Here is a 57671-nt window from a genome sequence, read left to right on the forward strand (position 1 = left end):
TGATGATAATGAATCTCCCGCTTGAACAGTATATGTTGATGAACTTCCAGTTGTTGATGTCGAACTACTTGGTTTACTAGTACTAACTGTACCTGATACTTTTAATTTTTGTCCTGGATGAATTAAAAAGCTTTTTAAACCATTTAATTTCATTAATTTTTGATAACTCATGCCATATTTAGCGGCTATTGATGATACTGAGTCCCCTGCTTTTACTGTATATGTAGACGAACTTGTTCCTGTAGATGATGAACTACTTGGTTTACTAGTACTAGTTGAACCTGATACCTTTAATACTTGGTTTGGAAATATTATATTAGAAGATAAATGATTCAACGATTTTAATTTTGAAATAGATATTCCATATTTACTAGATATAGACCAAAGAGATTCGCCACTTTTAACCTTGTGTGTCGTTGCTGCGTCTGCTTGTGTTGCTGCAATAGCACTCACTGCACTTGTCCCAACAATTGCAGCAATAATTTTTTTATTCAATTACTTATTCCTCCTCAAATACTCTATTTGTTTCTCGGATTTTTTATACAATAAGTATTATACTCTCTTAATATGAATATGGTGTTTGTATTTCATGACATTATGATTACAAATATAATATTTTTATCGAATTGATTCATATATAAAACTCATTTCTACTATATATATGCGACATTTTCTTTTTACCTTTAATATTTACAAATAGCATCAATTTACAAATTTTTTTAAATTTCTATATTAATTTTAAATGCTAATCTTGATACTTCTAAACTTTATTACTTAATTCATCAACTCATTATTTTTTAAGTAAATCTAGACACTTCATTAAGCAATTGATAAATGAAAACTAATTGATTAAATGAAAGATAAACAATCATATAGGCTATTCCAAAATTTTTAAAAGTTATGTTTTAACAAGTTAATACTACTAAAACCAAAATTTATTTTGAGATAATATTGGATGGCCAAAACTTCATAACACTCTGTCATAACAGTCTCTCCAGCTATTTTTAAACATTGTATTATACTAACATTTTCATATTCATAATTATTCTTCCTTTACTTATTGTGTTTTAGGGTGTATAGTTAATCTAACGTAATAAAAGGTCGTGAATTTGATTGAAGTTTATTTGTTTAGAATATACTCTTTTGATTTAATGAAACTTGTTACAAATATTTAGTGCAAAAGCACGCGGAGGTATTCTATATGAATAACGGTACAGTTAAATGGTTTAATTCAGAAAAAGGTTTTGGTTTCATCGAAAGAGAAGATGGAAGCGACGTATTCGTACATTTCTCAGCAATCGCTGAAGAAGGATACAAATCATTAGAAGAAGGACAAAAAGTTGAATTCGACATCGTTGAAGGCGATCGTGGAGAACAAGCAGCTAATGTCGTAAAAATGTAATAACATTTTCAAAGCAACCGTTATGGTTGCTTTTTTTATGCCTAAAATGACATTAAATTATCTATTTATATTGTATTGTAATTAATATCTATTTACATTACTATTTGATTATAAATATAAAGAGAAAAAGGAATGATTTAAATTGAGTATACTCACTGCTATTTTAGTAATACTTGTGGCAATAGAATTCTTATTAATCATGGTGTTACAAACATTACTAACCACATCTAACAAAACTAGTCATACTTTCAAAATGAGTACATCTGCATTAAAAGATAAAAACCTAAATACTTTAATGAAGAATCAAGGGCTTTACAATGGTTTACTTGGTATTTTCATTCTCTATGCCTACTTTTTGAGTACTCATCCTAAAGAATTGACTACATGTCTTCTTGTATATATGATCATTGTTGCTATATATGGTGCACTAACAAGTCAAAAAGCCATCATCATTAAGCAAGGGCTTTTACCAATACTTGCACTTCTATCATTACTATTTTAATTCATTCCGTTAAGTCGATATTCGATTTAGCGGTTTTTTTCATAAAAAAGACCCATTCCAGTATATTGGAATGGGTCTTTATTTAAACTATATTTGTTCTTTTGACTTACTCTTTATTTTTCCTCTTCCTCTTCATCTTCTCTACGACGTTTGAAGAATAAGAATAACGCTCCTAATCCAGCTAATAATGTACCGAATAATGTTCCTTTGTTCACACCATCTTGTCCAGTTTCAGGTAATTCACTTTGATCTTTTTCATGATTATTACCTTTGTTTGTTGATGATGTCTCATGGTTTCTTTGTTGTACAGCACCATTTGAAGTTACATTATTTCCAGATACATGACCTTGTGTTGTTTGTTCTGTTGGTTCACCTGGATTTGTTGGGTTTGCCGGTTGACCTGGTTCTGTTGGTTCACCTGGGTTTGTTGGGTCTGTTGGTTGACCTGGTTCCGTTGGTTCACCTGAGTTTGTTGGGTCTGTCGGTTGACTTGGATCCGTTGGTTCACCTGGATTTGTTGGATCTGTCGGTTGACTTGGATCCGTTGGTTCACCTGGGTTTGTTGGGTCTGTCGGTTGACTTGGATCCGTTGGTTCACCTGGATTTGTTGGGTCTGTCGGTTGACTTGGATCCGTTGGTTCACCTGGATTTGTTGGATCTGTCGGTTGACTTGGATCTACAGGTTTACCATCATCAACCACTGTTCCATCAGTAGATGGAGACGTATTTCCATTAGCATCTGTTGCTGTAACGCCAATATGATCTCCACCTTTTAGATTTTCTCCAGCTGGGATGTCAATCACATAATTACCATCTGCATCTGTTGTTCCACTAGCTTTCGTGCCATCTGGGAATGTTACCGTCACTGTTGAGTTTGGTTCTGCTTTACCTGTAATTTGTGTATCGTCACTTGTTACCGGATTAACAGTTGGTACAGATGGTGCTGTTGTGTCTGTTACTACTGTTGTTGCTGGTTCTGACGTATTGCCATCTTTGTCAGTCGCTGTGACTGGTAATGTTTCTCCGCCTTTTAGATCTTCGTTAGCTGGAATATCGATCACATAGTTACCGTTTTCATCTGTTTTACCTGTCGCTGTTGTGCCATCTGGGAATGTTACAGTCACTGTTGAGTTTGGCTCTGCTTTACCTGTAATTTGTGTATCGTCACTTGTTACTGGGTTGATTGTCGGTACAGACGGTGCTGTTGTGTCCGTTACTACTGTTGTTGTTGGTTGTGATTCATTACCGTCTTTATCTGTTGAAGTAACTGGTAATGTTTCTCCGCCTTTTAGATCTTCGTTGGCAGGAATATCGATGACATAATTGCCGTTATCATCTGTTTTACCTGTTGCCGTTGTGCCATCTGGGAACGTCACTGTTACTGTTGAACCTGGTTCCGCTTTACCTGTAATTGTTTTGTCTTCACTTGTTACCGGATTGATTGTCGGTACAGTTGGTGCTGTTGTGTCTGTTACTACTGTTGTTGTCTTATCTGATGTATTACCATCTTTATCTGTTGCAGTTACTGGTAATGTTTCGCCACCTTTTAGGTCTTCATTAGCTGGGATATCAATCACGTAATTGCCATCTGCATCAGTTGTACCACTAGCTGTTGTGCCATCTGGGAATGTTACCGTCACTGTTGAGTTTGGCTCTGCTTTACCTGTGATTTGTGTATCATCACTTGTTACTGGGTTAACTGTTGGCGCTTCTGGTGCTGTTGTATCTGTCACTACTGTTGTTGCCGGTTCTGACGTATTACCGTCTTTATCTGTAGACGTTACTGGTAATGTTTCTCCGCCTTTTAAATCTTCGTTAGCTGGAATATCAATTACATAGTTGCCATCTTGATCAGCTTTGCCAGTTGAAGTGCTTCCATCTGGGAACGTCACTGTTACTGTTGAGCCTGGTTCTGCTTTACCTGTAATCGTCTTATCGTTGCTTGTTACTGGATTAACAGTCGGTACAGTTGGTGCTGTTGTATCTGTCACTACTGTTGTTGCTGGTTCTGATTCGTTACCATCTTTATCTGTTGCAGTTACTGGTAATGTTTCGCCACCTTTTAAATCTTCATTAGCTGGGATATCAATCACGTAATTGCCATCTTGGTCAGCTGTACCAGTTGCTTTTGTGCCATCTGGGAACGTTACTGTTACTGTTGAACCTGGTTCCGCTTTACCTGTAATTTGTGTATCATCACTTGTCACTGGGTTCACTGATGGTACAGTTGGTGCTGTTGTATCTGTCACTACTGTTGTTGACGGTTGTGATTCGTTACCATCTTTATCTGTTGCAGTTACTGGTAATGTTTCGCCACCTTTTAAATCTTCGTTGGCAGGAATATTAATCACATAATTGCCATCTGCATCTGTTTTACCAGTTGCTTTTGTGCCATCTGGGAATGTTACTGTCACTGTTGAGCCTGGCTCTGCTTTACCTGTAATTTGTGTATCATCACTTGTTACCGGATTAACAGTCGGTACAGATGGTGCTGTTGTATCTGTCACTACTGTTGTTGCTGGTTCTGATTCATTGCCATCTTTATCAGTAGACGTTACTGGTAATGTTTCGCCACCTTTTAGATCTTCGTTGGCAGGAATATTAATCACATAGTTACCGTCCGCATCTGTTGTACCACTAGCTTTCGTGCCATCTGGGAATGTCACTGTTACCGTTGAACCTGGTTCCGCTTTACCTGTGATTTGTGTATCATCACTTGTTACTGGGTTTACAGATGGTACTGTTGGTGCTGTTGTATCTGTTACTACTGTTGTTGCTGGTTCTGATTCATTACCGTCTTTATCTGTAGCTGTTACTGGTAATGTTTCGCCACCTTTTAGATCTTCGTTTGCTGGGATGTCAATCACATAATTACCATCTGCATCTGTTGTTCCACTAGCTTTCGTGCCATCTGGGAATGTTACTGTCACTGTTGAGTTTGGCTCTGCTTTACCTGTGATTTGTGTATCGTCACTTGTTACTGGGTTTACAGATGGTACCGTTGGCGCTGTTGTATCTGTTACCACTGTTGTTGCTTTATCAGACGTATTACCAGCTTTATCTGTAGCTGTTACTGGTAACTCTTCTCCACCTTTTAAGTCTTCGCTTGAAGGAATATTGATGACATAGTTTCCATCTGCGTCTGTTGTACTACTTGTTGTTTTACCATCTGGGAACGTTACTGTCACTGTTGAGTTTGGCTCTGCTTTACCTGTGATCTGTGTATCGTCACTTGTTACTGGGTTTACAGTCGGTGTTGATGGTGCTGTTGTATCTGTCACTACTGTTGTTGCTGGTTCTGATTGATTACCATCTTTGTCTGTAGCTGTTACTGGTAATGTTTCGCCACCTTTTAAGTCTTCGTTAGATGGAATATTGATAACATAATTGCCATCCGCATCTGTTGTTCCTGTCGCTGTGTTTCCGTCTGGGAATGTCACTGTTACCGTTGATCCTTGTTCTGCTTTACCTGTAATTTGCGTATCATCACTTGTCACTGGATTCACTGATGGTACTGTTGGTGCTGTTGTATCTGTTACCACTGTTGGTGCTGGTTCTGATGTGTTTCCAGCTTTATCTGTAGATGTAACTGGTAATGTTTCGCCGCCTTTTAAGTCTTCGCTTGAAGGGATATTAATAACATAGTTTCCATCTGCATCTGTTGTGCCACTAGCTGTATTTCCATCCGGGAACGTTACCGTTACTGTTGAGTTCGGCTCCGCTTTACCTGTGATTTGTGTATCATCACTTGTTACTGGATTGACTGTTGGTGCTTCTGGTGCTGTTGTGTCTGTTACTGTCGTTGTTGCTGGTTCTGATTTATTGCCGTCTTTGTCTGTCGCTGTAACTGGTAATGTTTCGCCACCTTTTAAGTCTTCATTCGCTGGAATATCTATTGTATAGTTTCCATCTGCGTCTGTCGTACCACTAGCTGTCGTACCATCTGGGAACGTTACTGTTACTGTTGAGTTTGGCTCTGCTTTACCTGTAACTGTTTTATCTTCACTAGATACTGGGTTTACAGTCGGTACTGTTGGCGCTGTTGTATCTGTTACCACTGTTGACGCAGGTTGAGATTTATTGCCAGCTTTATCTGTAGATGTAACTGGTAATGTTTCGCCACCTTTTAGATCTTCGTTAGCTGGAATATCAATCACATAATTGCCATCTGCATCTGTATTGCCTGTTGCTGTTGTGCCATCCGGGAATGTCACTGTTACTGTTGAGTTTGGCTCTGCTTTACCTGTGATTGTTTTATCTTCACTTGTTACTGGATTAACTGTTGGTGCTTCTGGTGCTGTTGTATCTGTTACTTCAGTTGTCGCAACATCAGATTTATTACCAGCTTTATCTGTAGAAGTCACTGGTAACTCTTCTCCACCTTTTAAGTCTTCATCAGTAGGAATATTGATAACATAATTGCCATCTGCATCCGTTGTACCAGTAGCTGTATTTCCATCTGGGAACGTTACTGTTACTGTTGAACCTGGTTCCGCATGACCTGTAATTGTTGTATCTTCCCTTGTTACTGGATTAATTGTTGGTACTGTAGGTGCCGTTGTATCTGTTACTGTCGTAGTCGCTGCACCAGATTGGTTACCTGCGCCATCTGTTGATGTCACTGGTAATGCTTCTCCACCTTTTAAATCTTCATTGGCAGGGATATCAATTGTATAATTACCGTCGCCATCTGTTGTCGCATTAGCTGTTGTACCATCTGGGAATGTTACTGTTACTGTTGAATTTGGTTCTGCTTTACCTGTGATTGTTTTGTCTTCACTTGTTACTGGGTTGATGGTTGGTACTTCAGGCGGTGTTTTATCTAATACTGTTGTACCAGCATCGACTGACACATTACCTGCTGCATCTGTTGCAACTACACTTAATTCTTCATCACCTTTTAAGTCTTCAGAATCTGGAATACCAATTGTGTAATTACCCGAAGCATCTGCTGTCGCTGAAGCCTTTGTACCATCTGGGAATGTTACTGTTACTGTTGAGTTTGGTTCTGATGTACCAGTAATTGTTTTATCTTCACTTGTTACATCATTAATTACAGGTTCTTTTGGTGCTGTAACATCTACAACTGTTGTATTTGCAGCCGTCGATGTGTTTCCAGCTTTATCAGTTGAAGTAACGCCTAATGTTTCGCCACCTACTAAATCAATATTGGTAGGTACAGCCACTCGATAACTACCATCTGTTGCTGTAATGGCTTGAACTTTAGTCCCATCTGGGAATGTTACTGTTACTGTTGAGTTTGGTTCTGCTTTACCTGTGATTGTTTTATCTTCACTTGTTACTTGATTGACCGTTGGTTGATTTGGTGCTGTTGTATCTGTCACAGTCACGTTTGAATCAACTGATTTATTGCCTGCAGCATCTTTAGCTGAAGCTTTAATTGTTTCGCCACCAGTAAAGTCTTCATTAGCAGGGATATTAACAGTATAATTACCTGATGCATCCGCAGTTGTAACTTGCGTAGTGCCGTCTGGGAATGTAACTGTTACTGTTGAATTCGGTTCTGCTTTACCTGTAACCGTTGTATCATCACTAGTTACCGGGTTAATCACTGGCGCATCTGGTGCTGTTGCATCTGTCACTGTTACTGTTGGTGAAACCGCACTTGTTTTACCATTTTTAGTTGCAGTTGATGTTAATTGAGTTCCTGCAGCTAAAGGTTTTGATAAAGTTAACGTACCAGTTGTACTGTTTGCACCTAATGTAACTGTACCAATGACATTGTTATTACTATCTTTTACTGTCACTGTTGAACCAGCAGTACCATGAACGCCAATAGTCGTGTCGTTATCATCGACAGGATCCACTAATGGTGCTGGAACAATAGTATTATCTACAATATTAAATGTATTTGTTTCATCATTATCATAATTCGGCGCATCAATAGCAATTGTGTATTGACCAGCAGCTGATTTTGGAATCGTTACAGCAAATGTACCATCACTATTAACAGTAGACGTACCAATAACTTGACCCGCTGAATTTATGACTTTAGCAGTTTGTGTACCTGCATTTGGTTTTAACGTTACTGAACCACTAACTTTAGTGTCATTAATCGTAATATCTGCAGCATTAGGTTGACCTACTAATGGTGATGTATGATATGTTTTCACTTCGTCTCCATCATTTTTAGTATCGCCATCTGTGTCTGCATTATTGGCATCAGTTAATGATACTTCTCTTTCATAACGATCTAATAAGCCATCTTTATCATAGTCTTGTAATTCTAACGAAGATGTACCTAATGTGTTATTAATTAATTTGCCAGCATTATCTGTAAGGTATCCAGCAAATGTAAAATCTTCAACTTGGTCAGTTGTAGAACTAATTAAATTACCTTTGGCATCATATTGTGCATCTTTAGTTAAAATATTATTGGGACTTTGGTTTAATTTAATAACGATTCTCATACCTACTGTTTCAGGTAAACCATTATTAAATTCGATTAATTTATTTAAATCACTTGCTGTAATCGTACCATTACCATTGGCATCGATAGATAAATCAGCTACTTTGTTAGCAGCATTATATGTTTTATCAAAACCTTTTAATCCATCATAATCATATTTATCTAATTCAACACTTTGAATAAATGGAATTAAATCTTTATCAATTTGATAATTGTAGCTCCATTGTTTATTTTGAGCGCCACCATATCCGAAGATACCATTTTTGATAACTTGTTGGTCAACGATAATTGCGCCATTGTCGCCTACTTTAGTGTCTAAACTAGCCGTACCACTACTTGCTTTAAAATCATTTGAGTTTGCTGTTGAAGTATTATTGTTTAAATCAACTAAATCTTTATCTGCATCTGTAAGGAAGTAACCACTGCTTTCAGACGTACGAATAATTGTATTATTAGAAGAATCTCTAACATAAATTTGATAATTTAATTTATTATCAGATAAATCTCCTGCATTATTTAAAATATTACCCACAGTATCATCTAATTCAATTTTACCGCCTGATGCAGTTTTAGATGCTAAAATTTCTGCACCACCAAATAATCCACCGCTAGCTCGAATATAATTCACTTCCCAAATATTAGAAGGTGTACCGTCATCATTTTTTAATCTTGTAAATTGAACCGGTGTATTACTTCCAGCTGGGTTAACTGATATTTTCGTTACATGATCAGCAATTTTAGAGTCTAAGTTTAAGTCGATTTTATATCTTGTTCCTGAGTTAGCACCCGACATATAAGCATCAATATTAAATGGAATTGATGTACTATTTTTAACAGCATCTGAATCTAATGCTTCTGGGTCAAACACTAATGACGCAAATGTATAGTTATCTGATGTCGCTAATGATTTTTGAGCATCTTGATCAGGGGATGTTACAGCTGCTGCCAACATTCTAGGTGTAGCCATTGCACGCATAAACGTTCTAGTTTTAGGTGGCGTAGCTAATGTTTCTGTACTCTTCTGTTTGTTTGCCATTTCAGTTAATGCAGCTTGTAAAACGGCTTGATTAATTTCTTCGTCTGTTGCTTTATTGAAATCAACATCTGTATTATTTAAAATTTCTTTAGCTTCTGTTTTAGACACTTGATCATTTAAGAATGATTGAACAGCTTGTTCTTTATTATCTGATGCTGCTAATTGTTTACCAAGTTCTGTCTCCACTTTATTTTCATATGTTGTAGTTTGTGGCTCATTAACTTTTTCTGTTGAACTTGCTTTCTTTGATGTATTAGCAGTTTCCTTAGTTGATGTTGTTTGCTTTTCTTGAGATGAATTGTCTGTTGTTGAATTTTCATTTGTTGATTGGTCTTGTGAGGAAGTTTCTTTAGTTGTAGAGGCCGACTTATTATCTGTTGATTGAGTTTCTTTAGTAGTCGTTGTTTCTGTAGTTGGTTCTTCTGATGTTTTACTTTCTTCTGCAGTTGTTGTTTTGTCATCGTTATTCTTGTCAGTCGTTGAAGAAGCATCTGATTTTTCATCAGTTACTGATGTAACACCTTTATTATCTTCAGTCGTTGTTGATGTTTTATCATTTGTTTTATTAATTGTGTCTTGTTCTATATTAGAGGAGTCTTTTGTTGTTTGATTTGAAGAAGCTTTTTCTGTGTTTGCTTGTTCGGTATTTTGTGTCTCTTCCGTATTAGATTTTTCTGTTTGACTAGTATCTTGAGTTGTTGCTGCCGTTTGATCAGCATGATTAGCTTCTTCTGACACATTTGTAGTTGCTTTGTCAGTTGCTTGATCCTCTGTACTAGCTGTTTCGTTAGTATTAGTCAGTTCGGTTATATCGACAGGTTCACTTTTATCTTTATTGCCGTCGTTATTTTGTGACGATGCATTATCTAATTCATCTGCTCTCGCTACATTTCCTACGCCAAATACTAATGTCGCACCTATTAATAACGATGCAGTACCTACCGTAAATTTTCTAATTGCATATTTGTTTAATTTGTTTGGTAAAAAGCCTTGTCTATTCTTCATTCATGAATCACCTCATATATTTTGCACAACTTTAACATTGTATATACATATAATGCTTAATTGATTGAAATTTTACAAATGTTGCAAAACCATATATACCCACGCTTTATATTCAAAAGTAAATAGAATTATTATTACCTAAAAACGAAAAAGTATTTATTCTTTTTTAGAAATAAAATCACAACTCTTGGCAAATCGACATAAATAAAACATTTGTTTGCAAATTATTTGGAACTCAATTCAATTTGTCGTTATATTTAATAATCAATTAATATTTCAGAAATTAAATTTTATGATATTACATGTATAAAATAATAAAGTTGTGCTTTCGTATATTTCTATTAACCGAATTCATTAATAATAAACCCGAATATTCATATTTAATTTTTAATCTCCTCATTCGTTAATTTAAAATTCCATGATATTTTGTTTATACATTTTAACTATCATTTCATCCTAAAAAGCAACCCAGGACATTAATCCTGGGTTGCTTTATTGATATTTTCAGTTATTTTATTTTCTAATATCTTGAATATGGGACATTTGTTTCAATCGTGTTTCTGCAAAATGTTGTGACGCTTCTAATGGTGTTTTATGTTGTTCTTTGGCGATATCAAAGATATGTTTCACAATTTTATCTATACCTTCAATACTTTCCTTAGCACGCGTTTCATTATATCCATTCAACTCATCAGCAGTGTTGATTACACCACCACTATTCACAATATAATCTGGTGCATATAATATACCTTTTTCTTCTAACATTTGACTATGTTTGTTTTCATCTTTTAATTGGTTATTTGCTGAACCACAAATCGCTTTAACTTTTAATTGAGGAATTGTATCGTCATTTAATATACCACCGAGTGCACATGGCGCGAAGATATCCGCTTCTACTGAAAAGATATCATCTGGTTCAACAAATGTCGCATTAAACTCATCTACTGCACGTTGTGCATTATCTTTATTTATATCAGTAACAATCAACTTAACACCATCTTCATGTAAAAGACGACAAAGTTCATAGGACACGTGTCCCACACCTTGAACTGCTACGGTCTTACCTTCAAGAGATTCACCATTAAATTGTTCTAAAGCCGTACGCTTCATAGCAATATATATACCATAAGCTGTCATAGGACTTGGATTACCTGCTGAGCCGAACGACTTACTTGTACCACAAACATAAGGTGTTTCTTTATGAATAAGGTTCATTTCATGCTCTGATGTACCTACATCTTCAGCTGTATAATAACGACCATTTAATGTATGAACATAACGCCCTAATGCTCTATAGAATGCTTCTTCATCTTCTTTATTAGGTGATCCCATCACTACTGTCTTACCTCCACCAAGGTCTAAGCCAGCTGCAGCATTTTTATATGTCATTCCGCGTGCTAAATTCATAGCATCCTCAATTGCTTCTTCTTCTGATGCATAATCATTTCTCACGCGGCAACCACCTAATGCTGGTCCAAGCGTTGTATCATGAATACAAATAATTGCCTTTAGACCCGTTGATTGATCTTGGCAAAAAACTATTTGTTCATAATCTTCTTGTTCCATTGTTTCAAAAATCATTCAAATACTCCTCTCATAAAATTAATCTACATTATTCGCATACCCTGACAATATGGGAATAATCTCGATTTGAAACACGCACAATATTAGCTAAATTATGAATTATAAGAAAATTTTTTCGTCTTTATGTTTACATTAAAAAACTGAGACAATTCAACATGTCTCAGTCACTATTTATATTTCATATCTTCAAATTGCCAATATTTTAAATGCTATTTATTGTAGTCTGCGAAATATGAATGTACATATGTTTCTGTTTTTTCTTGTACTTCACAATAAACTTCTACTGTAAAATTGCCTGGTGCTTTAAAGTAAAAAGTATATGTTGCATGCGCCATTTCAGGATCCCATACTTCATACCCGTCATTTTTTAAGATTTGATGTATACGATCCACCTCTTCTTTACTTTCTTGCGGGAAACCAATATGGAATGTATCTGGATATTTTATATTTTCTCCTTCTATTAAATTAAATAGAAATCCATCTTCGTCATTCATAGCTGCAAACATATTGCCAGCACTACCAATACAAACTAAATCGAAATACTTTTCAAAAAATGCTCGCGTTGTTTTTACATCGTTGACCGTTATATTAATATGGTTAATTTTCATAATTCAGACCTTCTTTTTCTTTATTTTATTTCTTACGTTCAATTTCATTATCTAAAATAGCTGTTGTTGCTTTTAGAAACGACTGAATGGTTTCCATTTGCTCTGCCGTATATTGATTTGTCAGTTCAGTCATATGTTGATTCAATGTTTCATAAGCATGTTGTACTTCTGATTTATCTTCATATTGTGGAACAATCATAATACTTCGACGATCTTTAGGATGACGCTCACGTTTAACATAGCCTGCTCTTTCTAATCGATCGACCAATGCTGTAACACTTCCCGTTGTAAGTCCAACTCTTCTACCTAATTCACCAGCAGTGATAGGCCCCGTCTCACTTAACATATCAATCGTAGTCCAATCATGATTATATACATCTAATTGTTCTGCAATTTTATGTTGGTATAAAACAACTCGCCGTCCTAAATCTCTAAATGAAGTCACAATATCATTATGTTTAACATCATTTTGATTGTTATCATCATTCATTTTTAAACCACCTCTATTTACCTTGATTATCAAGATATTCGATTATCTAACTACTTTAACACAATTCAGATTCTAATGAAAGATTCTTAACTTTATTTATGTAATTGCTCAAAAAAAGGCCTAGGGACAACTCCCTAGACCTTAAAAATAGTGATAGCATTAGTTTAATGTATCAAGTGCTTGTTTTAAATCATTGACTAAATCATCTGTGTCTTCAATACCAATTGATAAACGGATTAATCCATCTGTGATACCCTCTTTAGCGCGTACATCTGCTGGAATAGATGCATGTGTCATTAATGCAGGAACTGATATTAAACTTTCTACTGCTCCTAAACTTTCAGCTAACGTGAAATATTGCGTAGCATGAATCACTTGTTTCGCAGCTTCTGTGTCTTTCACTTCAAATGCAATATCGCCTGTATGTCCATCTGCTTGTGCAGCATGAATATCATAGTTTAAGTGACTTTTAATACTTGGATGGAATACTTTTTGTACACTATCGTGAGACTGTAACATATCAATCACTGCTTCTACGTTACGATTAATTTGTTCCATACGTAAACCTAACGTCTTGATTCCTCTTACTAATAAGTAGCTATCCTGTGGTCCAAGCACACCACCAGTTGAATTTGAGATAAAGCCTATACGTTCTCCTAATTCATCGTCTGCAGTCACTACTAATCCTGCAACTACATCACTATGTCCACCAATATATTTAGTAGCAGAATGTAAAACTATATCAATACCAAAATCTAATGGATTTTGATAATAAGGTGTCATAAATGTATTATCTACTACAGAAATAAGGTTATGTTTTTTAGCAATCGCTACAGCACCTTTAATATCTGTCACACGTAATAATGGATTAGAAGGCGTTTCGATATATAACATTTTTGTTTCTGGTTTAATATATTTCTCAACATTTTCAATATTGGTTGTATCTACAAAATCTACGTCTAATCCGAAGCGTGTAAATACTTTTGTTAAAGCACGGTACGTACCACCATATACATCTGAATTTAAAATAAGGTGGTCTCCTTTATCTAATAACATAATCACTGCACTAATAGCTGCCATGCCTGAACCAAATGCGAAACCATGTTTACCATGTTCTAAGTCTGCAATAACACTTTCTAAAGACGCACGTGTTGGATTGGCAGTACGTGAATATTCATAACCTTGGCGTAAATCTCCGATATCGTCTTGTAAATATGTACTTGTTTGGTAAATTGGAGTCGTTACAGCACCTGTATAATCATCTGTTGTATGTCCGCCATGTATCATTTGTGTTTTTTTATTCATTATTCTCATTCTCCTTATAACTAAATATTTGTTTTGACATGTATCGGTCGCTACCATCAGGGAATATCGTCACGATAATCCCTTTATCTATTTGTTTTTTTAATTCAAGTGCACCTTGAAGTGCAGCGCCGGATGAGCTACCTACTAGTAACCCTTCTTGTTTAGCGATGGCTTTTACATTATCAAAGGCATGTTGATCACTAATTGTAAAAATACCTTCTACTAATGATTTCTCTAGAAAGCTAGGCCATTTTTCTGAACCAATACCTTCTGTGGCATGCGTATGACTTGGACCGCCATTTAATATCGACCCCTCAGGTTCGACGATATAATTTTTAACACCTAATGGTTGTAAGTGTCTCGCGACGCCTGTAAATGTACCGCCCGAGCCAGCACCAGCAACAAAGTAATCAATATGATTTAGTTCATCTGTTAACGCTTTACCTAATGTATGAGTATAGGCATCTGGATTATGTGTTGTTTCAAATTGATTCATATAAATCGATTGCGTGTCTTCAGCATACTGTCGGGCAACTTGTTGTGCACCTATCATGCCTTCAGCTTTTACAGTTCTTTTAACATCAGCACCTAAAGCACGCATAATTGATATTTTCTCTTCGGAAAAGCCTTCTGGTGCAAATATCACGCAATTAAGTTGGTAACGATTGGCAGCTATTGCTAAACCAATCCCTGTATTACCAGCTGTAGCTTCTACAATGGTATCACCTCGATGTAGACGCCCCTCTTCAATCGCTTGTTCAACTAAATACTTTCCTAGTCGGTCTTTTACACTTCCGCCTGTATTAAATTGTTCGAGTTTCGCATAGATTTTTACATCTTCATCACTAAAACTCTCTAATAACACGAGTGGTGTCTCTCCTATTAAGTCATATGCAATCATATTCTATATATTCAATCATCCTTTATTCAGTGGAAAATTGAACATTCCCTTCTTTCTCAAATGGATTAATTAATTCTTATTTAACAGGTATGAATTATAAAGGATTGTACACAAATTTGCAATTTCATAGTTTATAACTTTTTATATTTTTTACATCATTATTTTTAAATTCAATCAAATGTGTCATCTACTTTATTCTGTTATGATAATGATAATACCGTTCATACATTTTCATGGATAATACAAGTAAAGGAGTTCACAATAAGATGTCAAATAAAGACCTATCATTATCTGTATTCACTAAAGAAAATTATAAAAACTTGAGCCATACAGCGACTAATTTTAGAAATTCAATGTACGATGAATTAGAAGTTAATAAAGGTCGCTTTAAAAATTGTAATTTTAATGAAGGGATTTTCAAAAATATTAATGCTATTTCTAACAGTAAAGTGGTTAATAGTAGTATGAATGATTGTATTTTTGAACAAGTGAATTTTTATAAAAACCTCTTCAAAAAAATCTCTTTTGAAAATACAACATTTGATGAAACAACGATCAATAATACAACATTCCAAGATGTTGTATTCGACGGAAATACTTTTAGCGACGTTAAAATCACAGATACTGTATTTAAAAATGTTGTTTTTAAAAAGACAGAAATTAGCAATTCAACATTTGAAAATATCAAATTAAAACATTGTATCTTTGATCATGTCACATTTAAAAATTGTAGTCTTCCTAAAAACATTGAAGAAGAATTAAAAAAACAAAATGTTGTTTTCGAAAATATTCAATAGATCATTAAACCTGTGTACTTTGACTCAACCATGATGTCTAAGTACACTTTTTTATTGATGATTCAGTATGATGAATGCGTTATTGAATGTTTAAGAGACTATTTTCATGGATATAAGCATACAAACTTAGGAAAGAAGGAATATAAATGACTCAAGATTCTAGTCAATTAAGTAAAGCACCAACCCCTGACAAAGCGGAGGATAATGCATTTTTCCCTTCACCATATTCATTAAGTCAATATACAGCGCCTAAAACAGATTTTAATGGTGTTAATCATAAAAATGCTTATACCGGTGGCAAATGGAAAGTATTAATGATTGCCGCTGAAGAGCGTTATGTATTATTAGAAAACGGTAAAATGTTTTCAACAGGAAACCATCCAGTTGAAATGCTATTACCGTTACATCATTTAATGGAAGCAGGCTTCGATGTAGATGTCGCTACATTAACTGGTTACCCTGTCAAACTAGAGCACTGGGCAATGCCTACGGAAGATGAAGCAGTACAAGAAACATATAATAAGCTAAAAGAAAAATTAAAACAGCCTAAAGTATTATCTGAAGTCATCAAAAATGAACTTGGGCCTGATTCAGATTATATTTCACTCTTTATCCCTGGTGGACATGCCGCAGTTGTTGGTATTTCTGAAAGTGAAGATGTTCAACAAGCTTTAGATTGGGCATTAGATTATGATAAATTTGTTATCACATTATGTCACGGCCCGGCAGCATTATTATCTGCTGGATTAAATAGAGAAAAATCTCCATTTGAAGGATATTCTGTATGTGTCTTCCCAGATGCATTAGATGAAGGCGCAAATATCGATATCGGTTATTTACCTGGTAAACTTAAATGGTTAGTCGCTGATTTATTGACTAAACAAGGACTTCAAGTTGTAAATAAAGAAATGAGTGGCCAAACTCATCAAGATCGTAAATTATTAACTGGCGATAGCCCACTGGCTTCTAATAAACTTGGACTTCTTGCAGCGGATGCATTAGTAGAAGCCGTCCAACAATCATAAGTAAAATCATATTTAATCGATATATTTTCATGCCCTAGATACATTCGTAATAATGTATCTAGGGCTTTTTAAAATGGCTAAATAATTCAATGTTGAAAATTATATATTGCTTTTGTATAATATTTTTAAATATTCTGATATTTGTTTCTGAATTTATCATTTTACTTAATTTCAAGTCAAAAGTGAGAGAGGTATTTTTTATGCAACCGATCATTCACGGTTTCTTATTAGCACTAGGTCTGATTCTACCTTTAGGTGCTCAAAATGTATTTGTATTTAATCAAGGTGCAAATCAAAAGAAATTAACTAAAGCATTACCAGTGATCGTCACAGCTGGCTTATGTGATACTACTTTAATTGTGTTAGCTATTTTAGGCGTATCCTTAATCTTAATGTCTCTTCCTATTTTACAGTTAGTCATTTATATCATTGGTCTCGCCTTTCTATTATATATGGCATGGTCATTATGGAATGAAAAGCCTAGTCATTTAGAACATATGGAACCCATGAGCGCAAAAAAACAAATCGGCTTCGCATTATCCGTTTCATTACTTAATCCTCACGCGATAATGGATACGATTGGTGTAATTGGAACAAGTGCGTCTATGTATCATGGCACCGAAAAGATATTATTTGCTGGCGCTACTATTTTAGTATCTTGGATTTGGTTTATCCTATTAGCGATACTCGGTAAAATGATAGGTTCGGTCGATAAAACAGGAAAATACATTATTATTCTAAATAAAGTTTCAAGTGTTATCGTACTCATCGTAAGTTGTATAATTATCAAAAATATCTGGTATATTTTAGCCAATTAATACAAATAGGGCTTATCGAAATTTAAATTTCGATAAGCCCTATGGCATTTATAATGATGTTGTTCTCATCGTATAAATTAAAATAATTGAACAATAAATACTAAAATAATGACTACTGGCATTACAAATTTAATTAAATAATACCATGGTAAAAACAATTTAAATTTGTCTCTTCCAAAGCTTTCTTGTAGCAGCTGTTTATCCAACAATTGTCCTACTACTAATGTTGTGCCAAGTGCCCCTAAAGGCATTAATATATTCGAAACGACAAAATCCATATTATCGAATATTGTACCTGCGCCAAATTTAACGCCACTCAAACTTCCAAATGATAATGTCGCTGGAATACTAATTAAAAAGACCAGTATACTTGCGATCAATGCGACAGGTTGACGTTTCGTATTATCATTTTTCGTAAAATTAGAAACGTTTAATTCTAACAGTGAAATGGATGATGTTAACGCTGCAAATAAGAATAAAATTAAAAACATCAGATAAAAGGCAATACCAAAGTGCATTTTATCAAATACAAACGGTAGTACTTTGAATAATAATCCTGGACCTTCTTGTGGTTGATAACCAAATGTTTTCAAAGCAGGAAAAATAGCTAAGCCCGCTAAGACCGAAACTAAAATATTCATCAATACAATGGAAACCGCTGATGATTTAATAGTCATTGTCTTCGGTGCATAACTTGCGTATGTAATCATTCCAGTTGTTCCTAATGATAAGGTAAAGAATGATTGACCTAACGCAAATAAAATACCTTCCATTGAAATATCTTCCACTCTAGGTTGTAACAAGTAACGCACACCCTCTAGCGATCCGTCTAAAGATAATGATTTTACCACTACAATAATTAAAAAGATAAATAATAGTGGCATCATGATTTTGGATGCTTTTTCCAACCCTTTTTCTACACCTAACATAACAATGATCATCGTTAAGAAGATAAAAATACCCTGTCCTAAAACAGTAAGCCATGGATTACTAATCATTGCTTCAAAATTGAGTTGTGTCAGGTGAGTTGTATTTAAACTTAATATTTGCCAAATAACATTCCCCATATAAATAATAATCCATCCGCCAATGACACTATAGAAACCAAACAATATAAAAACTGCTAAATTCCCGTTCCACCCAATCACATTGAGCCACTTTTTACCTGTGAGTTTACTATAGATTTGAGTTGTATACGTTCTTCCCATTTTCCCTACTGTAAATTCCATAATTAATAATGGCAGTCCTACAAAAATGGTAAAAATTAAAAACATTAATAAAAAGGCGCCACCACCATATATACCAGCCATATAAGGAAACTTCCACATTGCTCCTAATCCAATTGCGGAACCGGCACTTGCTAATATAAACCCAGTAGAAGTTTTCCATTCTGATTGCTTACTCATATTCACTCACTTCCTTTAATGCGTTAAAGCGTTTATGTACTTAAGTAACACTTTACCATTAGTTAGTTATAAGTGCAATATTCATACAAATTGTCAGAATAATAAAAAAAGAACAGCCCATAACGTTGCCTTTCATTTAATACATTGATTAGCATCAGTTATGACTATTCTTTATATTTTAATCTTCGCTACTATAAGTAATCGTTTGGCCATCATTTACTTCTTCAATTTCTAAACTTTCAATATGATCGACATTAATATAATGTATTGAATCACCTTTTTCTAGATAAAGATAAGGTAATTCATCAAACTCATCTATAATTCTTCTAACACATTTGTCCTTATCGATGCCCTTATCAAAAGTCTTAAATTCTGTATATCTGTGGCCTGAAATCGTAATATAGGTTAATAAAAATGTTCTCGTCACAGTTGAACACCACCTTATTGCTAGTTTTTATTTTTGAGTGAAAAACTCAACGATATCTTGTTCTAATTCATCTCTTCCTTCACCATGAGTCATTAAATGTTGATTGAGTGGAAAATCTTGAATTGATTTATTATCGCTACTAATTTGATTAAAAATATAGTGTGCACTTTCTTCATAAGCCGCTTCATCTTGTCCACCATATAAAATTCTAGCAGTCGATTTAATATCATGTAAATTTGACATAATATCATTAATAACACCTTGAAATACTTTAATTTCATCTTGATATTGGTTAATTTGGGCTAATGATTCAACACTCTCATCCTCAGACAGCATCATTATCTGATTCATGCGTTTGCCATATTTTTCTAAGCGCCAAGCAATACCAGCTTCTGTTTTCTCGCTAGGTGCAGACATCACTACGATACGATTTAATTCAACATTTTCAGCTAATCGTAATGTAAATAATCCACCTAACGATACACCGGCTGAATTAATGACTTCGTACCCTTCTTCCTTTAAAAACTGGTACGCTTCTTGCACACATGCCCACCAATCATTAACATCATACTTAATAAACTGTGTAACCGGTAATCCATGACCAGGATAGTTAGGTACATAACACGTGAATCCTTGTTCATTCAACGTTGTAGCAAGATGCTTTATGTCTTTAACAGTACCTGTGAATGAATGTAATAACAATATAGCTTGTTGACTTGTCCCTTTTAAATAAAGTGGACTTGGTGATTTAATATTCATCATAAAATAACTCCCCTAGTTTTAATTATCGTATATACAACGGAAACATGCCTATATATCCATTCTCATTTTACAATTATCAATGTATAACATGTTTATTCTTTTTAAACTTGATTCGTTCAAACAGTGGATAAACCATTAACCATAAAGCGATCCATGTTAAACCTAAAGTCACTCCACCAACCACATCTGTCAGATAATGCGCATGGAAATATAATCGACAAATCAAAACGCTTATCCATAATATTAATGCAAGACCGCTCAAAATAGCTTTAAAGACCGCTCTTTTAATTAAAGGCATCACCACAATCAATAAAGTGATAAAAAACAATGTACTCGCATTAGAGTGCCCACTAGGAAAAGAAAACCCTGAGTCAATGGCTAAATGATTATACGGTCTCATTCGTTCGATAGTCATTTTAATCAAAATATTAATTAATGTTCCACTTAATATTGTGCAAATAAACCATATAGCTAAACGTGGATATTTAAATAATAATATTATTGTAATGATCACTGACATCACAATGACACCACTAACATCACCAATCGTGGCACAAAATGTCATATAATAGTTCAACATGTCTCCTTCAAATTGACGTTGTGGCGTACCGAATGTAGTAGTAAACCAGTCTAGTGAATGGCTATCGACAAATTTTAAAAATGGTATATCTTGTATAACGCCGACAGCCATTAAAATAAATATCATCATACTTATGATAAATAAAGGAATCGTAAACATACCTGTTGTTGCCCGTCTATTTTTCATACTTTCTCCTTTATCTCTTTATCTTATTCAATCATTCCTTGTCTCTATTTTATAAAAAACAAAAGGAAATTCGCTCAGTCTCGTGCCCTATTTATATCTTGTAATCGAATACGTTGTTGACCGGCTTCATCAAAATTATTCGGACTTAACCATTGTTCGAAACGTTCATTTAATATCGGCCATTCCTTATCAATCATTGAGTACCATGTTGTATCCCGATTACGTCCCTTATATATTACTGCCTGTCTAAACATACCTTCGTAAGTAAACCCTAATCTCAATGCTGCCTTTCTAGAAGGTTCGTTTAAACTGTCACACTTCCATTCATATCTACGATACCCTAATTGTTCAAACACATATTTCGCTAGCAAATATTGAACTTCAGTGGCGACTTTCGTCTTTTTTAATCCATTTGAATAATGGACATTTCCAACCTCTATCTTGCCATTAATCGAATCAATATTCATTAATGATAAGTAACCTAACGCTTTTTCACGCTTATGATCAATAATAGCAAAATAATACGAGTTTACATTAGACATTAAACCTTTAATATACTCTGAAAAAATACCGTAATCATGGATTGGTTCGCTAAACAAATAAGTCCAATTCGCATCATTATCTTCATTACATAATACGTCAAACAAATCATTAATGTGTGTTTCACTTAATTTAACTAATGAACTATACCGTCCGTCTAATTGTTTAATATCCGGGAAATTCAGCGGTTCAAAATCTGTTACGGACTCACCTATTGGTTGATGATGTATATTCCTTTTCATAAACAACCATCCCTTCATTTTTGAAATCTTAATATGTATTATAACTGATTCTTTAATATTACGTACCTTATAATATTCGATTATAAAATATAAAATGAAATACTATAGCATTCTTTATTTCTAATACCTTTTGCATATAAAATATTGTATAATTGAAATAATTATAAATTTCAAATATATGACTATCACACATTAAACCTTGTACCACATACACTAATCCATTGTGCTTGATAGTAGGGAAGGCATTCATTATGAGCAAAATAATTATGATTTATCTCGCATTATTAATTACATTATTTCGCTTTTTCTTACCTATCCATCCATCATTCGAAACATTATTATTTTGGTTATTTGTCCTTTATATGATACCTATCATTTTATGTGTCATTGGTTTCAAAGGCGACAAATTAATCGCCACTATGGTTATAATTCCAAATTTATTAGGTATTATTTATCGACTATATGTCTACATTATGTATTTAATATATTTGAAATAAAAAACAGTATGACCTTTTCATTCTCGTAAGATCATACTGCTCTATAAAATTTAACCTTGGTTAATCATTTTCTCAAAATTATCTTCTAATTTAAATACAATTACTCTCTCTCCAGTAACTGTACTCAAATCACTATGAAAACTACTTACTTTGACACCAGTAATTTCATATATAAGGTCATTGAGATCATCTTGTCCTGACTCTACTAATTCAGATCTTGTGCGTTTGATATTTAACAATCCTTCACTGGTCTCACATACACGATATTCTGCAGGTGTTAATATACCTTGTAAATTGATAATGATCATATCTCTTAATATGTCTGTCTTAACCGATAATGAACCTCTACCTAAAAAATCTTTTTCCCATTGCGTGATGGCTTTACTGATTTCAGCTTCATATACACCTTTAGATTTTTTCATATAGACGACTCCTAAACATTAATTAACTATAGTTTAACATCTTATCTACTATTCGGAAATAATAGGATCATCGCTATAATCTACAATTACTTTTTAATATACCGCCTATATTTTACCAATCTTTCCAACTGTTTTTTTCATCTATGCTAGCTAGTCTCACCCATCCATGGTCCACTTTTTGTGCAAATTTCTGATTTTCATTAAGTAATCTTTGAATATGTGTGTCTGGTGCTTGAATAACAACTAATAAACGTATGGGTGAATGATAAATTTCATTATCTTGTGCCATCACTGATTGCCATGGTAAACCATACATCAAATCACTGGAGTTCCCTTGCATAACACCAAGTCCAGATGTTACAGATTGCGTTCTTTTATTACCGCTGCCATAAAAATGAGGTGCCACAGTAGATGCGTAATATTGTAAGTTAATCCATTGTGCAACAAGCGCTGGGCCTGAAATAATTGTATTCAGAATATGACCATCTTCATCTTGTGACCAATCATAATTATGCAAGAATGCACGTGCTTCTAAATTACTATTTTCAGTAATCGAACGTTTCCCAATAATAAATTCTGCATTTTTAGCCAAGCCCCATTCAGGTCTAATTTCACTCCAGTCACTTGCATATTGATATGCTTCAGCAACTGGATCTTTATGTACTTTATCTAAGTTTGGTAAATGTGCTAAACGCTCTAAATTAGACTTGTAACTCACTTGAGGCATAACTGATTCTAATAAATCAAAGGCTTGTTTTGCACTTTCAGTTAATTCTGGTACATAAATCCATTCTAATTCATCTACAGACGTTTTATGTTCGGCTGCCACAAATACAGTTTCATCTGGAATGATAATGCCATCTTCTTTAAGTGCTGTTCTGACTGATGACTGGTTACATAATATAGCTAATAACTTAGCATTGAAACCACTAGACGCACCGCCACATGCACCACATTCTAAAGAAGAATGGTATGGGTTATTATGCGATTCACTACCGTGACCGCCTAAAACGATGAGTGGTGCAAAGTCTTTGGTTAAGTCCATTAATTGTAATGCTTGCTTACTAAATTGAATTTGTTCTTCCTCTGTTAATCCGATTGGCAATTCCGAATACACGTGATGTTCACGATCAATTGATAATTTTGTCTCAGGTTTTTGAAGCCATTTCTTTGTAAAACGATGAACAAACTGTCTAGCTTGGGTAGGTATGAGTGTATTAGCAATCGTATTTATACTTAAGAATGGTCCGCTTAATTCTGGTAATAATAAACTAGGTAACACGTTATGTTTCATTAATTTAAATGTATAAAACATTGATGTAATTGTATGTTGTTGTTGTTGATAACGTTCTAGTTTATGTCGTTCTGCATATTCTTGAATTTTATATGCTGGTGGCACCATCACCGGTAAAGATTCATGCTCAAATTGAGCATCAATCACTTCTTTTTTTATAGGTAAACCAAAGAACCCAGCAATACCAATCGTTTCAAACGGTCCTTCACCTTCAAGATGGCGACGAAATGGTTCAGAACGGACATCGATACAAAATGCTAACTGCGCTTGTATCTTTTGAGACTTATTTCCAGATTGCGATTCATAAATCGTATTGACTAAGTCACGTTCATGCGTTTCTTCCCAAGCGTTAAGCCATAAATTTTGAAAATATTGACGTTGAAATAGACCCGCAAAATTAAGATATCTTAACTTTAGTTCATCTGATAGGTTAAGCCATTCTTCTAACGATAATTCCGCATAAAATATAAACGCACAAACGAATTCAATTTCTTTATGATGATGTAACTCTGATAATTGAAATTGATCTTTAGTAGTGGTTAATAATACATATTCGGTAGCTAATCTGATTGCTACATAATCTGTTAATAGCTCCCGCTCTGATTCATTTTCTTCCGCTCTGTAATACATCATCCCTGCCCATCCAGGCAAAGCCAGTAACTGACCTTCTATATAAGATTGCCTATTATCATTAGTAATATCTAACTTGGTTAATACATGATTAATTAATTCATGTGACTTTGATGGCATGTGGCGGATCAATTGTCTAGCTTCTTTAGTTAAAGCAGGGTCATGTTGTGCTAAGTGTAACCACGCTGTATAAAAGCCTTCTTCTCGTTTAGGCATCGTCCAACTCGATTGAAATTGATCTAAGTATAATTTAGACCACTTAATGATATGTACATCTACCTCATCAATTAACTTTTCATTTTTATGATTAACACGGTCCGCACCCTTAGGTCTGTGTAAATCTGTTTGCTTATTCTTTTTAATTTGATCCGGCAATGATCTCAAAATATCACGACGTATTTGATTACCTAAAAGGTGCTCTGGCACACGCTTAATATGTTGAATATTATTGATATAGCGTTTTTCAAGGTCAGTTTCAATATTAATTTCCGCCGTTTGAAGTGCATCATTTAATAAAGATTCAAAAATATCTACATCGATTTCTCCATGTTCTTTAGCATCTTCGATAGCATTGTGATTAGGATAAATATCAACATCTCTGATATCTTTCAACCAAGTTGCTACTTCGTTAAAAGTTTGGTTTTCTAAACCTTCCCAAGGATTTCTTGCCGCAAAAATCGAAATCGGAGACAACGGTGTAATAACACGTTTCGCATTTGAAACAATCATTGCTATATCATTCTGTTGTTGTGAATTAACCATATTTTTCACCCTTTTATAAATACTTTTTCAAATAATTCGGATGGCTTTCAATGGATGCAGATTTAGCTTCACCCAATTTAACTAGCCATAAATATAACACAGCAAATGTGTGTGAATTTCGATGACGTGCTACCCAAATACTTAGAATACTTCCAAATACAATGATGCCAATACTTAATATACTGCTTAGTAATGGGGGATGTGTCACACTAATATGCACTGTGTTTAATAAATAATTAAAGAAATGATGTGTCACGATATACACTAAGGCAACAATAACAATCATGCCGATACCAATTACTTTGCCCATTGCAGATTTACTAAAGGCAACGAGTTGATTCCATGACACCATTAATGACCATGCTAAAATAAGTGCACTAATTAATTCATATGCGCTATGATCACTATTGAACCAAAAAGCAAATGCAATCACTACTGCTAACAATCTGCCAAGTACAATCCAACTATATGATTGCTTAGCTGTGAGTGGTGTAGGAATATTAAATCTACCCACAACAGAACCAGATTGTAAAAATAATGTAGCTTTAAATACACCGTGCAATACTAGATGTATAATAGCTGCTGTATATGCACCTAATGCACATTGCACTAACATAAAGCCCATTTGACTCATCGTCGACCCAACAAGTTGCCGTTTGTAGTCAACATGAACAAGGCTTATCCCTGAACCTAACAATACAGACACACTCGCGATGAATAACAACACTGTAATCGCGATTGGGTTGTCAAATACTGGAGAGAAGCGTGTTAATATAATACCCCCAGCGTTTACAATACCTGCATGCATAATTGCTGATACAGGTGTAGGCGCCGCAACAGATTCTATCAACCAACTTTGGAAGGGAAATTGAGCCGCTGGGATAATCACAGCAAGCACAATAAATAAATCAATAATCAATTTCAGACCAAAAGACAGGTGACTATAATCAACAGCTACTGCGTCGATATACCAATGACCAGTTGAAACAAATAACAATAGCACGGCAATCACTAGTGATAACCATCCAACGATAAACAGTTTAGCTGAAATTTTCGCCGCTTCATGCGGCACTTTCCAGAATCGATTGACCCTGATTAATAAAGTCAGACACAGCAACGTTGCACCCCAACTTAAAACCATTAGTCTTAGATCCCCACTTAACCAAGCGACAGACGCAAATACAGTAATGAGTGTAAACAGTGGAAAGTATTGTCGATAGTTTTTATCACCAAGCAAATAACGTACACAAAACTTTTGTATAATAAACCCTAATATTAAAATAAAACTTCCCATTAACCACGCTAATTTATCTAACGTAAAAGGTCCGATGATTATTGGATTATTTACTGTAAATAATCCAATTAGGCCTACTATGATTGGTAAAACAATAATATACATATGTATCTTGATATATTGCGTAGGAATCGAAGCAGATAAAAATATTAATCCGCTAATCATTGCTAGCAACAGTGTAATAAGAAACAAAATTAAGAGTACACTCATACTGACTCTAGATACCTCCTTGATAAAGATTCGATCATTTAAATTTATGTATAATAAAAAGCCTACAATAGTCACTTCCCCAATTTTTACAAATGAGAAACTTGCTACTGTAGGCTTCATTTTAACTTGAAATATTATCATTAAGATTTCAACATTCAATACTAAAGCATACATTCTCTATCTAAAAAGTATGTATCTTAATGTACTATCTATGTTAAAATCCTTCATTTACTTGATTGATTCTATTTCCATTTAAAAAGCTACCTGCTTATCAATATATCCGTTCAAACGTTAATTACTCCTTGTCTTTCGACATACACTAAAAAATAATTAGCATACATCGCTAGCTAAGGCTTAATTTTACTTTTGAGCATAACAATATAAATATAGTTGATTCTATTTATTATGTCAAACTTCATACAAATCAAGTGACTTCCCTCTAAAAAAGCCATTATATTACAACTTTAAAACAACTTTGTAAAGTGATTGTAAACGATTCCAACACAGTACACACTTAGGCATGAAAGACTGTACTGTTTTCATATAAACGAACCACTTATGACCTCTAACATACGAGTTAGGAAATTTCACCACATCTACTGAATATCCTCGTTACAATGTAATTAACAAATCAATCGAGGGAGGTAATTATCATGGGAATCATTTCAGGTATTATTTCTTTAGTTAAAACAATCATCGACCTTGTTAAAGGTAACAAATAATTCACCTTATTACTTGCTACACAAACCTAGATTTCACTAAAAATTTGAATTGGAGGGATATTATCATGGGAATCATTTCAGGTATCATTTCTTTAGTTAAAACAATCATCGACCTTGTTAAAGGCAACAAATAATAAGATGACTTCAAAACTTGTACAAACCCAAAATAAACTACAATTGATAGAAATGGGGGACTAAATCATGGAAATCGTAACAAGCATCATTTCAATCATCAAAACAATCCTTGGTTTCTTCAAATAATAAATCATGATACATAAAAGAGGTGGGACTTATTCCCACCTCTTTTATTTTTGGCCGAGAGCATCTATTGCATAGTTAAAATATAAAATGAAATAGTGTAGTTAGCGTATCATTTTCAACTATAATAAAGATTCCGAGAGCTATATAAACAACTGCCATAATCCAACGATTAAATTTTTCAACGATTTCTCCAATATCCTTAATATCGGCTAACCGTTGTGCTGTATAAATAAGTACAAAAATAAGAATCACGAATACAATGAGCGTCACAATAAGCTGACTGAAATTTAAAGACACAAAGTAAGGTACAAACAAACCAATATTATCTGCACCACAACTTGCTATCGTTACCAGAGCAACAATCCCCACTAATTTTGACAAACCCTTATCATTTAAAGCATCTTTTGCTCTTTTTTCTCCTTCACAATCATCAAAAATAGCAACTTTAATGCCCAAATAAATGGGTATTAAACCTAATAATCCAAGCATCCATTTTTCAGGAACATAGTGTAATACAAAAGCAAAAAATAAACTAATAATAATTAACGTCATCGATCCTAAAAATTGGCCTATATAAATATCTCGATATTCCTTTTTAGTATGTGCTCTAGCGAAATAAATTAATAAAATGACTAACAAATCTATGGCAGTTGCCGTGTATAAAACTATCGCTGTAAATATAATTGAAAGCATCCATATCACACTCCATCTATACATAGCTATTGTACATCATCTCTGTTTATTTTTTTAAAATCTATGATAGATGACATAAAAAAAGAGATTAGAACAAAAAGAAACGCCCCACTTTATAAGAAAAATGTGACATCTCGATATCAGGATTTCCCCCGATTAGCTCACAATACGTCAAATTTTTAGAAGCATCTAGTTTAAATGTAACGTTTAACACATCGTTAAGGTCTAATGAAACCTTGAGGAGCTTTATTCTAACCTCTCATTGGATAAAATGATTTTTCTTTATAATAAAAATTATCATATCTATATAAGAAAAGATATAGATATTTCGTGAAATTATTTGGTAACACCATATTTTTGATATATAAACATGTAGATGGGCACTATAGTTGAAAGGATTAATATTTGAACCTTTATCCTAAAATTAACAAATAATCATTTTATTAATATCATTAAATAATTATAAAAAGATTTGCGTTTTCTATTGTAATACAACTTATTTCGCATATAATTGGGGATAACAAAGTTTAAAAATGGATAAACACATATTTTAAATGATTTCATACTAACCAATCACAAAGGGGATTTATATTTTGCCATATTTCAAACCAATTAAAACAATGATTTGTAGTACATTAATCGCTTCACTTGCAATGTCTACAACAGCCACACTGTCAAACCAGGCACATGCAGATACAGATTATTACTATCGTGATGGATTAAATTATCCTTCAGATCAACAAGCATATCAAAAAGCTAAAAAAATTAGTAAAAGTTCGATTAGCATTCAACATTATACGAAAGCGAATCAAAATAATTTAAAAGCCATTGGTCGTGTATCTAACATGAACGGTCATAAAGGGAAAGGTAAGGATTCGATGGGAACAGGCACTGTAATTGGTGATCATACTTTAATTACCAATGCACATGTCATCGATGATAAAAATGGAAAAGCTGCTTCCGCTAAATATATTACTTTCGCAATGAATCGTGACGGCAAGCATATCCCATACAAATTCCATGCATCTAATGTTAAAAAACTACCGCATTATGATATTGCTATTGTACATACTAAAGAAAAAATGTCTAAATATGCTAAGCCTATTCGTATCGCATCAGATAAAGAAATCAATAGTCTAAAATTTAATACACCACTTTATTCACTAGGCTACCCTTGGCAAAATGGTGATAATACGAAAGCCTATTACAGTCAATTAAGATTCACACAATTTTCAGCCAATGGTACTGAAATAATGACTAAAGATATCTTTAGAGCAGGTGCCTCAGGTTCTCCAATGTTAGATAGTAAATATTCAAAAATTTATGGTCTACGTACTTATGGTTATAATTTATGGAACAATTCTACTGACAAATATGCCAAACAAGAGATGGCTGGCGGTGAATCTTTTAAAGGTAAAGCAGGTCAATTTGTAAAAGATAATATTAAATAATATCAAAAGGTACGCAAATCACTACAATTATCATTTAAAGTAGTATCATTGCGTACCTTTATTTTTATATGTTTTTTTCACGTGAAACTTTTTGATTCATCCATTGTAATTATTGTTGTGTGATAGTCCAATGATATGGGTCTGAAAATTGTGACCAATCCGCATCGATTTCACGACTATCTAATAAACACTGATCTAGTGATTTAACAATCTCTTCTTTCTCTAAATCTGTCCCAATAATCACAAATTGTGTATGTCTATCTCCATATTCTATATCCCATTCTTCAGCAACATCAGGACGTTCTTCCAGAATACTCTCCTGTTGAGCCTTTGACATACTTGCTACCCAATACGTCACTGGATGAATCGAACATGATGATCCTGCTTGTGATAACAGGCAAGCGACATGATTATATTGCGCTAACCAAACAATACCTTTGGCCCTTACAATATTATCTGGCATTTGTTCTAACCATGCATTAAATCTTTCGGCATGAAATGGAAGTCGACGGCGATATACAAATGAAGAAATCCCATACTCTTCTGTTTCTGGTGTATGTTCAGCATGTCCACCTTCTGTTAATTCTTTAATCCACCCTGCAGACTCACTCGCCTTTTCAAAATCAAAACGCTGTGTATTCAATACTTCTTTTAAATCGACTTCTGAATTAACTGTTTTAATGATCTTAGCATCCGGTTGTAATGTAGTTAAGATTTGTTCTAAACGTCCCAATTCTTTTTCGGAAACTAAATCTGTTTTATTAATAATCATTACATCACAAAATTCTACTTGGTCAATCAGTAAATCAGCAATCGTTCTTTCATCTTCATCACTTACACTTTGATCACGATCCATTAATAAATCTTCTGAATTGATATCATTGATAAATCGATTTGCGTCGACAACTGTAACCATCGTATCTAACCTACAAATCGCTGTTAAATCAATACCTAATTCTTCATCTATATATGAAAATGTCTGAGCCACTGGTACAGGTTCAGAAATACCTGTAGATTCTATAACAATTTGATCGATGCCACCTTTTTTAACAATACGTTCAACTTCTTTGAGTAAATCATCTCTTAATGTACAACAGATGCAACCATTAGATAACTCTACTAATTTTTCATCCGTACGTGACAAGCCCCCGCCTTCTGCCACTAAGTCTTTATCAATATTAACTTCACTCATATCATTTACAATAACTGCGATACGTCGTCCTTCTCTGTTTTGTAAAATATGATTTAATAATGTCGTCTTACCAGAACCTAAATATCCACTTAATACAGTTACTGGAATTTTAGCCATAATATACGCCCTCTCTTATTTGCAAATAGTAATTATTACGTTTTACATTTTATCGGATTAATTACGATTTATCAATAATGATTTTTATCTTAATAGGACTATTCATCATATTATTTTTACAAATATAAAAGGCATAGTCTTAAGCATCTAGGATGTTTAACTCCCCTAAATACTTTTAACTATACCTTTCAATACAAAGAATAATATATTATATCAATTCATCTATGTGTTTAAAAAAGATTTTAATTGTTCATAATCTGCAGCACCTTGTTTAATGGCTGCTTGTGCTATTTCTTCTCTCATATCAGCATTCACAGTATTATATTGATAAACTTGTAAAATTGACACCACTTCGTCACTAGGTTTTACAACATAAATATCTTTCCCATCAGCTTTCATTTGTTCTACGAGTTGGTCAAGCGCATATGGTGTTTCAATTGGTAAGTTAGTAGTTATCACAATCACTTTATCTACATCATCAACGACATCCGGATTTTCCATTGAATAAGACCCACCATCATAATAGTGGTATCCACTAATTGGAATCGGTTGCCATATGCCTTGTAACGCAGAACTCGCTGCTAGTGCATCTATTAATGCTACACCAGATTGTGCATTAAATACTTTACGTTCAGATGTCTCTAATTCTGTTGCGACAATATTTAGTTTGTCATTCCATTCTAACGGCACACTACCTAAACGATGTCTAATCATATCACGACGTGCGTCTAGTGATACATTGGGTTGAGTATTTTTAGAGATTTCTCCCATACCATCAACCCAAGCCTTAGTTGATTTACTTTCTTTCGCTAATTGATCAAACGCTTGGAATAATTCTCCCATTTCTTTATCAGAAATAGGTGTTGTTTCATTAACCTTTTCAATAATTTGTTCCTGCCAAATTGTATCCCAATCAATCATCGACGATATCGTTGTACTTACTTGAGACCCTGCAGATGTACCAATGATATAATCCACAGTTCTTAAATCGAGTCCTTTGTCAAATAAACCTTTTAAATATCCAATGTGAAATGCGATACCATAATGACCGCCACCACTTAATACTAATGCTACTTTTGAATTCATATGAATTAACCTCTTTATCTTTTATATTCGCTTACAATTGTAACTGGTAATTAGATGTAGGTAAATTTTTAAGTATTGTAGTATAAAAAAAGTCCTCAAACCTATAAGGTTGAGGACTATATCATAATATCTTATTCCCATTCTATTGTACTAGGTGGCTTAGAGGTAATATCATAGACAACGCGGTTAACATGATCCACTTCATTAACGATTCGGCTTGAAATCTTCTGTAAGACTTCCCAATCGATACGCGCAAAGTCACTTGTCATACCATCAATTGATGTTACAGCACGGATACCGACAGTGTGATCATATGTACGGTAGTCTCCCATAACACCTACAGATTGAATGCCTGGTAATACAGTGAAATATTGCCAAATGTCTCTTTCAAGACCTTCTTCTCGCACTACTTCTCTTAAAATAGCATCTGATTCTCGTACGATTTCTAATTTATCTTCCGTAATTTCACCAAGCACTCGGATACCTAAACCAGGGCCTGGGAATGGTTGTCTCCATACTAAATGCTCAAGAATACCTAATTCGATACCTAATGCACGTACTTCATCTTTGAATAACGTATTAATCGGTTCGATAAGTTCAAATTCCATATCTTCTGGTAAACCACCCACATTATGGTGAGATTTAATTGTTTGAGCTGTTTTTGTACCTGATTCAATCACATCTGTATAAAGCGTTCCTTGGGCTAAGAAGTCTACACCCTTTAACTTAGATGCTTCGTCATCAAATACATAAACGAATTCATTACCAATAATTTTACGTTTCTGTTCTGGATCTGATACACCAGCTAATTTTTTCATGAAACGATCTTGTGCATTCACACGAATAATATTCATGTTGAAACCTTCACCGAATTGTTCCATAACCATGTCGCCTTCACCTTTACGAAGTAATCCATGGTCAACAAAGATACAAGTCAATTGATCACCTATTGCTTTGTGTAATAGTACCGCTACTACAGATGAGTCAACGCCACCACTCATCGCACATAATACTTTACGGTCTCCTACACGTTCACGAATTTTTTCGATTTCAATTTCGATAAAGTTTTCCATTGTCCATTCGCCTGTACAATTACAAACACGGCGAACAAAGTTTCTTAAAAGATCATTACCGTATTCCGTATGACGTACTTCTGGATGGAATTGTACGCCGTAGATACGACGTGATTTATCTTCAATAGCAGCATAGTTTGTACTTGGACTATCTGCAATCACTTCAAAGCCTTCTGGAATTTCAATGACTTTATCTGAGTGGCTCATCCATACAGTTTGTTCTGATGGTAAACCGAAGAATAACTCGTCAGATTTTGCATTAATAATTGCTTTACCATACTCACGCTCATTAGCACGTTCCACTTTTCCGCCTAATAATTTAGTCGTTAGTTGCATTCCATAACAAATACCTAATACAGGGATACCTAAATTATAAATTTCTGGATCAATAGTGAATGAACCTTCTTCATAAACTGAATTAGGACCCCCAGATAATATAATACCTTTAGGATTCATACGTTTAATTTCTCCTATAGAAATTTCATGGTCGTGCAATTCGCTATATACACCCATTTCACGTATACGTCTTGTGATTAATTGATTGTATTGGCTACCAAAGTCTAGGACAAGAATCAACTCTTGCTCTTTCGCCATTTCCATAATTGTCGTTCTCCTTTAAATCTATAGTTAGAATGAATAGTTTGGTGATTCTTTAGTAATTTGAACATTATGTGGGTGACTTTCTGCTAAACCAGCAGGTCCCATACGTGTAAATTGTGCTTCTTCTCGTAACGTTTCTAAATCTTTAGAACCAGTGTAACCCATACCTGATCTTACACCGCCCATAAGTTGATAAATTGTATCTTGTAAAGGCCCTTTGTAAGCTGTACGTCCTTCAATACCTTCGGGTACAAATTTCTTAGGTGTTTTGTCTTCTTGGAAGTAACGGTCGTTTGAACCTCTTTCCATTGCACCTAATGAACCCATGCCACGGTATACTTTGTATTGTCTACCTTGGAATACTTCAGTTGCGCCTGGGCTTTCTTCAGTACCTGCTAATAGACTACCTAACATAACAGCATGTCCACCAGCTGCTAACGCTTTAATAATATCACCTGAGAACTTAATACCACCATCAGCAATAATCGCTTTACCATGTTTACGTGCCTCAGTTGCACAATCGTAAACAGCTGTGATTTGTGGTACACCTACACCTGCAACAACACGTGTTGTACAAATTGAACCTGGACCGATACCAACTTTAACAACATCTGCACCCGCTTCAAATAAATCTTTTGTCGCTTCTGCAGTCGCAACATTACCTGCTACTAATGTAATTTCAGGGAATTTATTTTTAATATGTTTAACTTGTTCAATAACACCTTTTGAGTGACCATGTGCTGTATCGATAACAAGTGCATCCACACCTGCTTCAACTAATTTTTCTGCTCTAATGTCAGTATCTTTAGAAATACCGATTGCTGCCGCTGCTAGTAATCGACCATTAGCATCTTTAGCCGCATATGGGAATTCAAGCACTTTTTCAATATCTTTAATAGTAATTAATCCTTCTAAACGACCATTTTTTACTAGAGGTAGCTTTTCAATTTTATGTTCTTGTAAAATTGCTTCTGCTTCGTCTAGAGTCGTACCTACTGGAGCTGTGATTAAATCTTCTTTTGTCATAACATCTGAGATTTTAATTGAAAAATCTTCAATAAAACGTAAGTCACGATTAGTTAAAATACCTACTAACTCTCTGTCATCTAAATTATTTACGATTGGCACACCTGAAATACGATATTTACCCATTAAAGCTTCTGCTTCATATACGCTTTCATCAGGTGTTAAATAAAACGGATTACTAATAACACCATTCTCTGAGCGTTTTACCTTTTGTACTTCGTCAGCTTGTTCTTCGATACCCATGTTTTTATGGATAACGCCTAGTCCACCTTGTCTTGCCATCGCAATAGCCATTTTAGATTCTGTAACTGTATCCATACCCGCAGAAATAACCGGGATGTTTAATTTAATTTTATCTGACAAGCGAACACTCAAATCAACATCACTTGGTAACACGTCTGATTGAGCTGGAATTAATAATACATCATCGAATGTTAATGACTCTTTAGCAAACTTATTTTCCCACATTTAAAAACAGCCTCCAATATTATATAGTTTGTTCTATTATTTCACATTTTCTTCACTTTGTTTATAGTTTATACCATTAAAAAAGAAATTTAAGATAATTGCAGAGATAGCGCCTAACACGATACCATTTTGAGTTAACCATGCAAATTGTTCCCCTAAACCTTTAAACGCTTGAGGTACGGCACTAATACCAGTACCTAAACCTACAGACACTGCTATAATTAATAAGTTATTTTGGTTGGCAAAGTTAATATTACCTAAAATACTAACACCGTATGCCATTACCATACCAAACATCGCTATCATCGCACCACCTAAAACTGGTAATGGAATGATATTAGCTAAGGCACCTAGTTTAGGAATACAGCCGCATATCAGTAATAAAATCACCATGCCATAAATCACTTTATTTTTCTTAGCACCTGATAAAGATACTAAACCAACATTCTGTGAATATGCTGTATAAGGGAAAGCATTAAATAATGACCCAATCACAATCGCAAGACCTTCCGCAGTGTAACCTTTTCGAAAATCTTTTCGCTCTAATCTCCTCCCAGTAATCTCACTTAATGCGTGATAGACACCAGTAGATTCGATCAAACTCACTATAGCGACAATAAAGAACACTAAAGTTGCGCCTACATCAAAACCAAAGCCTGAAAAACGGAACGGCACAGGAATGCCTACCCAGTGCGCTTCACCTACTTGCTTAATATCTACAAGACCAAATATTGCTGCTAACACTGTCCCAATAATTAATCCAATTAAAATTGCGATTGATTTTAAAAATCCTGTCGTAAACCGTTGTAAAATCAGTATCACAATGAGTGTCACCCCACCTAATACTAAATTCTTTGGATCACCATAGTTTTTAGCACCTTCTCCACCAGCTAAATAATTCATTGCCACTGGCATTAAATTGATACCAATAATCGTCACAACACTTCCTGTCACGACTGGTGGAAAGAACTTAACTAAATGAGAGAAGAATGGTGCGATGATAATTACTAAAATACCTGATAAAAATAATGAACCATATAATACGCCAAGTCCTTTTGTCTGTCCAATTAAAATCATGGGTGCTACCGCTGTAAATGTACACCCCAATACAATTGGTAATCCGGTACCTGTAACTTTGTTCACTTGTAAGAATGTCGCTATACCACACATAAAAATATCAACTGTTACTAAATATGCAATCTCTTCTGGTGTGAATTTCAAACTTGTTCCTACGATAATAGGAACTAAAATCGCTCCGGCATACATCGCTAATAAATGTTGAATACTAAGAATGAAATTTTTCATTAATTTTCACCCAATAACGTCACTTTATTACCTTTTAATGATGCTACTTTACATAAAGATGATACGTTTAGACCTTCTGCTTCGAGTCTTTGTCTACCATTTTGGAAGCTTTTCTCAACAACGATACCAACACCTGCTGTTTTAGCGTTAGCTTGTTGAACAATATCGTTCAAACCAAGAGAAGCATCGCCATTTGCTAAGAAATCATCAATAATTAAGACAGTATCGTCTTCCCCAAGAAATTCTTCAGAAACAATGACTGTGCTTGTTTTATTTTTAGTAAAGGAATGAATATCTGTTTGGTAGAATCCATCCTTTAAAGTACTTGGCTTAGCCTTTTTAGCAAATAAGCAAGGTACATCAAAATGGAATGCTGCCATTATTGCTGGAGCAATACCAGATGCTTCAATAGTTAATATCTTTGTAATACCTTCATTCTTGAATTGATCAAAGAATGTTTGCCCTACTTCATTCATTAACTTTGCATCAATTTGATGATTTAAAAATCCATCTACCTTTAATATCTTTTCATCGATGACTACACCATCTTCTTTTACTTTACGTCCTAACGACTCCACCCAGAAAACCTCCTCAATATTATGTAATCCATAGACTTGTTGATACAAAAAAATCCCCAAACTTTTAATAAGTTTCAGGATCTATGAGGGAACGTGCAATACATTGCGTATAATTGCAAATAAAGAAGTAGATACGCCAAATTAATCGATAATTAAAAATGTATACATTTAAATACAGTGGTTCCTTTGTAAGTCATTTAAAGAAACTTATATCGATGACACATTACACTAGTCCTTCGTGTTGTTTGAACGATTTAAACTGCTCCTAAGTATTGAATTGTTACCCATAGTCATGTCGTTCAAGGCGACATGGTAGAAACTTCTAAAGCCATATTCTTCAGATTATATGAGTCATATAAATTATTTTATGATGATAGCAAATTTTAGCTACTTTTTCAATAACTATTAAATACGATCATCGTTGAATTAACAGTATTTTATACTGAAAGCGTTTGACATATAATTTAAAATTAAATTAGGTAGATAAAGTAGTAAAATTATATATTTATATAAACAAAAGTTTTATAATTAAATGGTAAGGGTATAGATTTTGAAAGTAGAGAAAATATAAGGGGCGATAATCATGGCAGAAATTACAGTAGTAAAAGACAAATCTGAATTATACAACGTAATTAACCAAAAGAAATCTGAAGGCTATTTAGAAAGTGAACTTGCGGTTATAAGTCGTTCAAAATTACATTTAGATGATTTACATGACTCTCAAGTTAGTTTAATCGCTACTAGCGGATCATTTAGTGACCGTATGTCTAGATTACTTATCGGTGAAGATGGCGAACAAGCTGTTCTTACTAGATACGATTTAACTGATGAAGAAATTGAAAATCATAAGCAAGATATTCTAGACAACAAAATTTTAGTTGTTGCAAGACGCGACCGTAGTTCTCATAATGAAGTAGAAGAAAATAATGCAGCCTATGAAGAACTTGATATTACACATTATGCTGCTGAATCTAAAGGCCCAAAAGCTTAAAACAATCCCGTCAAAATGAAATGGATATAAAAAGAACACCATAACTTGTACGCTAAGCCGTTTAAGTTGTGGTGTTTTACTTTACTATCATAAACGTCACTATATTAATTTATCCATTTATAGAAATAAACTTATGCTATAATTTAAAAAATATATTTTTGGGGGTGCCGTGATGGAATTTAAAGCAATAACGTCTGTTAAAAATCCATTTTTCAAAGAAGCATTACAAATTTATGACTCAAAGTTAGATATTAGTCTTACCGAAGACAGCCATATTTTCAAACAATCATTAGAAAACAATAAAACCGAAAAGGATTATGCCTTTATCGTTGGTATTGAGAACAATGAAGTGATTAGCATGGCAACAGCACATTATGAAGCGACTACTAATTCCGCTTTCCTTATATATCTTATCACCAAAAATAAAGATAATCATGACGAAGTCATGTCTATGACCCTAGATAAAATCGAGGAACAACTCAATGTCTACGCTAATGAAATTCATGATAGAAACATTAACTTTATAATGATGGAAGTGCCTAAAGAACCCTTAACAACTGATGAAGAAACAAACAAAGTGCTTGAGCGTCGTCGACAGTTTCTCTATGAACATCAATTTGAAAAACAAAGTGAAATTGATTATATCCATCCCAATTATACAACCGACGATAACCCTAAAGACATCGACTTATTTATCAAAGCCAATATTGTCTTATCTAAAGATATTTATGGTACAAGTGTGAAGTCTAATTATATTTTGAAATATGTCTTTGCTAATGGCATTTCAAGAGAGATTATATACCCTCTACTAGAACAAATGAATTTAAGAAGTCCACTGTAACATGACTTGAAATCAACTATGATTAACGGTAAACTATCATATGAGGTAAGACTGACGTTTCACTAACCGAAGACAAACGTCAGTATACATAAACCATATATGAAAGGACTTTATTAATGTTAACTAAAGAATTCGCACAACGCGTCGAGCTAAGTGAAAAACAAGTCCGTAAAATCGTCCAACATTTAGAAGAACGTGGCTATCAACTTAGTAAGACAGAGTACCGTGGACGTGAAGCTACTGATTTTAAAGAAGAAGATATCGAATTATTTAAAGATATCGCAGATAAAGTAAAACAAACGAATAGCTATGATTTAGCATTTGAAGAACTTGAAAAGGAAAAAGACTTCCTGCAAGTATTAGTAAAAGAAGATAATAGTCAATTACCTACTGATCAGAATATTTCACAACTTGTTGAAGACTTACGTAGTGAAATTCAAAAAATGCGTGAAGAACGTCAAATGTTAGGCCAAATGATTAGTCAAGTGCACCATCAACAACAGGAACTTAAAGAGTTACAAAATCAAATCACATCTAAGATTGATGCGAATACTGAATCATTAAAAGCGATTCAAACAACTCAAGATGCAATCCAGTCAACACAGCAGTCTCATACTAAAAAGTTAGATGAACAACAAGCTATCGCTTCTGAGTCAAGTGCAAGTCATCAGTCAAGCCAAAGTCACCAACCTAAACAATATACTTCACCTTCATCAAGTGAAAGTAATTCAGTAGCATCTACTTCTACTTCAACATCTCATCATTCAAATAGTTTGAGTAATGTTGACGAAGCGACTAAAAGTGAGAGCACTTCACTAAGTACATCTGAACAATCAACATCACACACTACTTCAGAGTCTCAAGTTACAAATAATCATACTGAGTCACAATCATCTCCTCTAGGCCATCCAGAACCTAAGGAAGAGAAAAAAGGCTTTTTCGCAAGATTATTTAACTTATAGTAAATATAAGGTGGGGTATCGGTTAAGACAAAAGTGTATCACTTTAAGTCTCAACCGGTGCTTCGCCTTTTTTTATATCAATATCTTACTCCAATTCTTATAATGATGTTATAATATATAATACCAAATATATATAAATGTTTTACGCTATATCACAACAAAGGACTGACACACTATGAGAAAAGCGACACAATCATTAATCAAAAATCAGTTTAAAAGAAAAACCTCCTTTTTAACTAAACCAATTAAAACGTTTAATAAATCTCCTTACTTCAAAAAAGTGATGACATATGCACATTATTATGAAAAAAATAAAGTTAATCCTTCACATATACTTTACCAAGTAACCGATGGCAAAAGCATGACCGATAGTCCTTAAGCCATTTTTTATATTTAACGCGTCATAAGGCATATCAACACCTACATCATACATGGGTTGTAGATTCTGAAAGTACGGCTCAACATTATCGTAAACAATTTCAACATTTATCCCATGTATCATTTGTCATTAAAGAATCAAAATCGTATCTAAAAGCATTGACCACTTGTAAATACCTTATTAATAATGCTACATTTCCAGCGTATTTTACGAAAAAAGAAAACCAAGTCTATATCAACACGTGGCACGGCACACCTTTAAAACATATGGGATTAGATATTCCTCATTCCCTTATCAAAACGCAAAATACAATGCGTAATTTTTTAATTTCTGATTACATCATATCGCCAAACAAGCACACAACAACTATTTTAAACCGTGCTTTCAAGTTATCACCTATTTATCAAGGTGAATTTTTAGAAATAGGTTATCCACGTCTTGATTTAACAATCAATTCAACAGAAGTAGATATTAGAAAAAGATTAAGCACATTTGTACATTTAAATCAGAAAAAAATAATATTATATTGCCCTACTTGGCAAGGCACGGATGTAAATAAACCTATCATAGAAGAAGACAATATCTATAATGAAGTTAAATCATTAGAATCTATAACAGGTTATCAAGTGTTATTAAAAGTACATCCTTTTGTATATCAGAAAATAGCTCAATCAGACAATTTAAAACCGTATCTTGTACCTAATACCTTTGATACTAATCAATTATTAACAGTCGTAGATTTAATGATTACAGATTACTCAAGTATTTTTTTCGACTTTTTAGTCACTGATAAACCTATTATTTTTTACACAACTAATCATGATGAATACGCTCGTACTCGTGGATTGTATATTGATAATGAGCGACTTCCTGGTCCAGTTTATACAAACATTAATGATGTCGTTCAAGGCATTCAAAACGAAACCTATAAGCAATACGATAAAAATTATCAACAATTTAAATCTCAATTCTGTTCATATGATGACGGTAATGCTTGTCAAAGATTAATTAAAGCAATCTTTAATACTTCATTCAAACCAATCCATCCACATGCAGATAGTGAAAAGCAAAAGACGAAATTACTATTTTATCCTGGTGGTTTAAAGAACAACGGTATTACTACTTCAATGTTGAACTTACTTGAAAATATTGATTATGAAAAATACGACGTCACATTAATGGTGACTAATAACAAAAGTATTGAATTCAAAAATAATCTCAATCAAATAAATGCTAATGTTAGAGTGCTATTTAGAAGTAGTCCTTTCCTTACTTCTTTTAAAGAATTATATCGCGTAGAATTTATTAGACAACGCGGTGTATATCATCACTTTGAAGAAGCTATTCATCCAAAGCACCTCTATCGTCGTGAAATGAGAAAAGTATTCGGAGATATTCAATTTGATTACGCTATCGACTATAGTGGATATGCATTTTTCTGGGGAAATTTAGTATTAGCTACCAATGCGAAGAAAAAATATATTTATATGCATAGTGACATGCAAGATGATCAAAACAGAACGGTTAATGGAAAACGACCTCACTATCAAAATTTAAAAACATTGTTCAGTATTTATAAACGTTTTGACAAACTAATTAGCGTATCTGAAGCAACAATGAAAGTGAATCAACAAAAATTTTCATCTACGGTCCCCAAAAATAAATTTAATGTTTGTAGAAATACAATCAATTACTCAAAAATCAAACGTCTAATGAATGATGATAGTGAAATCTATAATAAAGATGGTAAACAAGTTATCGTGTCTTATTCAGATGGAAACTTATTTAATACGCCATTTGATCATAGTCATTTTAATATTGTCTTTATAGGTCGATTGTCACCGGAAAAAGGTATTGATTTACTCATTCAAGCAATTCATGAATTAAAGACAAAACATCCTCACATCAGACTTTATATCCTAGGTGATGGACCTTTAAAAGAAACATTGGTAAACATGATTAATCATTTAAATCTAGAACATAATGTGTTTTTATTAGGCCATCAACGCAATCCGTTTTATTTATTAAAACGTGCTAATTTATTTGCTTTAACTTCACATTATGAAGGACAATCAATGGTTATATTGGAAGCTTTATCTGCTGGGACACCAGTATTAGCGTCTGACATTATTGCAAATCGTTACGTTTTAGAAGATGGAAAATACGGCATGCTAGTTAAAAATGAGGTTCAATATATAGCCAATGGTATTGAAACATTCATTAAAGGAACACAACCTAGCTATAGTACATTTGATGTCGAATCTTATAATAAAGCAGTCATGGATGAGTTTTATAGTTTATTAGATTAACTTAAATCGTTACTGACCATCCTATTAATCCATTTTATATAGGTGTTACATTCCAATTCTTTTATCTGGAGTGTAACACCTATTTTTTTATATTTTCTTTCTGACATTCCACAAATAAGTATTATTTGATCAAACAATTTAATACTTTACACATTTTTAATTATAAAAAATATACCTTTTAAGTTTATAACCTTGAATTATAAAAATATGAGTAATATTCTTAATACATAAATTTAGAACATAATAATTAAAAAGGAGTGTTATTCATTGGACTCATTTTTAACTGTGATTAATGTTATCGTGCTTATTGCCTTCATTATTATGCTAAATGTCATGGCCAAAAAACACATTTCATTTCCTAAACGTGTATTTACTGCCTTAGCTATAGGGATCATTTTAGGCATCGCAATGCATTTAATCTATGGAGTCGACTCAAAAGTAATCAAAACGACAAGTGATTGGTTTAGTATTGTAGGCGATGGATATGTCGCACTATTACAAATGATTGTCATGCCGTTAATTTTTATTTCTATCGTTTCTGCATTCAGTAAAATACAAATTGGGGACAAATTTGCTAAAATCGGTAGTTATATCTTCATGTTTTTAATTGGGACTGTAGCTATAGCTGCCTTGGTTGGTATTGGATATGCATTACTCTTCGGTTTAGATGCATCTTCCATTGATTTAGGTAGCGCTGAACATTCACGCGGTAGTGAAATCACTAAAGAGGCTAAAAACTTAACCGCACATACATTACCACAACAAATCTTAGAACTATTACCTAGCAATCCGTTCTTAGACTTTACAGGTGAAAGAACAACATCTACGATTGCGGTCGTTATCTTCGCTTCATTTGTGGGCTTTGCATACTTACGTGTTGCACGTAAAGAACCTGAACATGGCGACACACTTAAACGAGGTATTGAAGCGATTTATTCTCTTGTCATGGCTATTGTAACCTTCGTATTACGATTAACACCTTATGGTATCTTAGCTATAATGGCTTCAACGATTGCTACCAGTGACTTCGCCGCTATCTGGACTTTAGGTAAATTTATGATAGCGTCTTATGCAGCATTAATTACGATGTATATCATTCACCTCGTAATTTTAACTATCCTTGGTATCAACCCAGTCAAATATATGAAGAAAACATTTGAAGTATTGGCCTTTGCCTTTACATCACGTTCAAGTGCTGGTTCTTTACCGTTAAATATTCAAACACAAACAACACGTCTTGGTGTACCTGAAGGTATCGCTAACTTTTCCGCAACATTCGGTTTATCTATTGGACAAAATGGTTGTGCAGGTATCTATCCTGCGATGCTTGCGATCATGGTTGCACCGGTTGCACATGTAAATATCGATTTACAATTTATCGTGACATTAGTAGCCGTGGTTATTATCAGTTCCTTTGGTGTTGCTGGTGTAGGTGGCGGTGCTACATTCGCATCTATATTAGTCTTATCAACACTAAATTTACCGGTTGCATTAGCCGGCGTCTTAATTTCTATTGAACCTCTTATTGACATGGGTCGTACTGCTCTTAATGTTAATGATTCTATGTTAGCAGGCACAGGAACTGCCAAACTCACTAAAAATTGGGACAAAAAAGCATTCGAATCTAATGAATATGGTGAACTGACAACAGATTAAATATTTTAAAATTAAAGGGAGGAGACAACTTATAAATTGTCCCCTCCCTTTCTCATATTAATTTATTAAACCTACAATTAGCGCTACACTAATCTGTTATCTACAATTATTTCTAAACTCATAACATCACTTTTGATTATATAATGCTATTACCGTTTGATTAATCCTGCATCATTAAGTTGATTTAGCATGTCTAATCTTGTTTTATTTCCTAGGAATGATTCAATTTGTTCTGACCAAGTTTCAGTTCTTTCTCCATTGGTACGCGCTTTATAATAATCACTTACCGTTTGATCATACGTTTTTAATTCATTGATTTGTTTTTCTTTATCTGAATTATATTGGTTTCTATGGAAAACATGTTCTAATGGTAAACGAGGTTTTGCAGAACCATTTTCATTTTCTGCTGGTTCACCAATAGCCATACCAAATAATGGGAAAGTATACTCAGGTAAGTCTAAAATCTCGCGTACACGACCAACATCATTACGTAATGATCCTAAGTAAACAATTCCGTAACCCATATCCTCAGCTGCAACAGCCATATTTTCAGCAACAAGAGCTACATCAATCGATCCCACTAACAGACCTTCAGCCGATTCAAAAGAAACTTCCATATTTGATTCCACATTCTCATTAATTAAATTATGACGATAATAATCTAGAACAAAAACAAATAAGTAGCCATTCTCAACAACATATGGTTGACCTGATACTTCCTTTAAATCCTCTTTAATTTCAGGGTCATCAATACCAATGATTGAATAAGTTTGTAAATAACTAGATGTAGAAGCACTTTGACCTGCTTCCACTAATTTTTCAACTGTATCTTCACTTAAAGGTGTTGATTTAAAACGGCGCACCGAGTGATGTTTTTTCATTAATTCATATACATAATCTGACACTATTTCCACTCCTACTCTCGAAAAAATAATATTTCGTTTATAATCTTTAAATATTGTATACCCTTTTCGACTGGAAATTAAATTAATTGGATTTATAAATACTATTTGTGACTTACCCCTTTAACAAACCTTCTTTTATGAAAGTTTTGAAACAACATGTTACTATCAGAGTATAGTGTAATGTAATAAAATTACACTATATTATCAATAACAAGTGTTTAGTTGAGAATGTTAATGACTATTTTAAGTGTAATAACAGTGAATCATTTCATTAATATCATTCATTTCACTTAAACTATCAATTTCATTAATAGGCTTATAATACTTGTATCATCAATTTCTCAACGAGGCATTAAATATATAAGTTGATGAAGTTGACTATTTAAATCCTAAATGTAATAATAATTAGTAAGAGATTAGAATTATTATAAACAAACAATGATTGTTATCTAATTCTAATAAAACATTTCAAATATCAGGAGGAATTTACCTATGTCTTTAATTAATAAAGAAATCTTACCATTCACAGCACAAGCTTATGATCCAAAGAAAGATGAATTCAAAGAAGTATCTCAAGAAGATTTAAAAGGTTCTTGGAGTGTAGTTTGCTTCTACCCAGCTGACTTCTCATTCGTTTGTCCAACTGAATTAGAAGATTTACAAAACCAATATGATAAATTACAAGAATTAGGCGTAAATGTATTCTCAGTTTCAACTGATACTCATTTCGTACACAAAGCTTGGCATGATCATTCAGATGCTATTAGCAAAATCCAATACAATATGATTGGTGACCCTTCTCAAACTATTACTCGTAACTTCGACGTATTAGATGAAGAACTTGGTTTAGCTCAACGTGGTACTTTCATTATCGACCCTGATGGCGTTGTTCAAGCAGCTGAAATCAATGCTGACGGTATCGGCCGTGACGCAAGCACATTAGTTCACAAAATCAAAGCTGCTCAATATGTACGTCAACATCCAGGTGAAGTTTGCCCTGCAAAATGGGAAGAAGGTTCTGAAACTTTACAACCAGGATTAGACTTAGTAGGTAAAATTTAAGGAGGCATTATTAGAAAATGCTTAATGCTGATTTAAAACAACAATTAAAACAATTACTTGAGCTTATGGAAGGCGACGTTGAATTCGTCGCTAGCCTTGGCTCTGACGATAAATCAAAAGAATTAAAAGAGTTATTAGATGAAGTAGCTGAAATGTCTGCGCACATTTCAGTTACTGAAAAATCTTTAAAACGTACACCTAGTTTCTCAGTTAATCGCCCTGGCGAAGAAACAGGTATTACTTTCGCAGGCATTCCATTAGGACATGAGTTCAACTCTCTTGTATTAGCTATTTTACAAGTTAGTGGACGTGCACCTAAGGAACAACAATCTGTGATTGATCAAATTAAAGGATTAGAAGGTTCTTTCAATTTCGAAACTTACGTAAGTTTAACTTGTCAAAAATGTCCAGATGTCGTTCAAGCATTGAACTTAATGAGTGTAATTAACCCTAACATTACACATACAATGATTGACGGTGCTATCTTCCGTGAAGAATCTGAAAACATCATGGCTGTACCAGCTGTTTTCCTAGATGGAGAAGAATTTGGTAATGGTCGTATGACAATTCAAGATATTCTTAACCAATTAGGAAGCACTGCAGATGCATCGGAATTTGAAGGCAAAGACCCTTACGATGTATTAGTTATCGGTGGTGGCCCTGCAAGTGGTAGTGCTGCGATTTACACTGCACGTAAAGGGTTACGTACTGGTATTGTTGCAGACCGTATCGGTGGTCAAGTTAATGATACTGCTGGAATTGAAAACTTCATCACTGTTAAAGAAACGACAGGTACTGAGTTTTCTTCTAATTTAGCAGATCATATCGCTCAATATGATATCGATACAATGACTGGTATTCGTGCAACAAATATTGAAAAAACAGATAGCGCTATTCGCGTTACTTTAGAAAATGACGCTGTATTGGAAACTAAAACAGCCATCATTTCAACAGGTGCAAGTTGGCGTAAACTTAATATTCCTGGCGAAGATCGTTTAATCAACAAAGGTGTTGCTTTCTGCCCACACTGTGACGGTCCTTTATTCGAAAATAAAGATGTTGCAGTCATCGGTGGCGGTAACTCAGGTGTTGAAGCTGCAATCGATTTAGCAGGAATTGTTAAACATGTTACTGTATTTGAATACTCAGATGAGTTGAAAGCAGACAGTGTTCTACAAGATCGTTTACGTTCATTATCAAATGTCGACATTAAAACTAAAGCCAGAACTACTGAAGTCATCGGTGAAGATCATGTCACTGGTATTAAATACGAGGATATGAACACTGGTGAAGAACAAGTCGTTAATTTAGACGGTATCTTTGTACAAATCGGTTTAGTACCTAACACATCATGGATTTCTGATGCAGTTGAACTTAACGGACGTGGCGAAGTTGTTATTGATCGTAATAATAGCACTAATGTTCCAGGTATCTTCGCTGCTGGTGATGTAACTGATCAGAAAAACAAACAAATCATCATCTCAATGGGTGCTGGTGCTAATGCCGCATTGAATGCTTTCGATTATATTATTAGAAACTAATTAAATGGATTCAGCATTTCATTAATATATATCTTCAAAACAGAATTCCCCTATGGAATTCTGTTTTTTTATTATTTAATTCTTTAAACATGTTATGATGGAATTAATGAAAAGTTTTAATCTTTAACATCGTTGGGTTTTTACAATATCAAGAAACTGTTTTCTAGTCTAAATCCATCTCATATCATAAATTTTAAAGGAGCTATTATGAATACCTTAAATCATATTACCAAAGCAAAAATCTATGAAATTCAATCTTTTTTAGACATCCCTAGAAAACTTTCACCACTTGAGACATTACATATTGCTTTTAAATCACATCACATTAACTTCATTTATAACCAAATGGATAAAACCGAACAAGACTGTATTAAATCTATGCTAGACAGCTACGATAATCCAGTCTTAATCAATGAAGATATTAAACATAAATGTAATTTATCAGAACGCTTAGGTTTTATTTTTAAAACTTCAACAAATACATTTATGGCAGATACTCACTATTTAAACCAAATCAATACACATGTTTTCGCTAATCATTACCAAAATAAAGTCCAAGACGAAGATGGACAGCTACTTATTCAACAGTTAGATCAATTAGATAAAGAACTTTTCAATGCCATTCAACATACATCTTTGAAAGATTATTTATCAACTTTGAAATCGAAAAGCTTACAAGACATTTTGAAATTTTACCAAATTAAAAGTCCGTCAAAAATTAAAAAATCAGACGCCGTCAATTTAATTCATGATACCTTTTTCAAAGATGTTACTTTATTAGAAAATGTCTTTAATCATTTTAAACCGTCATCTTTGTTCATGTTACATCAAATCATTAAAGGCCATACCAATTACAACAACAACATTGATTTAGCAGCTACAGTCGCTGAACAGACAAATTTACATACTGTGTCAGACGTTTTAGATCACTTATTTATATTTAATTATAATGAGCGCCATAATATCATATCTATTCCCTATGACGCTTTAGATTTTATTCAAAATTACATTAATAATAAGGGTGGTATTGAGACTTTCCTTAGTCAACAAGAGCAACATATCGCTTCTGAGGATAATCAAGTACTCGAGACTCTACGTTTATATAGTAAAGATACTGCGATCAATGATGACGATGTCTCTAGTACTACTGTTAAAGAAGACATTAAAGATCAAGAAACTGAAGTACCTGAACTTGAAATCTACATGGATCCCGAAATCCGCCAAAATTTAGCCGAAGAACAATTAATTCAATTTAAAAATGATAAGAACATGCAACAGTATATAACACCCTTCAATATCTATTTTGCGATAACGAATTTATATGGCTATGCATCATTAGAACGTGTGGTTCATTTAATGAAACACTTATACAACAGAGATATGACAGAAAAGGACATTAAAGATGAAATAGAAGCTATGGATATCAACCAATTAGTCATCGTCCAAAATGAGATGTTATTACACCCAGTAATTCCTATGCTCGCAAATAGTGATGAGATAGACGATCCACTAAAAGGATTTTATGAACCTAGCCATCTCGATGAATTATTAATATATGCAAATAATGAATTTTATACACGTAATACCAAATTGAAACAATTCATCAAGTTTCTTAGAAATAACATAAAAGAAGATGACGATGTTAAAAAAGAAAAAACCGTAAGATATATATTATTCCACCTAAGAATAGCACCAGATGAAGCTCATGCGGTCGAGATGATGAATAACTTAATTAAACAAAATAAACTTTTACCGATACCAGATAAAAAGTTATCTAAGCAAATTGAAAAAGGTTGGACACATCTACGTTTATGGAGTTTGCGCGGTTATACTGTTAATGAAACAAAATCACTTTAATTATTTATACACAAAATGTTCATAGTTCATAAATAACTAAGTGCTTAAACATTCAAATCATTTTTGATAAGTGATACGCTATAATATGTAAGAATTTAAAATAATGAATATTGTATGAATAAAAGGAGTTCCAAACCTGATGAAAAAAAGAGTTCTACTCACGTTAATTTTATCTTTTGCACTTATCTTATCAGCCTGTGCAAATAAAAGTGAAGATGATAATGATCATGCTTCACATAGTAGTGCCCATGCACCTAAAAATGCTAAGCAATTAAAGGAAAAAGATATTTTCACATCTAATAAAAACAATGCTACTATCAGTGAAGACGAAATGAATAAAGCTTTAAAAAAATATCTACAAGTTAATAGTGATATTTTAGATAATAAGTACGTGATGCAACATAAATTAGACAGACAGAGTGATAGCAGCACTAAGATTACTAAAAAACAATCTAAACAATTAAGTGAATTGTCTAATCTTGCAGTAAAAAACGACTTACACTTTAAAAAGTTTGTGAATAATAACAAGATTCCAAGTGAATATAAAGATCCAACTAATCGTATTATCAAATATTTTAAAGCACTTAATAGTACAATCGCTAACGTTGATGAAGACATTGAGCAATTGAATTATCAACCACAAAATTCAATCAATGTCGTAGACGTACCAACCAACTATGCAGGCGATGTAAACAAAAAGCAACAAGATAAAATCAAATCTTTCTTAGACAAGAAAAATATCAAAACTGATGTGTTTGATAAATAAACTAAAAAGCTTCTAACCGTTATAAAATTTGCGGATTAGAAGCTTTTATTTATATCTTAAGCCAAATTGACATCACCCGACGTCTAAGTCACACTATAGATAGTTAAACTTTTTATTTACTCATTTAAAAAATATTTTGGAGAGTGACAAGATGAAGTTACGTGTATCTTTTGTAGTGCTCGCGATTTTATCAACAATGTTAACTATTTTAATGTGTGCTAAATATCCCACTGGGCCTAATACAATCAGTTTGGATAAGCCTGTAGAACTTTGGTCTGCAATAGGTACTATGGTAGCAATAGCATTACCTGCACTCATATTATGTTTTTTCAACTATATGACAACCAGAATTATTTCAAGTATTCTTCAAATTATTGCGGTTCCAGTATGGGCATTATTGGCACTTATCGCATTCTTTATGGAAAACTATTGGATTGGCGTTACCGCTACTATATCTTCAATTTTAATTATAATAAGTGTTTTTGTAACGCTCATCGTGGACTCATCGAAACAAAAGAAAAGGTCAACAAATTAAAATGTATCTATTTAGACTACTGGACGTCTTAAATTTAAAAAAGTGAAATGCACCTTTCATTTAGGGGCATTTCACTCTTTTTTACATTTCAATAAGATAAGGTTTACAGTTCTCAATTTTAGCAGTTAACGCTTCATCTTTCGTTATTTGTTCTAAATACACAAAGATACATCTAATGACAACCTGATGGGCAACTATGACTATTTGATCTGCATTAGGATCAACAATAGAATTGAAAAAAGTTGCTACTCTATCAAATACATCTTGATAGCTTTCTCCTTCTGGTGCTTTTTGAGTAAAGCTATGACGGAAATCTTTGAAGTTATCATCATTAAAATATTTATAAAAGGTTTCATCCTGTGACACTTCTTTTTTATATTTCCCTTCAAAGACACCTAGCGATCTTTCTTTTAATAAATCAGTAAATGTTGTCGGTATATTATAAGGAAATATTGCTTCATACGTTTGTTGTGTTCTTAATAAGCTTGAAACGTATACATGATCAATGTTTTTATTCGTAAAATAATTTACCAATGCTTGTGCACTCTCCGTACCTTGCTCCGTTAATGGCACATTAAGTTGACCACAAAAATAAGGCTCTCCATACTTATTATCATAATTGGATTTAGATTCACCATGTCTTACTAAATATATTTTCATTTTGAATCTCCTCACTCATATTAACTTGTTTTACTTAATAATAAATTAATTGATAATCCAATTAAAATAATTCCTACCGCATAATCAAAAATAGCTTTAATTTTAGGATTACTGAACAGTAATTTAATATATTGAAATATAAAGACGCAGAATAGGAACCAACAACATGTTACAAGCACTACCGATAATGCTAAAACTGCAACTTGAGAGGTCATATGTATATTTCCTTGTGATAAGAATTGAGGTAATATACTCATGTAATAAAGTAATGCTTTAGGATTTAATATCGTACTTAAGAAACCTTGTCTATATGATGATAGATATGACACTTGATTTAAGTCTTGTTTTTTATCATTAAATGACATCGATTGACGTGCTGATAAGATAGAGCGTACGCCTAAATAGATTAAATAACATGCACCAAGTACTTTAATCAAAACAAAGACATAATATAAACTTATTAATATGTATATAATTCCAAAAATAGCTAAACTAGCGTAAACAATATGACCCGTGGTAATACCTAATGCGGACATCATACCGTTTCTTTTCCCTGAATGGACCGTATTTTTCATTACAATTAGAAAATCAGGTCCAGGTACAATGATGATTAAGAGTGAAATCAATATAAATGTTAATATACCTTCCAAAATGAATCCCTCCATAAAGCTATCGTATCAATCCATGCATAAACATACAACACTTCGAAAAATATTAAGAATTGACTAACTATTCATGCATATATGATAAATAAAATTAAAAAATGAATGATATGATTGCATATTTATAATTAAATGTACACAACGAAAAATTTATTTTAGAATTAAGTTGTTTTAATTGGTAATATAATTCATGATATTATATACATGTAGTTAATAAGTAACTACAAAGTCTTTTATATTCATGAACATAATACTCCTGGATGGCGTTACCCAGCGTCATCCTCTTTTTTTGTCTAAATTTAAATGATATATATTTTTATAATCACTTTCCTCAATATAACTCTTCAATTATGATCAATCGATTAGGGTACGTAACCAATGAGGAGGTATATATGTTATGAAAATAATGATTATTATTTTAGGTATACTCGTCATTTTGTCATGGTTGTTTTTATTTTATATTTACAGACAAAATGGTTATAAAAGTAATTCAATTAAAGTACAAAATATCATCCTTTTAGCATGTTTACTAACACTTCTAATGACCATTTTAGCTAGTATTTACGTAGAGTAATTGGGCTACTATTAAATAATAAAAAAATAGAGATGTCCTTATCAATTAAGGTCATCTCTATTGCTATGTTACAATTATTTTTTTCGTAAAGCTTTTAAAATAAGTGATACCACGAAAATTAAAATAATTGAACCTAATAATGCTGGGAAGATATAAATTTTACCTAGTTCTGGTCCCCAATGTCCAAAGATCATTGAACCAACCCATGCACCTACGATACCAGCAATAATATTACCTAAAATACCGCCTGGGATATCTTTACCAAGAATTGCACCTGCAATCCAACCGATAAGACCACCTACGATGATCATTCCTATTAATCCGAACATGTGTCTTCACTCCTTTCAATACATAATTATCATTATGTCTACCTATGGTGTATACCCCATAATCACATCCCGAAACAATTTTAGTTAAAAATTTATTAAAACTAGTAAAAAAATAGATATTTATATATTGATAATTATTAACCATTCATTTAAAATTTCTAATTGCAATTCATTCAATAACGAATGCACAATAAACAAATGGGATGGTACCGACTTATTATTTTCTAAGAATATGAAAGGTTGTATCATCTTGAACGCAAATAAAAATAAATTTTTCATTTTTAAAATAGGCTTCGATTTATTAAGTGCGATATCTATTATTTTAATTCTGATCATTATTACACTCAATTTTTATATTAATGGTCATTTACATGGTCAATTTGAGATGGGTTTTCATGTTGAAAGCAATCAAATTTATCTACTTTCTTTTCTTATTATATTAATTATTTTAAGTAGTTTAACTTCATTTTTATTAGGTCGTTTTAATAACAACCATTAAGAAAAGCTATGGCACTGACATCAAATCAGTTTCAGCCATAGCTTTTCTTTATTCGTGATTTATTTTTCGTGTATAGAGCGCTCAGTTTCATCCTCTTCATCATCCTCTAAAAATAATGTATCAATGACTTCATAAGCTGTTAACAATAGTCCTAGCGTCACTGCAGTATTCGCAGAATGATTGTCAAAGAACTTTACAACGCTAATTTTTTCTAAAAAATGAAAAAAGGCATTATCAATACCGTAATCAAAGTTAAAATACGTAATTACTATACCAATTGCAAATGTAATCATTAAATTAATACATACACCTTTAATTACTTCATTCACTTTAGAATTGATTACCCATCACCCCGTAAAAATCAATAAATCATTATGTATACTTTAAGCTTAACAAAAATAACTAAGCAACTCCACACATGGAAAAATTCAAAGTCTTCAGATTCACATTATTTACATATTGAATATCCCTCATGAAGTTTTTGAAAACAAAAAAGAACCTCATAGGCTAAGCCTACAAGGTTCCGACAATAAACTATATATTATTGTTCTTCTTTTATATAAACATATTTTATAACATTTCACTCACTATCAAAATACCTATAAATAAAGGATTACAGCTATAAAGTCATCAAATTAATGTTCATACACTTGCCCTTTGTTTCAATATTATGCCCTTTTTTGCCCTTAAAATTATCAATAATCTTATCCATTTCATTGATACAAAATAATATATTCAACATTTTATTTTTATTCATTAAAGTACGTCTCAAACTTGAGATTCCGACGTATATTATTGTATAAAACCACTATCCAATTTTGGATTGTCCTCTAATAATCTTCAGGGCTCAATTTTGAGCTTTGTAGTAAAATATAGTAACTCAACTAGCATCTATATAGGTATATTAATGTACTTATAACAAGTTAGCTACACAAGCTCATTCCCCACTGCAACACAGAACATTTCTCAGCTTAAAAAACACTACACCTAAGAGATGTAGTGCTAAAAATATAAATAAACAAATCGGATACTTATATTATATCCAGTAATCTAAAATATAAACGTGGTATTTACTATATAAATTAAAATATCTGTTAAAATAAAAATATATATAAATTTTTAGTGAGGTGATAATGTATTGACCTTTGTCATAGTATGCCTATATATACTCTGTTTTATTTGTCTTTTACTATTCTCTTATTATCTATATATGTTATTTAAATTATCAGACCACAATCATAAAAGAACATACTCATTATGGACTATTTTATATGCAATATGTACGATGGTTATTATTGTGCTATTATTTAAGTTCAGTTGATTCAATCATTATAATTCTTATTCAATATACATAAAAACCACACTCAATTAAGAGTGTGGCGGTTAGATAACCTTTGAGCGTAAGCAATTACGGAGCTGGGGAGCTCCTAAGCTATTTTAACATAACTATCACTATCGCGCACAGATCTTTTTCATTCGTCTTTTCCATAGTGTTTTAGAAATACCAGAATTCATTTAAATTATTTCAAAAAAATGTACGAGACAACAACGTGCCTCGTACCAAAATGTATCAATATATAAACCAAGAAACTAAATTTATTAGCTAGCGTCCCTAAACATACAATACCAAAAAAATTATATTAAAACAAATAAAAAAGTGGTCATTCAAAGACCACTGAGTATAAACATAAACAAAGTAAAATTCATGTGATGTATCTATTCTAACAATAAAACAATTAGTTGTAAACAAAAACGACAGCCGCAAAACGACTGTCATCTTTAATAGTAAGGGTTGTTACTATAACTTATCGTTTTTTATGAGGTATAAACAAGAAGTAGTAATAGTTTAACATTTTCAATAGTAGAAAGAAAAAACTAACGATTTTTAGCTCGTTAGTCGGTTACGTACTTATACTTCTTTTGGGAGAAGTACGTTTATTATAACATATTTAAATATATAGTCAAAAAAGAGTAGCCGTGACGACTACTCTACTTCAAGTTCAAGTTCTCTAGGAAAGAACGTAACTATGTTAACATGAAAACTATATTAATACAACTAATAAAAAATTTTACATCACTCTAAATAAATCCTAAATATTTAACGATTTACCTGAAAATAATGTAACTAAAAATAATCATAAATTTATGCATTTCAAAAAGACAGCCACAATGGACTGCCTTGTTTCGATAAGCTTTAAAATGACACAACCCCAATGAGGTTGTTAATCTAAATATATCATAAAATCTGAAATATTCAACAAACTAAAGAAGAGTACTCAAAATTGAGCACTCTAAATGTAAAAAAGTTTTGGCTTTATGTTTGTTAATATATCAATTATTTTATATATTTTCCATAAAAAAGGGGCAGTCGCTAGGACTACCCTATTAATTAGAATTGAGATCTATTTTGGGATAAATCAATAAACTATACATAAGTGCAATTCCATATGAATCACTAGTACATTTATAACACAATATTTTATTATTGTAAATTATTGGATATAGTTGAGCTTGAAACGAAATTAATCTCTAACAAAAATAAGGCAGTCACTAGGACTACCCTGTAAATAAAATTAAAGCGAATACATACATTCGAGTGGATAAATGGGAATACATACATTCGAGTGGATAAATGGGAATGTAAACCCACTAATAAACTATACCAATTTTTTTACATTTTACGATACCCTATAATTCAAATTTAATATAAAATTAGATATTACTCATCAAAATCTCCCTATATCATCAATATGGAATGTAGCGTTTGGATATTGCTTTTCCAACTCTTTTAAATCTCGCTCATTATTCTCATCGTCTTGACCGATGCTATCAATAAATATTGGTGTTGCCACATTCATATCCACTTTATCAGTAAAGATACTGTGGTAACGACCAAGTAGATCACGGGCTTTCAAACGATCACTCACTTTTATAGGCACATCAACTAATTCCACATGCTCATTGTATACAAGATTCATACGTCCTGTATCTGGATTCTTTTCAAATGAACTCTTCTTAACCACTACTTCTTTCGTTTCCGTCTCGTCTCCAATAGCTGATTGTGTTAATAGATACAGTGTTTCCTTCGTAGATAAAATGGTATCGTCCATTATTTCATCTTTCTTACTTTTAATGTATTCGTCCACTTTCTCTTTGCGTAGTAACCTACTACCTGTTACGTGTGCGCTATTTGAGCTATAACCAGCATTTATAGCGCTTTGAGTAACGTTAAGTGTCTTAATATACTCATTCGCAAAACGCTCTTGTTTAGGCGTTAATTTGTCCATTGAATCACTCCTTATTATCTATAATTTTATTTAGTAAACCATCAAATAATTGTTGGACTCTGGATTGGGTAATTTCTAGTATTTGAGCTATATCATTAAATGTGCGTCCATTACATAGCAACATAAAAA

The 57671-nt window shown here is 33.2% G+C and carries 47 protein-coding genes, 2 pseudogenes and 1 riboswitch (2 of these 50 only partly in view); of the genes and pseudogenes, 19 read left to right on the forward strand and 30 right to left on the reverse strand.

Annotation, left to right across the window (positions count from 1 at the left end; translation table 11 throughout):
- Positions 1-495, reverse strand: partial view of a LysM peptidoglycan-binding domain-containing protein gene (locus ssp1_RS11225; RefSeq protein WP_075778953.1) — the 5' end (the start) only. It extends 504 nt beyond the left edge of the window; the window shows 495 of its 999 coding nt (coding positions 1-495); its start codon is at positions 493-495; its stop codon lies beyond the left edge, outside the window.
- 706 nt (positions 496-1201) lie between these two features.
- Here ssp1_RS11225 and ssp1_RS11230 point away from each other — a divergent pair.
- A complete protein-coding gene (locus ssp1_RS11230) occupies positions 1202-1402 on the forward strand; it encodes a cold-shock protein (protein ID WP_002450876.1) in 201 nt (66 codons plus the stop codon).
- A 142-nt stretch (positions 1403-1544) separates the two neighbouring features.
- Positions 1545-1904 (forward strand): DUF1304 domain-containing protein, encoded by a 360-nt coding sequence (locus tag ssp1_RS11235; protein WP_075778043.1) that lies wholly within the window; start codon positions 1545-1547, stop codon positions 1902-1904.
- A gap of 113 nt (positions 1905-2017) precedes the next feature.
- On the opposite strand, the gene ssp1_RS11240 is transcribed toward ssp1_RS11235, so the two are convergent.
- From ssp1_RS11240 to ssp1_RS11265, 6 genes and pseudogenes are all read right to left on the reverse strand, one after another.
- On the reverse strand, positions 2018-10375 hold the full coding sequence (locus ssp1_RS11240; protein ID WP_118828223.1) for an Ig-like domain-containing protein: 8358 nt from the start codon (positions 10373-10375) through the stop codon (positions 2018-2020).
- Positions 10376-10888: 513 nt separating this feature from the next.
- Positions 10889-11956, reverse strand: coding sequence for a Leu/Phe/Val dehydrogenase (locus ssp1_RS11245; RefSeq protein ID WP_002451455.1), 1068 nt, complete (start codon positions 11954-11956; stop codon positions 10889-10891).
- Between the two features lie 272 nt (positions 11957-12228).
- Positions 12229-12567 (reverse strand): annotated as a pseudogene (locus ssp1_RS11250) (VOC family protein); the annotation flags it as partial.
- Positions 12568-12592: 25 nt separating this feature from the next.
- Entirely contained in the window at positions 12593-13057 is a 465-nt protein-coding gene (locus ssp1_RS11255) for a MarR family winged helix-turn-helix transcriptional regulator (protein ID WP_075778222.1), read from the reverse strand.
- A gap of 159 nt (positions 13058-13216) precedes the next feature.
- A complete protein-coding gene (locus tag ssp1_RS11260; RefSeq protein WP_118828224.1) occupies positions 13217-14362 on the reverse strand; it encodes a bifunctional cystathionine gamma-lyase/homocysteine desulfhydrase in 1146 nt (381 codons plus the stop codon).
- Positions 14355-15263, reverse strand: coding sequence for a PLP-dependent cysteine synthase family protein (locus tag ssp1_RS11265; protein WP_107536301.1), 909 nt, complete (start codon positions 15261-15263; stop codon positions 14355-14357). Before ssp1_RS11265 ends, ssp1_RS11260 begins: the two co-directional genes overlap by 8 nt.
- A gap of 266 nt (positions 15264-15529) precedes the next feature.
- On the opposite strand from ssp1_RS11265, the gene ssp1_RS11270 reads away from it, so the two are divergent.
- The 3 genes from ssp1_RS11270 (at position 15530) to ssp1_RS11280 (ending at position 17903) form a co-directional block, all read left to right on the forward strand.
- Positions 15530-16060, forward strand: a complete 531-nt coding sequence (locus ssp1_RS11270; RefSeq protein ID WP_002451460.1) for a pentapeptide repeat-containing protein — start codon at positions 15530-15532, stop codon at positions 16058-16060.
- A 146-nt stretch (positions 16061-16206) separates the two neighbouring features.
- Entirely contained in the window at positions 16207-17085 is an 879-nt protein-coding gene (gene hchA / locus ssp1_RS11275) for a glyoxalase III HchA (protein WP_075778224.1), read from the forward strand.
- A gap of 200 nt (positions 17086-17285) precedes the next feature.
- Positions 17286-17903 carry a LysE/ArgO family amino acid transporter gene (locus ssp1_RS11280; RefSeq protein ID WP_075778225.1) on the forward strand — a complete coding sequence of 206 codons (618 nt, stop codon included), beginning with the start codon at positions 17286-17288 and terminating at the stop codon, positions 17901-17903.
- A gap of 77 nt (positions 17904-17980) precedes the next feature.
- On the opposite strand, the gene ssp1_RS11285 is transcribed toward ssp1_RS11280, so the two are convergent.
- The 5 genes from ssp1_RS11285 to ssp1_RS11305 form a co-directional block, all read right to left on the reverse strand.
- Positions 17981-19309 (reverse strand): sodium-dependent transporter, encoded by a 1329-nt coding sequence (locus ssp1_RS11285; RefSeq protein WP_107536122.1) that lies wholly within the window; start codon positions 19307-19309, stop codon positions 17981-17983.
- A 178-nt stretch (positions 19310-19487) separates the two neighbouring features.
- Complete coding sequence (locus tag ssp1_RS11290) at positions 19488-19736, reverse strand: hypothetical protein (protein ID WP_002451464.1); 249 nt, start codon at positions 19734-19736, stop codon at positions 19488-19490.
- 27 nt (positions 19737-19763) lie between these two features.
- Positions 19764-20495 carry an alpha/beta hydrolase gene (locus ssp1_RS11295; protein ID WP_075778248.1) on the reverse strand — a complete coding sequence of 244 codons (732 nt, stop codon included), beginning with the start codon at positions 20493-20495 and terminating at the stop codon, positions 19764-19766.
- 79 nt (positions 20496-20574) lie between these two features.
- Positions 20575-21264: a phosphatase PAP2 family protein gene (locus ssp1_RS11300; RefSeq protein WP_049425218.1), complete on the reverse strand. Its 690-nt coding sequence runs from the start codon at positions 21262-21264 to the stop codon at positions 20575-20577.
- 74 nt (positions 21265-21338) lie between these two features.
- Positions 21339-22046 carry a GNAT family N-acetyltransferase gene (locus ssp1_RS11305; RefSeq protein WP_002451467.1) on the reverse strand — a complete coding sequence of 236 codons (708 nt, stop codon included), beginning with the start codon at positions 22044-22046 and terminating at the stop codon, positions 21339-21341.
- A gap of 248 nt (positions 22047-22294) precedes the next feature.
- Between ssp1_RS11305 and ssp1_RS11310 the strand changes: the two genes are divergently transcribed.
- On the forward strand, positions 22295-22543 hold the full coding sequence (locus tag ssp1_RS11310) for a hypothetical protein (RefSeq protein WP_171970117.1): 249 nt from the start codon (positions 22295-22297) through the stop codon (positions 22541-22543).
- 50 nt (positions 22544-22593) lie between these two features.
- On the opposite strand, the gene ssp1_RS11315 is transcribed toward ssp1_RS11310, so the two are convergent.
- The 3 genes from ssp1_RS11315 to ssp1_RS11325 form a co-directional block, all read right to left on the reverse strand.
- Complete coding sequence (locus tag ssp1_RS11315) at positions 22594-22965, reverse strand: Na-translocating system protein MpsC family protein (RefSeq protein WP_002451469.1); 372 nt, start codon at positions 22963-22965, stop codon at positions 22594-22596.
- Between the two features lie 112 nt (positions 22966-23077).
- The gene (locus ssp1_RS11320) at positions 23078-25651 is read right to left on the reverse strand and encodes a DUF2309 domain-containing protein (RefSeq protein ID WP_118828225.1); all 2574 of its coding nucleotides are present in this window, start codon (positions 25649-25651) and stop codon (positions 23078-23080) included.
- Between the two features lie 13 nt (positions 25652-25664).
- Entirely contained in the window at positions 25665-27155 is a 1491-nt protein-coding gene (locus ssp1_RS11325) for an NADH dehydrogenase subunit 5 (protein ID WP_075778228.1), read from the reverse strand.
- 653 nt (positions 27156-27808) lie between these two features.
- Between ssp1_RS11325 and ssp1_RS12165 the strand changes: the two genes are divergently transcribed.
- Both ssp1_RS12165 and ssp1_RS12170 read left to right on the forward strand, forming a co-directional pair.
- Positions 27809-27877: a hypothetical protein gene (locus tag ssp1_RS12165; protein ID WP_219350386.1), complete on the forward strand. Its 69-nt coding sequence runs from the start codon at positions 27809-27811 to the stop codon at positions 27875-27877.
- 65 nt (positions 27878-27942) lie between these two features.
- Positions 27943-28011, forward strand: a complete 69-nt coding sequence (locus tag ssp1_RS12170) for a hypothetical protein (protein WP_219350386.1) — start codon at positions 27943-27945, stop codon at positions 28009-28011.
- A gap of 202 nt (positions 28012-28213) precedes the next feature.
- On the opposite strand, the gene ssp1_RS11330 is transcribed toward ssp1_RS12170, so the two are convergent.
- Positions 28214-28831: a CadD family cadmium resistance transporter gene (locus tag ssp1_RS11330; RefSeq protein WP_002451472.1), complete on the reverse strand. Its 618-nt coding sequence runs from the start codon at positions 28829-28831 to the stop codon at positions 28214-28216.
- A gap of 593 nt (positions 28832-29424) precedes the next feature.
- Between ssp1_RS11330 and ssp1_RS11335 the strand changes: the two genes are divergently transcribed.
- The gene (locus ssp1_RS11335) at positions 29425-30282 is read left to right on the forward strand and encodes a trypsin-like serine peptidase (protein WP_080496605.1); all 858 of its coding nucleotides are present in this window, start codon (positions 29425-29427) and stop codon (positions 30280-30282) included.
- A 109-nt stretch (positions 30283-30391) separates the two neighbouring features.
- Here ssp1_RS11335 and ssp1_RS11340 read toward each other — a convergent pair whose 3' ends face one another.
- From ssp1_RS11340 to xpt, 6 genes are all read right to left on the reverse strand, one after another.
- Positions 30392-31591 (reverse strand): GTP-binding protein, encoded by a 1200-nt coding sequence (locus ssp1_RS11340; RefSeq protein ID WP_075778229.1) that lies wholly within the window; start codon positions 31589-31591, stop codon positions 30392-30394.
- Positions 31592-31813: 222 nt separating this feature from the next.
- Complete coding sequence (locus tag ssp1_RS11345; RefSeq protein ID WP_075778230.1) at positions 31814-32677, reverse strand: patatin-like phospholipase family protein; 864 nt, start codon at positions 32675-32677, stop codon at positions 31814-31816.
- Positions 32678-32808: 131 nt separating this feature from the next.
- Entirely contained in the window at positions 32809-34350 is a 1542-nt protein-coding gene (gene guaA, locus ssp1_RS11350; RefSeq protein ID WP_118828226.1) for a glutamine-hydrolyzing GMP synthase, read from the reverse strand.
- A 27-nt stretch (positions 34351-34377) separates the two neighbouring features.
- Entirely contained in the window at positions 34378-35844 is a 1467-nt protein-coding gene (guaB, locus tag ssp1_RS11355; protein WP_002451477.1) for an IMP dehydrogenase, read from the reverse strand.
- A 36-nt stretch (positions 35845-35880) separates the two neighbouring features.
- Positions 35881-37149, reverse strand: coding sequence for a xanthine permease PbuX (pbuX, locus tag ssp1_RS11360; RefSeq protein ID WP_075778233.1), 1269 nt, complete (start codon positions 37147-37149; stop codon positions 35881-35883).
- Positions 37149-37727: a xanthine phosphoribosyltransferase gene (gene xpt, locus ssp1_RS11365; RefSeq protein WP_002451479.1), complete on the reverse strand. Its 579-nt coding sequence runs from the start codon at positions 37725-37727 to the stop codon at positions 37149-37151. The genes pbuX and xpt overlap by 1 nt, the downstream gene beginning before the upstream one ends.
- A 267-nt stretch (positions 37728-37994) precedes the next feature.
- Positions 37995-38097, reverse strand: a riboswitch (purine riboswitch).
- A 213-nt stretch (positions 38098-38310) separates the two neighbouring features.
- Between xpt and ssp1_RS11370 the strand changes: the two genes are divergently transcribed.
- The 5 genes and pseudogenes from ssp1_RS11370 (at position 38311) to ssp1_RS11390 (ending at position 44865) form a co-directional block, all read left to right on the forward strand.
- A complete protein-coding gene (locus ssp1_RS11370; RefSeq protein ID WP_075778234.1) occupies positions 38311-38718 on the forward strand; it encodes a general stress protein in 408 nt (135 codons plus the stop codon).
- Positions 38719-38890: 172 nt separating this feature from the next.
- Positions 38891-39559: a hypothetical protein gene (locus tag ssp1_RS11375; protein WP_075778235.1), complete on the forward strand. Its 669-nt coding sequence runs from the start codon at positions 38891-38893 to the stop codon at positions 39557-39559.
- A gap of 116 nt (positions 39560-39675) precedes the next feature.
- A complete protein-coding gene (locus ssp1_RS11380) occupies positions 39676-40521 on the forward strand; it encodes a hypothetical protein (protein ID WP_075778236.1) in 846 nt (281 codons plus the stop codon).
- Between the two features lie 175 nt (positions 40522-40696).
- Positions 40697-43209: pseudogene (locus ssp1_RS11385) on the forward strand (CDP-glycerol glycerophosphotransferase family protein).
- A gap of 267 nt (positions 43210-43476) precedes the next feature.
- Positions 43477-44865, forward strand: a complete 1389-nt coding sequence (locus ssp1_RS11390) for an L-cystine transporter (protein WP_002451484.1) — start codon at positions 43477-43479, stop codon at positions 44863-44865.
- Between the two features lie 149 nt (positions 44866-45014).
- Here the strand turns inward: ssp1_RS11390 and ssp1_RS11395 are convergent, their stop codons facing one another.
- A complete protein-coding gene (locus tag ssp1_RS11395) occupies positions 45015-45770 on the reverse strand; it encodes an NADPH-dependent oxidoreductase (protein WP_049425227.1) in 756 nt (251 codons plus the stop codon).
- A gap of 492 nt (positions 45771-46262) precedes the next feature.
- On the opposite strand from ssp1_RS11395, the gene ahpC reads away from it, so the two are divergent.
- The 4 genes from ahpC (at position 46263) to ssp1_RS11415 (ending at position 50996) form a co-directional block, all read left to right on the forward strand.
- Complete coding sequence (gene ahpC / locus ssp1_RS11400; RefSeq protein ID WP_002451489.1) at positions 46263-46832, forward strand: alkyl hydroperoxide reductase subunit C; 570 nt, start codon at positions 46263-46265, stop codon at positions 46830-46832.
- Positions 46833-46849: 17 nt separating this feature from the next.
- Complete coding sequence (gene ahpF, locus ssp1_RS11405) at positions 46850-48373, forward strand: alkyl hydroperoxide reductase subunit F (RefSeq protein ID WP_075778238.1); 1524 nt, start codon at positions 46850-46852, stop codon at positions 48371-48373.
- Positions 48374-48580: 207 nt separating this feature from the next.
- Positions 48581-50230, forward strand: a complete 1650-nt coding sequence (locus ssp1_RS11410) for a hypothetical protein (RefSeq protein ID WP_075778239.1) — start codon at positions 48581-48583, stop codon at positions 50228-50230.
- Positions 50231-50369: 139 nt separating this feature from the next.
- Positions 50370-50996, forward strand: a complete 627-nt coding sequence (locus ssp1_RS11415) for an NDxxF motif lipoprotein (protein ID WP_075778240.1) — start codon at positions 50370-50372, stop codon at positions 50994-50996.
- A gap of 120 nt (positions 50997-51116) precedes the next feature.
- Here ssp1_RS11415 and ssp1_RS11965 read toward each other — a convergent pair whose 3' ends face one another.
- The 3 genes from ssp1_RS11965 to ssp1_RS11430 all read right to left on the reverse strand — a co-directional run bounded on the left by ssp1_RS11965 (position 51117) and on the right by ssp1_RS11430 (position 52841).
- Positions 51117-51329 carry a hypothetical protein gene (locus ssp1_RS11965; protein WP_182463823.1) on the reverse strand — a complete coding sequence of 71 codons (213 nt, stop codon included), beginning with the start codon at positions 51327-51329 and terminating at the stop codon, positions 51117-51119.
- A gap of 283 nt (positions 51330-51612) precedes the next feature.
- Entirely contained in the window at positions 51613-52191 is a 579-nt protein-coding gene (locus tag ssp1_RS11425) for a histidine phosphatase family protein (protein ID WP_075778242.1), read from the reverse strand.
- A gap of 20 nt (positions 52192-52211) precedes the next feature.
- Positions 52212-52841, reverse strand: a complete 630-nt coding sequence (locus ssp1_RS11430; protein ID WP_075778243.1) for a LysE family translocator — start codon at positions 52839-52841, stop codon at positions 52212-52214.
- A gap of 409 nt (positions 52842-53250) precedes the next feature.
- On the opposite strand from ssp1_RS11430, the gene ssp1_RS11935 reads away from it, so the two are divergent.
- Positions 53251-53427, forward strand: coding sequence for a hypothetical protein (locus ssp1_RS11935; RefSeq protein WP_002451496.1), 177 nt, complete (start codon positions 53251-53253; stop codon positions 53425-53427).
- Between the two features lie 74 nt (positions 53428-53501).
- Here the strand turns inward: ssp1_RS11935 and ssp1_RS11435 are convergent, their stop codons facing one another.
- From ssp1_RS11435 to ssp1_RS11455, 4 genes are all read right to left on the reverse strand, one after another.
- Entirely contained in the window at positions 53502-53756 is a 255-nt protein-coding gene (locus tag ssp1_RS11435) for a GlsB/YeaQ/YmgE family stress response membrane protein (RefSeq protein ID WP_002451497.1), read from the reverse strand.
- 558 nt (positions 53757-54314) lie between these two features.
- On the reverse strand, positions 54315-54584 hold the full coding sequence (locus tag ssp1_RS11445) for a hypothetical protein (protein ID WP_037552286.1): 270 nt from the start codon (positions 54582-54584) through the stop codon (positions 54315-54317).
- 2397 nt (positions 54585-56981) lie between these two features.
- Positions 56982-57542: a terminase small subunit gene (locus tag ssp1_RS11450; protein WP_107536196.1), complete on the reverse strand. Its 561-nt coding sequence runs from the start codon at positions 57540-57542 to the stop codon at positions 56982-56984.
- Between the two features lie 4 nt (positions 57543-57546).
- Positions 57547-57671 carry the final stretch of a helix-turn-helix domain-containing protein gene (locus ssp1_RS11455; RefSeq protein ID WP_107536195.1) on the reverse strand. 217 nt of this gene lie beyond the right edge of the window, so 125 of the gene's 342 nt are visible here — the last part of the coding sequence; its start codon lies off the right edge, out of view; its stop codon occupies positions 57547-57549.

It is taken from the genome of Staphylococcus sp. M0911, assembly GCF_003491325.1.
Classification (GTDB): Bacteria; Bacillota; Bacilli; order Staphylococcales; family Staphylococcaceae; genus Staphylococcus; species Staphylococcus warneri_A.

Coding starts and splice junctions, on each gene's coding strand:
- ssp1_RS11240 (WP_118828223.1), bottom strand. CDS start 10,375: ATGAAGAATAGACAAGGCTTTTTACCAAACAAATTAAACAAATATGCA.
- ssp1_RS11245 (WP_002451455.1), bottom strand. CDS start 11,956: ATGATTTTTGAAACAATGGAACAAGAAGATTATGAACAAATAGTTTTT.
- ssp1_RS11435 (WP_002451497.1), bottom strand. CDS start 53,756: ATGTTCGGATTAATAGGAATGATCATCGTAGGTGGTCTTATCGGTTGG.
- ssp1_RS11330 (WP_002451472.1), bottom strand. CDS start 28,831: ATGCTTTCAATTATATTTACAGCGATAGTTTTATACACGGCAACTGCC.
- ssp1_RS11270 (WP_002451460.1), top strand. CDS start 15,530: ATGTCAAATAAAGACCTATCATTATCTGTATTCACTAAAGAAAATTAT.
- ssp1_RS11230 (WP_002450876.1), top strand. CDS start 1,202: ATGAATAACGGTACAGTTAAATGGTTTAATTCAGAAAAAGGTTTTGGT.
- ssp1_RS11285 (WP_107536122.1), bottom strand. CDS start 19,309: ATGAGTAAGCAATCAGAATGGAAAACTTCTACTGGGTTTATATTAGCA.
- ssp1_RS11305 (WP_002451467.1), bottom strand. CDS start 22,046: ATGAAAAGGAATATACATCATCAACCAATAGGTGAGTCCGTAACAGAT.
- ssp1_RS11380 (WP_075778236.1), top strand. CDS start 39,676: ATGTTAACTAAAGAATTCGCACAACGCGTCGAGCTAAGTGAAAAACAA.
- ssp1_RS11300 (WP_049425218.1), bottom strand. CDS start 21,264: ATGAAAAATAGACGGGCAACAACAGGTATGTTTACGATTCCTTTATTT.
- ssp1_RS11410 (WP_075778239.1), top strand. CDS start 48,581: ATGAATACCTTAAATCATATTACCAAAGCAAAAATCTATGAAATTCAA.
- ssp1_RS11340 (WP_075778229.1), bottom strand. CDS start 31,591: ATGGCTAAAATTCCAGTAACTGTATTAAGTGGATATTTAGGTTCTGGT.
- ssp1_RS11280 (WP_075778225.1), top strand. CDS start 17,286: ATGCAACCGATCATTCACGGTTTCTTATTAGCACTAGGTCTGATTCTA.
- ssp1_RS11425 (WP_075778242.1), bottom strand. CDS start 52,191: ATGAAAATATATTTAGTAAGACATGGTGAATCTAAATCCAATTATGAT.
- pbuX (WP_075778233.1), bottom strand. CDS start 37,149: ATGAAAAATTTCATTCTTAGTATTCAACATTTATTAGCGATGTATGCC.
- ssp1_RS11415 (WP_075778240.1), top strand. CDS start 50,370: ATGAAAAAAAGAGTTCTACTCACGTTAATTTTATCTTTTGCACTTATC.
- ssp1_RS11375 (WP_075778235.1), top strand. CDS start 38,891: ATGGAATTTAAAGCAATAACGTCTGTTAAAAATCCATTTTTCAAAGAA.
- ssp1_RS11450 (WP_107536196.1), bottom strand. CDS start 57,542: ATGGACAAATTAACGCCTAAACAAGAGCGTTTTGCGAATGAGTATATT.
- ssp1_RS11320 (WP_118828225.1), bottom strand. CDS start 25,651: ATGGTTAATTCACAACAACAGAATGATATAGCAATGATTGTTTCAAAT.
- ssp1_RS11295 (WP_075778248.1), bottom strand. CDS start 20,495: ATGAATATTAAATCACCAAGTCCACTTTATTTAAAAGGGACAAGTCAA.
- ahpC (WP_002451489.1), top strand. CDS start 46,263: ATGTCTTTAATTAATAAAGAAATCTTACCATTCACAGCACAAGCTTAT.
- ssp1_RS11265 (WP_107536301.1), bottom strand. CDS start 15,263: ATGATTGCATATGACTTAATAGGAGAGACACCACTCGTGTTATTAGAG.
- ssp1_RS11345 (WP_075778230.1), bottom strand. CDS start 32,677: ATGAATTCAAAAGTAGCATTAGTATTAAGTGGTGGCGGTCATTATGGT.
- ssp1_RS11935 (WP_002451496.1), top strand. CDS start 53,251: ATGAAAATAATGATTATTATTTTAGGTATACTCGTCATTTTGTCATGG.
- ssp1_RS11370 (WP_075778234.1), top strand. CDS start 38,311: ATGGCAGAAATTACAGTAGTAAAAGACAAATCTGAATTATACAACGTA.
- guaA (WP_118828226.1), bottom strand. CDS start 34,350: ATGGAAATGGCGAAAGAGCAAGAGTTGATTCTTGTCCTAGACTTTGGT.
- ssp1_RS11260 (WP_118828224.1), bottom strand. CDS start 14,362: ATGAATAAAAAAACACAAATGATACATGGCGGACATACAACAGATGAT.
- ahpF (WP_075778238.1), top strand. CDS start 46,850: ATGCTTAATGCTGATTTAAAACAACAATTAAAACAATTACTTGAGCTT.
- ssp1_RS11255 (WP_075778222.1), bottom strand. CDS start 13,057: ATGAATGATGATAACAATCAAAATGATGTTAAACATAATGATATTGTG.
- hchA (WP_075778224.1), top strand. CDS start 16,207: ATGACTCAAGATTCTAGTCAATTAAGTAAAGCACCAACCCCTGACAAA.
- ssp1_RS11315 (WP_002451469.1), bottom strand. CDS start 22,965: ATGAAAAAATCTAAAGGTGTATATGAAGCTGAAATCAGTAAAGCCATC.
- ssp1_RS11325 (WP_075778228.1), bottom strand. CDS start 27,155: ATGAGTGTACTCTTAATTTTGTTTCTTATTACACTGTTGCTAGCAATG.
- guaB (WP_002451477.1), bottom strand. CDS start 35,844: ATGTGGGAAAATAAGTTTGCTAAAGAGTCATTAACATTCGATGATGTA.